This window comes from Mesorhizobium sp. P2_B5, assembly GCF_056404775.1.
On record NZ_JBFUDJ010000018.1, the window covers coordinates 1 to 56000 of the forward strand.

Genomic DNA, 56000 nt, shown 5'->3' on the forward strand with positions numbered 1-56000 from the left:
CGCCATCCGCTATCGCGGCGCCATCCGCTATCGCGGCCTGGCCAAGGCGGCAGGACAGGTCCTCATCGCGGCCATGGCCTTCAACATGCGCCGCTGGGTAACGCTGGCCACCTGAGCCTGGGTCGCACTGCGCCCGAAACCCACCGAATACGCCAACTCCTACCCTATCCGGCCGCAAACCCGCGCCGGAAAGCACCTCGATGCGCCCCTGCCGTCTCTCCAGGCATCCAAAGCCCGATAACGCAACAGGCCCACAAGGGGAGAAGGGGAAGATGCGTCGCGCCAACCCCACCGCGAGCCACCCTATGAGCACCACCGCGATCACCCCCGTCCCCTTCGGCCGTCGCCTAAAACGCTTCATGGCCGATCGCCCTCTCATCCCGCTGATCATCCTGCTCATCATCCTGGTGGTGATCCTGCAGATCTTGCGACCCGGCATCGTCAACGAGCGCTGGATCGCCAACACCATCAAATTCGCCATTCCGCTGGCGATCCTGGCGGGATGCCAGACCATGACCATGCTGACCGGAGGCATCGACCTGTCGGTCGGCACGGTGGCGACGATGAGCGCCTTCATCATGGCCACGCAAGTGGTCAACCAGGACCCGGCGGTGGCATTCCTTTTGGCGATGATGCCGGCGGTGCTGATCGGCCTCGTCAACGGCATCGGCGTCGGCGTCTTCCGCGTCCACCCGCTGATCATGACGCTGGGCACCAGCCTCATCGGCACCGGCTGCCTGCAGGTCTACCAGCGCACGGTGATCGCGTCGGGCGCGAAAATCCCCGACTTCCTCGCCTGGCTCGGCACGGGTGTGACCTACGGCTTCCCCAACGCGCTCTTGCTGTTCCTACCGCTGGCCGCGCTGATCGTCTTCACGCTGGCCCGCACCGGCTTCGGCCGCCTGCTCTACGCCGTTGGTGACAATGAGCGCGCGACCCGCCTGTCGGGCGTGCAATACTGGCAGGTGATCACCGCGCTCTACGTCACCTCCAGCGTGCTCGCCGGCATCACCGGCCTGCTCTATATCGGCCTGATCAAGGCCCCATCGCTGTCGCTCGCCGAACCGCTGGTGCTGCCCTCGGTCGCCGCCGCCGTGATCGGCGGCACCTCCATCTTCGGCGGCCGCGGCGGCTACACCGGCACCATCATCGGCGCGCTGATCCTGACCGTGCTGACGACGCTGCTGACGATCCTGCAGATGCCGGAGGGGGCAAGGCGGATCCTGTTCGGGCTGATCGTGCTGTTTGTCACGGCGGCGTATTTGCGGATTGTGGAGGAAAGGTAGGCGGCCGATGCCAGCGCTGCATGGGGCGAAGCCTTGCTCGCCCAAGACGCAGGGCAATCGGACAGGGCGCTCCCCCTCTCCGTCTCGACTTCGTCGAGCCACCTCTCCCCCATTTCATGGGGGCGAGGAAACGCCAATGGCGGAGGTCGCGGCTTTCATAAGCTTGGGTTCCTCGCCCCCACGGATGTGGGGGAGAGGTGGCCGCGTAGCGGACGGAGAGGGGGCTGGCGCTGCCCTACGCGATTGCCATCGCCCCGGGCGAGTTTGCTGACCCAGACCACCCCCTACTTCAACGAAATCGCCATCCCGCTCAGATCAGCGTTCACCTGCAACCCCACCTGCCGGCCCGTGAGCTCGAGCGTGGCGCCCTTGTCATTGGTCATGACGATCACCTGGGCGCCCTTGCCGAGCGCGCCGCCACCGCCCGCCGCGCCGTAAACCCCGGTCGCATCGCGGACCCTTCTGATGTGCCGCACGGTGCCCCGGAAATAGGTCTTGGAAACACCAAACGCGAAGCCGCCCGAAACGCCGCCGATCGAGATGGGATAGGTGCGGCCATGGAAGGTCAGCGTGCCCTCGCCGCCGGAGCCGCCGACGAAGAAGGCCGCCTTGTAGACGGCAAAGCGGATCGTGCCGCTATCGGCATGCGCGGCACTGGCAGCGCCGACGGCAACAGTGACGATGGCCGCAACCGCAAGCGAACGAAAGCTGGACGAGATGGTCATGGTGCAAGCTCCTCAAGTGCGCCGCTCACCCAACCGGCAGGCGGCGTCGAATCAAACTGGAACAGTTTAGGCCGGGATTTGGTTCCGAGGGAGGTGGCGGGGGTGCGAGAGGAGCGCTACGAAATGAGGCAGCTGGCAGGCGCGAGCGCTCCCGCTCGCCGACCATTGCTTTCGGTGGCCGCCACCATCATCGGAGGCCTCTCCATCCTTCGGTTGGGGCATCATCGCGTGCCTCGCGCTGCTCCTAAGCGGCTTATTCGCGGACTGTGGCGGAGATAGCTAGAGTTAAAACCCAATCAGAGTGGATCTGCCCTATCTGTTGTCAAATCTTAAACAGAATCTCTTCGCAACAGTCTGCTATGACGAGAAAGGGCTCTGGGGATGGACTTTGAGAAAAAAATCTCAGACCGTTGCTATTGTATGTGGTCTATGAGTCCTCTGGAGTTTAGCGAAGTTTGAGAAAGTCTCTTGCTTGCGCCCGCAAGCCACAATGGTCATGATTGCCAGCCAATCATCGAGCGAATCGAAATACCGTGAATGACTGATCCTACCTCTTTCCGACTTCTTCACTTGAGCGACCTCCATGCAGGAATGTCTGGACAGAGCCTGCTATGGCCCAACGTCAAGGAAGTTTTCTTTAAAGATCTCGCGGGACTGAAGAATCAAGTGGGCGAATGGGACGTAGTCGTGTTTAGCGGCGACTTCACTCAGAAGGGAGCGGATGAGGAATTCGACGAGGTCATCGCCAGGCTGCAAGACATATGGCTTCATTTCGAAAATCTTGGCTTTAAACCGACGTTAGTCTGCATACCTGGCAATCATGACATCCAACGGCCTAACACCAAGAGACCTGAGGTCAAGGTACTTAAGAGATGGTTCGAAGAGCGCGAAATTTGGGATGACTTCTTTCAAGACGACAATGACATATACCGACATCTCGTTACCGAGGCGCTGTCGGGATATAGGCGCTTCGCCGAGAAGCTAGCATCGACCTCGATTCCGCTTGCGCAAGGACAGATTGGTCTCCTACCAGGAGACCAACTAATAAGCTTCCACGATAAGGAGGTCACGCTTGGCGTGATGGGCCTGAATTCAACGTGGCTTCAACTCACAGGCGATGAATACAAAGGAATACTGAGTGTCGACCTAAGACAGGTTAACACACTGAAGCGAGGAGTTGGGAAATGGTGCGATGGCAATCACTTCAATATCGTCGTTACACACCATCCTCTCGACTGGCTGCATCCATCCAATCTCGACACATGGTACCGTGAAATCAATCCTCCTGGTCGCTTCGATCTTCATTTGTTCGGACATATGCACGAACCATTCTCAATGACGCTCGGGATAAGTGGGGCTGCAAATCGTCACTCTCTGCAGGCGCCATCGCTTTTTGGAATGGAAATGCTTGCAGACGGCAAGACAAATCGCATCCACGGCTATTCGTTACTGTCTTTCGAGACGTTGGACAAAGACAGGCGCATCCGAATATGGCCGCGGCGGCTGCTCGGTCACAAAAGCGGCCAACAGAGGTTCGTGGCTGACAGTGAATTTGTCTTAGAAGACGACAAATACTTCACTATCAATCTGCAAACGCGTCTGAATTCGGTATCTACGCCTGTCGATAAACCCCACAGCAAGACATTACAGGCTGCCGACGTCGAGCAGCAGGATCGCGACGTCCTGCGGCCCCTCAAATATCACCTCGGACTGCCCCCTGCCCACAGACGCGTCCGCCGGGCGGAGCAACAGCAGTGCCTTGATACCTTTGAAGGAGTCCGAGCGCTGTGGCTCACTTCTGAATGGGGCCTTGGCAGCGACGAATTCTTGGCGAGCGTGATCGCGCAAAGGTCAACACCATGTAATATTTTCCGACTGGATGCAGTAGAGTACACCAATAAAGATAATTTTAGTGCAGATATCGCAAGGAGATTAGGCTGCAGCTTTGCCCAGTTCTGTGATGCTGTAAGCTCCGGCCCGGCGCTTCTTATACTTGATGACATTCAGGCTAACGTGGACCTTCCGTCTGGTTTAGTTACGGTGGAGAGAGACATTGAGAGCTTTGTTGAGGTTCTGGTCGATGCCTGCCCTAAACTATGGGTCGCTCTGCGCTCGCTGAGAAAGCCGACAGGAAATACGCTCGTTTCTCTTCAACTTGCTCCGTTGGATGAGGCGGACGTAAAGCTATACGTAGGCGACCATGAGCGCGGCGGTTCTAAGCTCACCACCATCGATGCAATTGCGATTCTTTATCGTCACACGGACGGCTATCCTACGAGGCTGGATGCGCGCCTAAAGGAATTGACGGTCGTATCGATCGAAGAACTCTCCAGCAGCGGCGAGGACAGCTACGGCGGTGACGAGGCACAATCCGATGCGCCGGCGGTTCTAAAACGTGCCGTCCATGAGCTTTCGGAGGCGGACGATAAACCAACAAAGCGAATGTTCGATATGCTTAAGGCGCTTTTGGTGTTTCCTCAAGGCGCGGAGCTTGGCCGCATCAAGCGTTTCAACGGCGCCAATCCGTTTTATCCTGCCGACGCGCTAGGTTTGATGGACAGGGGCTTGATTACAGTTTCTGAAACACCTGAAGTTGGAAACTCTCAAACGAGTTCATCCCAGAAAATACTCGTCGTACCACGCCCGATCCGAGACTATCTGCGTACCCTTGTCAATGAGGAAGAGATCGACAGCCTCAACATGAGGGCCGCAACCTTACTCTTCGGCCCCGAATGGATGGCAGGATCAAAAGACTGGCCTCCTCATCTTGATTATTCAAGCTCATGGTGTGGCAGCGCAGACATAGCGAACGCCAGCGCTCTGCTCATACGACTGTTCAGGCTTCACAGAGAAAACCCCGGATCGAGAGAGGCTGTCGCCATAGTTTTGTTGGCAGCCTCATTCGCAGAGGCGCTTTGTGATGGGTCTCACTACACGAGCGCTGCGAATTTCAGTCGCGATTTTCACGCCCTTACGGGAACGGATGATTCTGCGGAAAAGCGGGCTAGCCTTATTCGCCAACAGGGTTACGCATTGCGGATGTTGGGTGATCGAGCCCGCGCGAAAGCATTGTTGAAAGAGGTACTCGATTTTCCGTTCCCCAAAGTTATTCGACAGAGCGTACTTATCGATCTCGCGCTCTGTCACAAAGCTCTCGGCGAGCCCGAAGCCCTAGCGTATGCCAAAGAGATATTGAAGATTAATCGCCACAATAGCCATGGCTACCAAGCTCAGCAAATCATCATCGAATTGGAACCTCCCAGCCTAGATCGAACTAAGAGATTGAGCGAGCTTGGAAAACGAGCCCGCAAGAACAAATTCTTCGTGACAGCCGAAAATATTGCGATTGCGCTGGCAAAAGAAGAAGTAAACATCGAATCTGCTTCATCTCTTCTAGACAGCGTGTTGAATGGAGCTAAAACTACAGATTTTTACAACAAAGGAAGGGCGGCTCTGGAATTATTCCAACGAAAGATTAAAGCCGGCCTTGCTATTACGAATCCTGAGGTAGCACAACTTATCATTTGCTACCAATTTGTCCTCAAAGAGAGGGTCCCGTGGATGTTTAATTCCAGTCATGCGGCTCTCTGGCACGTCTTCACCGAAAGGGGGGACTGGGAGAATCTCCTCACGCTTTTCCGCTATAGCTCAATGATTTGGAGGCTCCGTGGAGACGATTCCAAGGAACAAGTTTTTCTCTCAAAGCTAGAGGAGATTCTCAGGATCGTTCCCGGAGAGACAGTACGTCGTAACAAAGTCTCGCACTATTATTATGCGAGATCTGGACACTATAGGGTATCCAAAGCTATCGCTCCGCTCAAATGACCGTCTTGGCGATTGCGAATTTACACAGCGCCCCACCCACCCGTCACCATCGCCAATCCCCTTCAACAACTCGATTGCTGTCCCACCGGAAACAGTGGCTCTAGACTCCACCTCGACAAGCCACACCCCTGAATCCTCGCCTAAAGGATACCGCTCCACCCCCAGTGAGCACCGCATGTCGCCGGGTGCGATGCGACACCATTGTCGGAACGAAGACTCTTTTTGGCAGCAGCGGCCGCGTTACGTGCCACTTTGCTCCTTCAGGAAATCTCTGAAGCATTGCAAAGCCCTCAATACTCAACGCCTACCACCTCGCCAGAGGTCGAACCAGCTTGCTTAGCTGCTGGCCCGTCATGATTGGCCCCACCCGCTCTCGGCGATCACCCAATCAATGGGCGGCTACCCCTCCACCTCCGCAAACAGCCAATCCCGGAACGCCTTCACCTTCCGCTGCCTTATCGCCTCCGGCGGGTACACCACGTAAAAACTCGAAACCGCCTTCAGCGCATGGTCGAAGGGGCGCACCAGGCGGCCGGTGGCGAGGTCGGCTGAGACCAGCATGGTGCGGCCCAACACCACGCCTTCGCCCTGCACGGCCGACTCGACCGCGAAGGTGGCGGAATCAAAGGTGAGCCCGCTGTTGGGGTCGACGCCTTCGACGCCGGCGCTGGCCAGCCACGCCGCCCAGTCGATGCGGTAGCCGTCGCGGATCAGCGTGTGGTGTTTGAGATCCTGCGGTGTGCGCAGCGGATGCGGCCCTTCGAGCAGCCTTGGGCTGCAGACCGGAAACACCTCCTCGCCGGTGAGGAATTCCGACGTCAGCCCGGGATAATGGCCACCGCCGTAGCGGATGGCGATGTCGATGCCGTCGCCGAGGAAATTGGTCAGCTTGCCTGATGTCGACACCCGCACATCGATATCGCCATGCGCGCGATGAAAACGGTAGAGCCGGGGCACCAGCCATTTGCCGGCAAAACCATCCGAGGTGCTGACGTTCAGGCTCGTGTTGGAATGGCGCGATGTCGCCGCTAGCGTCGCCACCGTCAGCTGGTCGAGCATCCCGCGCACCGCGCGCGCATAGGGTTCGCCGACCTGGGTGAGGCGCACCGAACGCGTCGCGCGCTCGAACAGCTGCACGCCGAGCTGCTCCTCCAGATGCTTTACCGCCCGGCTGATGGCGCCATGGGTGAGGTTGAGCTCGTCCGCCGCCCTGGAGAAATTCAGGTGCCGGGCCGCGGCCTCGAAGGCCGGCAATGCATTGAGCGGTGGCAGTTTGCGGGGCATGTGCGGGCGCCGGGCATTTGTGAGCGTTGGTAACAAATACTTGCCAAATTTTGGTTTGTCCATTGCGCTTTTGCCAGCCACAAATCCTCACAAGATTTGTGATCAAACCTCACCGCAGGAGCATGACATGGCCACCGTCCATCCTTTCCTCTGGTACACCGGCAATGCCGAGCAAGCCCGCGACTTCTATCTCTCGGTGTTCAGGAACGGCCGCACGCTGGAGACGGTGACCTTCACCGACCATGTCAGAGGCACCGGCGTGCCGCACGCCATCTTCGACTTCGAGCTCGAAGGGCTGCGGCTGACCGCGCTCAATGCCGGCGGGATGCCGCCCTTCAACGAGCGGATGTCGCTCTACATCGAAACCAGGGACCAGGCCGAGACCGACTATTACTACCAGGCGCTGACGGAAGGCGGCGGCTCGGAAAAGCCCTGTGGCTGGCTGCAGGACAAGTTCGGCGTCTACTGGCAGGTCATCCCCGAGTCCGCGATCCCGCTGATGAACGATCCCGATCGCGACAAGGCGCATCGGGCACGCCAGGCGATGTATTCGATGAGGAAGATCATCCTCGCCGATCTCGAAGCCGCCCACGCCGGCCGTTCGTAAGTCAAACCTGACATTCCCGAAAAACTGGAGGTATCAATGGCACCGCTCAAGGGACAAAGAATTGTTGTCGTCGGCGGCAGTTCCGGCATCGGCCTCGGCGTGGCGAAAGCCGCACTCGAAGGCGGCGCGGAGGTAGTGATCGTCGGCCGCTCGCCGCAGAAGCTGCAGGCAGCGGAAAAGAGGCTGGGCGGCCGCGTGAAGGGCATTGCGGCCGACATGATCAAGGAGGCGGACATCGCCAAGCTGTTCGACGAGGTCGGCGCCTTCGATCATCTGGTATCGACCGCTGGCACGCCGCCGCCGAACTATCCAATCGGCGACACCGACATGGAGTTCGTGCGCGGCTTTGTCGACAACAAGCTGATCGGCGCGGTGATGCTGGCCAAGCACGCGGTGCGCGGTTTGAAGAAGGGCGGCTCGATGATTTTCACCTCGGGCATCAACAAGGACCGGCCGCCGGTGCCCGGCGGCTCGGTGGTCTCGGCGATCGCCGGCTCGTTCAGCTATTTCGCGCGCGCGCTGGCGCAGGAGCTGGCGCCCACCCGCGTCAACATCGTCTCGCCCGGCTGGGTCGACACGCCGATGTGGGACGAACTCGTCGGCGAGGCCAAATCCGGCTACTTCGCCGCCATCGCCGGGCGCGTGCCGGCAGGCAAGGTGGCGGCGCCGGCGGATGTCGCGCCGGCCTATCTCTATCTGATGGGCAACGACTTCATGACCGGCGAGACGATCCACATCGATGGCGGGCAGCGGCTGGTGTGACGGGCAAGGGGCGGGGCAAGTCGCATAGGGCGTTCCCCCACTCCGTCTCGGCTTCGCCGAGCCACCTCTACCCCCACTCCCGCAGGGCGAGGAACCCAAGCTTTTCGAGGCTGCGGCCTTCGCGGTTGGCATTTCCTCGCCCCCATGAAATGGGGGAGAGGTGGCCGCGCAGCGGCCGGAGAGGGGGCTGGCGCTGCCTTATGCGATTGCGCTGGCTACGATGAATAGCCCTACGGATATTTCGCCGGCTTTGGTGCGTAGATTTGCGGATCGAAATCCAGATCCTTCGGCAGCGGCAGGCTCGAACACTGCAGATGCACCTGGCGGGCAAGCAGCCTTCGCTGCTGCTGCTGGTGTTCCTTGGCCGCCGCGACGAGGCCCATGCTGTAGGGCCCAAGCAGCACGCCGAAGCCCCATCCCGGCTGCCCCTTCTCGCGTGCATCGTAGTTCATGGCATCCGTGCGGGCCTGCTGGCATTCCGGCGTCGCCCATTTCGGATCCTGCGGCGACAGCGAGGCTCCGTATTGGACCGGAGAACTCACGCATCCTGCCACTGTCGCGGTCAACGCGACGACCATTGCAATCCTCATCCGCAAGTCCCTCCTAATTTAGGGCGGCGACTACAGGATGATTCGAGCCGCAAAAAGGCAGCTTCGGCGTGCGGATTTCGCACAGCCGCTCAGCCCAAAAGGTTGCGCGCCGTGCGCATGAAGATTTTCGAGCCGATCGGGATCAGGTCGTCGGGAAAATCATAGTCCGGATTGTGCAGCGAAGGGGTGCGCTCGCCGGCGCCGAGGAAGAACATCGCCGACTTGGCCTTGTGGCCGAAAATGCCGAAATCTTCCGAAGCGCGCATCGGCAGGGCCTCCTCGCTGCGCGCGACACCTTCCTCGTCCAGCGCGCGGTTGAGATGCTCCACAGCGTCCGGCGCATTGACGCTGGCGACGAAGATCTCGTGATAGTCGCAGCGGACCGACAGGCGGTGCTCGACCGCGATCCTGGCGGCCAGCACTTCAGCGGCAGCGACCAGCTCCGCCATGCGCTCGTCGCGCCTTGTGCGCAGCGTCGCCCACACCTCGGCATGACCGGGCGCGATGCCGAACACGGCCTCGCCCATCGTCGCATGGGTGACGGTCACCATGCTGAAATCGTCGTCGGCAAAGGTGCCACGCCCGAGCGCCGGCAGCGCCGGCATCAGCTGGCTGATCGCCAGCATCGGCGACACCCCGGTTTCCGGCATGGACGAGTGCGCGGTCTTGCCCTCCAGCACGATGCGCATGCCGCGCGAGGCGCAGTTGACCACGCCGGGTTTCAGCCGCACCTCGCCGAACGGCACGCCCGGCAGATTGTGCAGCGAGAAGGCGAAATCCGGCGCGATCTCGGCAAAGCGCGGATCGGCGACGACGCCGGCAGCACCATTGCCGGTCTCCTCCGCCGGCTGGAACATCAAGACGACACGGCCGCACGCCGGCCGTTCGCGCCCGAGCTGGCGGCCGAGTGCGGCGAGGATCGCGGTATGCCCATCATGGCCGCACATATGCGATTTTCCTGATACCTGCGAGGCATGGTCGACGCCCGAAAGTTCCTCGATCGGCAGCGCGTCGAGCTCCGAGCGGAACAGCACTGTCGGCCCTACGTTGCCGCTGTCATAGACCGCCGCGACACCATGGCCGCCGAGGCCGGTCAGCACCTTGTCCGGACCGGTATCGGCGAGGAAGGCGACGACTTCCCTGGCCGTCTTCTCCTCTTCGTTCGAGATTTCCGGTTGCCGGTGCAGCTTGCGCCGCCACCCCGTCAGCTCGACAATGTCTCGATTGGTCAGGGTCATGGTCTGGGCTCCGCTTGGTGCTGCCTTAATAGTATGCATGAAGGCTATTCCGGCAATCCCGCCAGCCGCATCGCGTCGGTCACCTTGCCCGCAATCTCAGGCGCCAGCCCCACCGCCGCAGACCACCGGCCAATGGAAAAATGCGGGTCGAGCGCCAGGAGCCGCGCCGCCGACGCCTTGGCCTCGTCGAGCCGGCCGAGCCTGACCAGCGGCGCTGCCAGCCAGCCATGCAGCATGCTGAAGCCGGGGGTCATTTCCACTGCCCGCCGGCCTGCTTCTATGGCCTGTTCGTGGCGGCCGGTGAGAAAATTGCCGAAGCCGATAATGCCTTGCGGCACGCAGTTCGTGGCATCCAGCGGGGAGAGCCTGATTGCCTGCTCGCCCCAGTCGATGGCGCGTGCCGCATCGCCGCCATAAGCCACCGGCACGCAGCCAAAGGCATAGACGAAGGCGCAGGAGGCGCTGAGCGAAAGCGCCGTTGCGAATGCCGCGTCGGCGAGCTTGCGGTCGTGTTCGACCATGCCGATGGTGAAGCCGGCGAGCGCCATCGCCATGGCGTCGCCCGGACCGTGCTCGATCGCCGCATGCGCGTGGCGGGCCGCCTTGTCGCGGTGCTCCGCCTTCAACCCGCCCCGAATGAACAGCGTCTGGTACGCCCAGGCGGCAAAGCCGTGTGCAAGCGCGTAGTTCGGCTCGATGGCGAGCGCCTGGTCGAGCAGCGGCAGGCCCTTGGCAGCCCCCTGCGGCATGAAGGTGTAGACATCGGGCAGCGCGCGCAGCAACAGATCGTAGGCATCGAGACTGTCGGGACGCGTGCGCTTGACGCGCTCGATCTCGGCCCGGCGCAGATTGGGTTCTATCGCCGCAACCACGCTGACGGTGATCTCGTCCTGCAGCGCGAACACGTCGGTCAGCTCGCGGTCGTAGCGCTCGGCCCATAAATGGCGGCCATCCTCGGCGTCGATCAGCTGGCCGGTGATGCGCACGCGGTTGCCGGCCTTGCGGACGCTGCCTTCCAGCACATAGCGCACGCCGAGCTCCTGCCCGACCTGCTTCACGTCAACCGCGCGGCCCTTGTAGGTGAAGCTTGAATTCCGCGCGATGACGAACAGCCAACGGATGCGCGACAGGCCGGTGATGATATCCTCGACCATGCCGTCGGCAAAATAATCCTGCTCGGCATCGCCGCTCATATTGGCAAAGGGCAGCACGGCGATGGAGGGCCGGGCGGGAATGCCGAGGTCGGGCTTTGCTTGCTGCGCCGGGGCGGTCGTCTGGCCACCGCCTTCCTCGCGCACGGTGCCGACGAAACGAAAGCCCCGGCGCAGGATGGTGCGGACGAGACGCTGCTCCTCGCCGCTGTCCTGAAGCGCATTGCGCGCGGCGTTGACGCGGCTGGCAAGCGTGGCGTCGGAGACGATCCGCCCCTGGCAGACCGCATCGACCAGATCGTCCTTGCTCACCACCCGCTCGCGGTTGCGGATCAGAAATTGCAGCAGGTCGAACACTTGCGGCTCGACGGGGACCAGCTCGTTGCCGCGGCGCAATTCGCGCCGCTCGCCATCCAGAGCGAAGTCCTCAAAATGATACGACAAATTGCTGTCTCCAAATCGTCTGGAAATTGCAAGTCGGACACTTTAGCCGCGTCTTGAGCGCAAAATCAAAGTGATCTCAAGGGAAAATCAAGGGGTCCTGAAGGTCCCCTCAAAGCGCGCCCGTCGCTGGCGGCGCATAGTCCTCCTGCAACAAACGTTCAACCGACCTTAACCAACAACCCAACCAACGCTTTGAAAAGGAGAACTCAAATGTCGAACAACGCAGCAAATTCCGTCGTCCTCGTGCATGGCGGCTTCGTCGATGGTTCCGGCTGGGACGGCGTCTATCAGATCCTCAAGAAGAACGGCTATGACGTCACCATCGTCCAGAACCCGACGACCTCGCTCGCCGACGACGTCGCCTTCACCAAGCGCGCTATTGCCGAAGCCAAGAGCGACGTCATCCTGGTCGGCCATTCCTATGGCGGCATCGTGGTGTCGGAAGCCGGCACCGACCCCAAGGTAGCGGCCGTCGTCTATATCGCGGCCTTCGCCGGCGATGCCGGTGAATCGGTTTCGACCCTGATCGCCAACCCGCCTCCCGGCGCTCCGGTGCCGCCGATCCTGCCGCCCGTCGACGGCTTCCTGAAGCTCGACAAGGAAAAGTTCGCGGCTTCCTTCGCCGCTGACGTGCGCCCGTCGCTCGCCGCTTTCATGGCTGACTCGCAGGTTCCATGGGGCATCCCGGCGCTCGAAGGCAAGGTCACCGCTCCCGCCTGGAAGGTGAAGCCGAGCTGGTATCTGGTCGCCAGCGACGACAAGATGATCCCGCCGCCGGCACAGCGCCAGATGGCAACCCGCGCTGGAGCAACGACGGTTGAAGTGCCCGGCAGCCACGCCGTCTACGTCTCCGATCCGGCAGCTGTCGCCAAGCTCATCGAACAGGCGGCCAAGGCCGTCGCCAAGAAGCAAGCAGCGTGACACGAAATGGATTGCCCGGGCGCCTGACGGTGCCCGGGCTTTTTCTTGCGCCGCCGTACCAGCCCATGGCGAGGTAAGCGAGATATCCGTCCCCTTCCGAGATCGTCGATCTCATCTCCGACATCCGGCGGCCGCTCCTGAGGAGCACGGGGCGCACATCTGTGCCAAACCTTCGGCGATATCAGGCTCATCGGTCGAGGAGCGGTTTCCGGGAACACAATGGCCAGGCGGTTTGCGTTTCTTTTGGTTCGCGACTTCACGCTATCGCCGCTGTCGCTGTTCATCGACACGCTGCGGCTCGCCGGCGATGAGGGCGACCGCAGCCGCAGGATCGAGTTCGACTGGGAGATCGTCGGCGAACGCGGCCTGCCGATCCGGGCGAGTTGCGGCGTCGAACTGCTGCCGACCAAGGCGATGGGCAATCCGGAGGAGTTCGACAATGTCGTCGTGGTCGGCGGCCTGCTCGACACCAACCGCAGCCTGAGCTCCGAAAAGGAGGCCTTCCTGTTGCGCGCCGCCGAAAAGGGCGTGCCGCTGACGGCACTCTGCACCGGCAGCTTCGTGCTCGCGCGCTACGGCCTGCTCGACGGCTACAGCGCCGCGGTGAGTTGGTTCCACATCAAGGATTTCCGCAACCAGTTCCCTGACGTGAACGCCCATGCCGACAGCCTGTTTTCCGTCGACCGTGGCCGCTCGACCTGCGCCGGCGGCACCGGTGCGGCCGACCTTGCCGGCCATTTCGTCTCGCAGTTCATCGGCCGCAAGGCGGCGGAAAAAGCCGCCAAGATCCTGGTGCTCGACCGCATCCGCTCGAGCCGGGACGTGCAGCCCGTCGGCGACCTCTTTCCCGCGGCGTCGAGCCGCGCCGTGAAGCGGGCCTTGCTGCTGATGGAAAGCAACCTCCAGGAGACGCTGTCGGTCGCCGAGATCGCGAGCCGGCTGAATTTATCGCGGCGCCAGCTCGAGCGGCTGTTCGGCGCCGAGCTGGGTATCGGCCCGATGGCGGCCTATCTTGCGCTGCGCGTGCATCAAGCGAAGTCGCTGCTGGAAGGGAGCGACTTGGCAATCGGCGACATCGCCTACCGCTGCGGCTTTCCCAATGCCGGCCATTTCAGCCGCGTCTTCCGCCAGCAGACCGGCATCACGCCGACCCATCTCAGGCATCCCGGCCGAATGCCGGGCGGAGCGCCCTCGCCTACCGCTCCGTGAACGCCCGCGCGAACGAATCCAGCATCGGCCGCGCCAGATATTCGAAGAAGGTCCGGTCGCCGGTGCTGATAAACGCCTCGACCGGCGTTCCCGGGTAAAGCTGCCCGGCCTTCACCCCCTGCGGCAGCGTGTCGGTGATCTTCAGCCTGGCGCGGAAATAGGCCTCGTGCGTGGTTTCATCGATCAGCCGGTCGGCGGAGATTTGGGTCACCGTCGCCGGGACCTCGGGCGTGAGGCGCGCGTTGAGGGCCGACAATCTGAGTTTCGCCGGCTGGCCGACGCGAACCAGATCCACGTCCTTCGGCCGCAGCTTCGCGTCGACGATGAGGCCTGACGCGGTGGGCAGGATCTCCATGATCTTCTGCCCCGGCGCAATCACGCTGCCCTTGGAATTATAGGTCGACGACACCACGATACCGGCTGCCGGCGCCTTGATCGTCGTGCGCCCCAGCACCGCCTCAGCCGCTGTGATCTGTTCGCCGATGTCGGCCAGCTTGGTGCGGACCTCGTCGAGCTTGGTCAGCGCGTCTTCGACACGTTGCGTGGTCGCGCGCTCGACCTGCGCCTGGGCTTCGACGATCTGCGTCTTGGTCGCCGCAAGGTCCGCCTCCAGCGCGCCGGCCTGGCCGACCAGATCGGCCTCGCTGCGCAGAAGCTGCGAATATTCGCTGCGGTTGGTGAGGCCCTTGTCGAGCAGGCTGGCCTTGATGCCGAGTTCCTTTTTCACAATGTCGGCCTGTTGCTGGATGGCCAGTTTCTGCGCGTCCAGGCCCAGTGCCGACTCGTGATGCATGGCGACGCGCTGCGCCAGGATCGACTGCTCGGACCGGAACCGGGCAAGCCTGGCGTCGAACTCCTTCTGCTGTTCGCGCACCAGATTGTCGAAATCGCTCTGGAACGGCGCGGGGGCTGCATCGGTGATTGGCGCCAGCCTGTCCGATCCGTCGCGCTCCGCTTCCAGCCGCGCGGCACTTGCCCTGAGCGCGATCGACTGTCTGGTCAGCCGGTTGAGATCGGCCTCGGCCGCCGTGCGGTCGAGGAGGACCAGCGGCTCGCTTTGTTGCACGCGGTCGCCTTCATGCACCAACAACTCCTCGATGATGCCGCCCTCGGGGTGCTGGATGAGGATGTTGCCGCCGGTCGCCGAGATCGTGCCGGACGTGATCACCGCGCCGGAGAGCGGCGCGCTCGCCGCCCAATAGCCGAAGCAGCCGGCGAAAAGCGCTATGGCCGCGTAGCCAACAACGGCTGTGCGCCGGAAGTCGGTGCGCGGTCGGCTTTCGAAGGCAAGGCTCTGCTGCATCATTGTCTATGATCCGAAGCGGACGCTGTGCGGGCGCGCGGTCGGCACGAACGAGCCTGTCACCACCGCGTTCCCGGCAACGCCCTTGCCGGTCGCCGATTGCCGCAGCACCTCGCTCGCGGGGCCGAAGGCTTCGATCGCGCCGTTGCGCAGGACCATCACGCGGTCGCAGGCCGCCGCGATCGACGGGCGATGCGTGATCACCAGCACCGTGACGCCGGCGCCGCGCGCGGCCGACAGCATCACCTCGAGCGCCGTTTCGCCACTGCCGTCGAGATGGGCGTTGGGCTCGTCCAATATCAGCATGCGTGGATTGCCGTAGAAGGCGCGCGCCAGCCCGATCCGCTGGCGCTCGCCGCCCGACAGCACGGTATGCGACGGGCCGATCATGGTCTGATAGCCATCGCGCAGCGTAAGCACCAGCTCATGTGCCTCGGCATGCCTGGCCGCTTCGACGATCGCTGCGTCATCGGCAGCGGCGTCGAAGCGGGCGACGTTTTGCGCGATCGATCCGGGGAAAAGCTCCACCTCCTGCGGGAGATAGCCGATATGCCTTCCAAGCTGCGTTTCGTCCCAGCTCCTCAGGTCGGCGCCGTCGATCCTGACCGCGCCGCCGGTCGGCTGCAGTGCCCCGACAAGCAGTTTCGCCAGCGTCGATTTGCCGGCGCCGCTCGGGCCGACGATCGCCACCGCTTCGCCGGCGCCGATGGCAAAATTCAGCCGCTTGAGGATGGGCTCCGTGCCGAAAGCCGCATTCGGCGCGATGAAGAACAGATCCTGCACCGAAATCGCGCCGGACGGATCGGGCAGGACGAGCTTGCGCGCTTCCGAAGGTTGCGCCGAAAGCGCGGCGCCCAACCGCTTCCAGCACCGCCTGGCGTCGACGATCTGCCGCCAGGATCCGATCAGTTGGTCGAGCGGCTGCAGCGCGCGCGACGACACCAGCGAGGACGCGAAGATCATGCCGGCGGTCATCTGCCCTTGCAGCACCAGCCACGCGCCGGCGCCGAGGATCGCCAGCTGCAGCATCATGCGCAGCGACCGCGATGTCGCGCTGAAGATCGCGTTGGCGCCTCCGGAACGGTCGTGCAGGGTCAGCGCTTCGGCCACGTGCTGCCCCCAAACCGCCGCGGCATTTTGCACCATGCCCATGGCGCGCAACGTGTCCGTGTTGCGGGCAAAGGCCTGCTCCGCCTGGCTGGCCACGGCAGAGCGTTCCGCCGACATGGCATCGTTCCTGCCGATGGCAGACTGGTTGGCCACGACGAGAAGAAACAGAAGCACGGCGCCGGCGAGCGTCAGCCAGAACAGGACGGGATGGATGAAATAGAGCAAGGCGAGGAAGACGGGAGCAAACGGCAGGTCGAACAGCACCGCCACGCCGCGCGACCTGATGAAGGCGCAGGCCGTGGCAAGGTCGTTCAGCGGCGACAGCGCGCTGCCGGCATATCTGGCGCCAAGCGAGGCAGCGAATGTCCGCGCACCCAGTTTCTGGTCGACGGTAGCCGCAATACGCTGCGCGTAAATGGCGCGGACCGCATCCAGCAGGCCGAGGAAGGCGAGCGCGACGACCGCCATGGCCGAGAGATAAATCAGCGTCTCGACGCTGGAGGACGGCAGCACCCGGTCATAGACCTGCAGCAGATAGAGCGGGATCACCAGGAGCAGGATGTTGATCAGCAACGAGAAGACGCCGATATCGGCGATGGCGCGCAGGAAGACCGGGCGCAGGCCGGGCCGGATGGCCGCATCCCTGAGCGGCGCGCGGTCCCGCGACATCTAGACCGCGTGCTCGCCTGTTGCGCTCAGATGGCTTTGCTGCACATCGTCCAGCGTGTAGGCGCGGATATAGTCGATCTTCATCTGGGCGGGCGTCGCCAGATGGTCGGGCGGCGCGCCGGCTTGACCGCCGATCGCAAGGTCGACCAGCATATACATGGGCTTGTTCATATCGGACGGCGTCGCCGCTTCCGAGACCTGTACGCCATCATAGGTCCAGACCAGCTTGTCCGGCGTCCACAACAGGCCATAGGTGTGATAGCCGGCGGTGTTCGAGACATTCACCGTCGACCCGACCGTGGTATGGGTTCCCGTCTCATTTGTGTGCGCGGTCATCAGAAGCTGGTTCGGGTTCTGGCCATACATTTCCACGACGTCCAGCTCCGGCGGCCATGAGCCGTCTTCCGGCAACAGCCAGAAAGCCGGCCAGGCCCCGGTGTTTTCGGGCAGGTCGGCCCGCATTTCGAAATAGCCATAGGTCTGCGAGAAGGAGTCGTGTGTGGTCAGGAGCCCGGAGGTGTATTCGTAGTTGTTGATCAGCGGCTTGATGTCCGCCGGCGTCTGCGCCGCGGTGATGGTGAGAACGCCGCTTGCCACACTGAACGGATGAACCGAGCTCGTTGGCGCGTAATTGGCGTCGATATACCACTGCAGCTCGTTGTTCTGGGTCAACGTGCTGCCGTTCGGCGCGCCCCACCAGAAGTTGGAATCCCAGGTGCCGCTCTGGCCGTTCCACAGGCTCAGCGTGTTGAAATCGTCGTTGAAAGACAGTGTCATGCCTGTCTTGTCGATCGGCAGCTCGAACTGGGCGGGCTGAAACTTGTCGATCGTCGTGTTGTTGAATACCAACACCTCGCTGGAGCTGAGATTGAGCTGCACGTTCGATCCCACCTGGACCATATTCGCCTGGACGGCCTCGAACGTGGTGAAGGCATAGCCGTTGAGGCGCACCGTGTCGGTGGCGCCGAAATCGAAGATCAGGTCGCTGCCATTGTCCTTGGTGACGATGAAGGTGTCGGCGCCGGCGCCGCCGATCAGCACGTCATTGCCCTTGCCGCCGTCCAGCGTCTGGCTGCCGGCGCCGCCCGTTATGATGTTGTCCTGACCATTGCCGAAGGCATAGTGGCCACCGCCGGTGACGACGAGGTTCTCGAAATTGGCGGGCAGCTTGTAGCTCATCCAGGTGTCGATCGTGTCGACGCCCGCGCCGTAGGTCTCGACCGCTTTGTTGATCGTCGAATAGAGATGGTAATAGTCGTCGCCCGCGCCGCCATACATGGTGACCTTGACGCTGGTGTCGCCCCAGAAGGAATCGTTGCCCGAGGTGCCGTAGAGGTAAGGCGCGCCTCCGGCCGCGGAGAACCAGTGGGTGGAAGCGCCGGTGTAGGGAAGGGCAATCCCCTTGGCGTTCAGGACGGTGGTCATTCGGACACTCCTTGCACGTGGCACCTTGGTCGCTCGACAACCTTCGAGCGATCACTTCGGATCAACTTTTAGATTAATCCATGGCTCCTGGGAATCATCCTATAGTACACGAGGAAGATAGTCACTCAGTCAGACCGAATATAATAAGATGATCCTAATACAATTTTAAGGAGAGACTTTGTCAATTTTAATAAATATTGCGAAATTTTTGCAAAAAGATTAGGCAGATTGTCGATGATGCATGCAATTCGTCGCGCCGCGGCCGCACGCCCGAAGCGGCGCTTAAAGCGCAGGACGGAAGGCCGCAGGCAAGGGCCCAAAAAATTTGACAGGGTGTGTCGGACCGGGTGAAGTCCACCCGTCCTTGGGGCATCGACCAACGAAACCACATAGGATACCGAAGACATGCCAAGCACCGTACGTTTGCACCGCGTTCTGACGACAAGCCCGGAGAAGGTCTACCGCGCGTTCACTGAAGCCGATGCACTGGCGAAATGGCTTCCGCCGAACGGTTTTACCTGCACGGTTCATCACTTCGAAGCGAAAGTCGGCGGCACTTTCAAGATGTCGTTCCGCAACTTCACCACCGGCGGCAGCCACGCCTTCGGCGGTGAATATCTTGAGCTCGTTCCCGGCGAAAGCCTGCGCTACACCGACAGGTTCGACGATCCCAACCTGCCCGGCGAGATCGTGGTGACCGTGACCTTGAAGAAAGTGTCGGTCGGCACGGAACTCGATATCACGCAGGCGGGCATTCCGGACGCCATTCCGGCCGAGGCGTGCTATCTCGGCTGGCAGGAGTCGCTGCGCAACCTGGCAAAGCTCGTCGAACCCGAGATCAATCAGTAGAGTCACCCACCCCATCGCAATCGACGGCGGCGCGGCCCAGCCCGCGCCGCGACAATGCCGAGCCGAGCTCTCATCGCCTCACGGCCCGCTGCAGATCGGCAGCGGCTGCGGCCGCGGTGGCGGGTTGTCCTTCTTGTATTGCGCGATGATCGGCTCGAGGCGCTGGCGCGGCCAGAATTTCGGCTTGCCGATCGCCTTCAGGCAGGACGCGTTCCAGTAGGTGCCGGATTTGCCAACGGCGGCTATGTCGCGCGATTCGGGATAAATGTAGAGCGTCGTCGGATTGCCCTTCACCATCGAAATGATCTGCTCCGCATCGGCCGGCGACCAGCTGGTGCAGCCATTGCTGCGGCCGCCGGCGTAATCGACCAGCTTGCCGTAGGGCACAAAGCCGTCATGGTCGGCGTAGGAACTGTTCGACTTCTTGCGCAGGCACATGCCGCGCAAGAGCCGCGCCGCATGGCCGCCGATCACACGCTGCCTGGCATTCGCCGTCTCACCCTCGCCGTCGAACTGGATAAAGGTGCGTTGCAGAATCTGATCCTGCTTCGCGCCGACGCGATAGAAACCCTTGAATGACGTCTTTGCCTCGCTGGTCATATAGGCGCCGCCCATCGTCAAGGACGAGTCCAGGGCATTGCCGAAGTTTTTCGCACAGCGTTTCCCGTTGGAGAAATCGACGACGCCCTTCAGATTGCGGCCGCCGCCATGCCCTGACGAAATCGCGCGAAACGACTGTTTGGCTTCGCAGATGACGTAGTAGCGCCGCCCCAACGCACCGCCGCCGAGATCGCCCGGACGCGTCGCATCCATGGCGAAATAGCAGCCATTGTGGACCGCGCCCTGCGACACCTTCTTCTGATAAAGCGCGCGCGCCCGTTCCAGCACCACTTGAGAGATTTCGCCGTCGCCATCGCCGACATGGGCCTGCAACCAATCCGGTATACCGGAGGGCGCGGCAAACGACCGGGCCGACACCGTGATCGCGATGACAGCGACGGCAAGGATGCCGAGGACAAAGACAGCCAGAGATTTCAACCGCAACCCTCCCGCCCGAACCGTTCAGCGATTCTCAGAAACAATCATAATTCGTCGCGCGCCGATCGGCGAAACACATCTTGTTCAGAACCGCCTACATAGGCGATGAGGCCAGGCTGCCCAAAGCGCCCGCAATCACAGCGCCAAACTGCCCTGCTCCGCCTCCACCGCATTGGGATCGCCGGGCGCCGTTGCCCAGGCGAGTTCGACCAGCGTCACCGTGCGGCGGCCGGTGCCGTCGAGCTGGCAGACGATGAGACCCTGCTCCTCGATATAGGTGAGCAGGCGCCTGGCGCGGCGCAGCGAGTGCGAACCGTAGGCGCGCGCGATCGCCGCGTCGCTCGGGCACGGCCAGCCCTCTTTCGCTGCGCGCGCGATCATCATGAACACGCCCTGCATATCCTCGGGCAGCAGCGAGGCGCGCACCGAGACATCCTGCCAGGCGTCATCGCCTGCCATGTCGGCGCCGAGACCGGCGCGGGCGCGTGTCAGCATGCGGCGGAATTCGGAGAGGTCCGGCACCACCGAAGCGAGCCCCTCGATGCGGCAGCGGACCACAAATTCTTGGTAGAGCACGCCGATGACGCGAAAGCCCGCGTCGGGTTGCGCCAGGATGGCGCGCAGGACACGGTCCACCCGCTCGCGCCGCTCGGCCAGATCCTCGGCGCTTACCGCCGGCTCCGCCGGTTCGGGGCGGATCTCCAGCGCCGCCGATTTGGCCGCCATCAACTGGTCGAGCAGGTCCGGCGATGCCACCCGGCGCGGCGCGCGCATCGTCTCGGGTGGCGGCGCCGCCAGGATGATCGCACGGGCGTCCTCAAGCGCTGATTCCGGCATCGCCATCAGCCGCGGCGTCCCGTTGCGCGGGCTCGTCTCGGTCTGGCCGATGCGCACGCCGAGCGGACGGCGCGACAGCGCCGGCCCGAGCGCCATGAAGTGCCCCCGCTCCAGGTCACGGAACGCCTCGGCTTGCCGCCGCTCCATGCCGAGAAGATCGGCGGCGCGCGCCATGTCGATGTCGAGAAAGGTGCGGCCCATGAGGAAATTTGAGGCTTCCGCCGCGACATTCTTGGCAAGCTTGGCCAGCCGCTGGGTGGCGATGATGCCGGCAAGGCCGCGCTTGCGGCCCCGGCACATCAGATTGGTCATGGCGCCGAGCGAGAGCTTGCGCGCTTCGTCGGACACCTCGCCGGCCACCGCCGGGGCGAACAGCTGCGCCTCGTCGACCACCACCAGCATCGGGTACCAGTGCTCGCGGGCGACTTCGAACAGGCCGCCGAGAAAGGCGGCGGCGCGACGCATCTGGTTCTCGGCGTCGAGCCCTTCGAGATTGAGCACGGTGGAGACGCGGTGGATGCGCGCCCGCTCGCCGGCCGCCTGCAGGCCGCGCTCCGTATGCTCCTCGGCATCGATCACCAGATGGCCGTAACGGTCGCCCAGCGAGACGAAATCGCCTTCGGGATCAATGATGGTCTGCTGTACCCAGGGCGCGCTCTGCTCCAAGAGCCGGCGCAAAAGATGCGATTTGCCGGAGCCGGAATTGCCCTGCACCAGAAGGCGCGTCGCCAGCAGCTCCTCAAGGTCGAGCGCCGCCGGCGCACCCGCCGTCGTCTGTCCCATCTCGATGGCTACGGTCATGTCACGACTCTCCTTGAGGAGAGGGCTTATCAACCTGACCGCAAGCCGTCGAGCGCGCCGAGGCAACAGGCCCGGTGTTCCACACCTATGCTGCCAAAGCGCCACACTTGGCCGGCCTGGTCGGTTGAAAAGCTGGCTAGACCGGCTTCACCGGCGGCAAAAGCGGCGCATCCAGCCCGTCAAAGGGATCGCGCCAGGCGTCGATGGCCTCGAGCCGGCGATACCAACTGAGGACCGATGGATAATCATCCAACGGCAGGCCCGCGACATCGTTGAAAGGCAAGAACGTCGCCATGCGAAAATCGGCGTAGGAAAGTGATCTGCCGACCAGCCACTGCCGTTGGGACAGCTCGGCCTCGAGAATCCCTGCCGCCCTGCGGAACTCGTCCGTTCCCTCCTCGACCTTGCCCTGGTCGATCGGGCCAATCCCGTAGCGCTGCTTGGTGCCGCGCTCGAAATGCACGGTGTCGCAGGCCCGGACGAAATTCTCCTTGCCCCAGCTCAGCCAGCGGATCATGTCGGGTTGGTCGTCGCCATTGCGCCAGAAATCCGAACCCGCCTCGCGCGACAGCAGGCAGGCTATGGCGTCGGCTTCCCAGAGGCTGCCGCCCGGCCATGCCAATGTCGGCAGGGTAAGATTAGGATTGAGCGGTCGGAACCGCTCGGCTTGCCCCGGCGCCATGGGTGCCGCGAACTCAAACTCGACCCTGACCCTGAGATGACGCGCCGTTGCAACCGCGAGGCGCGGATTGGGATTGCGGCTGAAGTACAGTTTCATGTTCGGGCTGGTTCCTAGACGCTGTTGGCTCGACCTTATCAAACACGCAAACGTGCCCCCCTCCGCAATCTGGTCGGACCACGATTCCGCTGGCGGAAATCGCCGTTCGGCGTATCATTCCTGCGGGATAGGGTTCTTGGCAGGAGGAAGCCAATGAACGTTGTAGCAAGCGTACCTGTCATCGATCTGACAGCTCAAGATCTTGTTTCCTCTGCGCTTTCCAAATTCCGCGCCGGCGATACCGTCTCGACCAGGGCGGCGCTCGACGCAATCCGCCGCATGGATCCAGGCTGCGTCGACAGCGACGACGATCTGGTCGAACTGATCGTGATGGCGGCAATTGGTAAGACCATGGCGGTCGTATTCGACCACCGCAAGCAGTGACGCTGGAACGAAACGAGCATTGCGCCGTTTCTGACGTCTTCAAGTTCGAGCAATTCCAGGAAAAGTGTGAGCGGTTTTCCGTCCGGAATTGCGTCAAAGAGTTCCAGGAGTAGCGTCAATGCGCAATGAACAGTTCGACGTTCCCGTGACCATCGAAAGCGAAGGCAGCGGCCTGACCGTTACCGGAACGGTCCAGGCAGCCTCCCTGCTGGTCGACGGATGGCCGGACGAAGAGCGTGGGCCAAAATACCGCTCCGCGTTGAAAGCGATGATGGATGCGATGGAGCAGCGCCGACCAGTTGGCACGGCGCGCCGCGCCTTCACCGCCGCGGCCCGGGAAGCGAACGTATTCGTGCGAGAAGGCCGGCACTAGCCTACTGACGCTGCGGAGCGCGCCTCAGCTCCCCAGGGGATGCGGCATGTAGCCGACGAAGCCGGCAATCTTCCAGCGCCCCGCCACTTTCCTGCAGAAATACAGCGTCTGCCACTTCAGCCGGTCGACGCTGCCGTCGGCCTTGGCCACCGAGCCGTTGAACTTCTTGTGCAGCACGGCGCGGTCACCATCGACATCGATGTCGCGCATGTTGGTGACGCGAAACAGGGCTTCGCGCAGCGGCTCGGCGAACTTGGTCGCCGCCGTCTCCTTGGCCTGGCGCAACCACTCGTCGCGATAGACGGCAAGGCTCGGGAATTGCAGCCGCCAGGCGTCGGCATCGCTCAGGAAATGCGCATGCATGCCGAAAAAACTGTCGGCGATGAAATCATCCTCAACCATCGACCAGTCCTGACCGATGAAGGCGTCGATGTCGCGCCGCACCAGCATTTCCCACAGCGCGTAACGATCGGCATCGCCTTCCGGAAACGGGTTCTTGTCGAAGGTCATTTAAAAAATCTCCTGCCGGGAAAATGCGAGGCGCAAGATGCTGGCCGGCCCCCGATAAAGCAACACGCATCTGGAAAAATCTTGCTTTCCCAAAAGCCCCCTATGAGGATCGTGGGGAGAGGCGTAGAGCGGTCGGCTGAAATCGAACCGCAGGCGTGATCCGCCAGGTCAGAACAGGAGTTTTCCCTTGCCCAAAGAGTGTTTTGGAACATCGCATGTGCCGCTGTCGCCAGCGGTGCGCGCTGGCGATTTCGTCTATATCTCCGGCCAGGTGCCGGTCGACAGCGACCGCATCGTGGTCAAGGGCGGCATTACCGAGCAGACGGAGCAGGTGCTGCAGAATGTCAAGGCAGCCCTGGCACTGGCTGGCTGCACCATGGACGATGTCGTCAAGACCACAGTCTGGCTCGAGGACGCGCGCGATTTCGGCGCCTTCAACACCGTCTACGCCAAACATTTTCCCAGCAACCCGCCGGCCCGCACCACGGTCGAATCGCGGCTGATGATCGACATCAAGATCGAGGTCGAAGCCGTCGCCTACCGGCCGGTTTGATCAGTAGATAAATAACAGCGGAGGCGCCGATGCAGTTCGATCTCCTGATCAAGGGCGGCCGCCTGATCGATCCGGCCTCCGGCCTGGACGCCGTGCGCGATGTAGCAATCGCCAATGGCCGCGTCGCGGCCATCGAGGCCGCCATCGATGCCGAGCACGCCACGCAGGTCGTCGACGCCCGCGATTGCATCGTCACGCCCGGCCTCATCGATCTGCACAGCCATGTCTATTGGGGCGGTACCTCGCTTGGCGTCGATGCCGACCGCCTGGCGGCCAAGAGCGGCACCACGACCTTCATCGACGCCGGCAGCGCGGGTGCGGGCAATTTCCTCGGCTTTCGCCGCCATGTCATCGAGCGCTCGAAAGTGCGCATCCTGGCCTACGTCAACATCTCCTTTGCCGGCATATTCGGCTTTTCGCAGACGGTGTCGGTCGGCGAATGCAGCGATCTGAGGCTCTGCGAGCCGCGCGAGGCGGTGGCGGCGGTGCGCGAGCACGCCGATGTCGTCGTCGGCGTAAAAGTGCGCTCCGGCAAGCATGCCGGCGGCACCAGCGGCATTGCGCCGGTGGACCTCGCGCTCGAAGCCGCCGACCAGGCCGGCCTGCCGCTGATGGCGCATATAGACGAGCCGCCGCCCGGCCGCTCCGAAGTGCTGCCGCGCCTGCGCCGCGGCGACATCCTTACCCACTGCTTCCGCCCGTTCCCCAACGCACCGGTCTTCGCCTCCGGCGCGGTGCGGCCGGACATGTATCTGGCGCGCGAACGCGGCGTTATCTTCGACATCGGCCACGGCATGGGCTCGTTCGACTTCGAGGTGGCCAAAGCCATGCTGGCCGAAGGCCTGGCGCCCGACGTCATCTCGAGCGACGTCCATCTCTACTGCGTCGACGGTCCCGCCTTCGACATACTGGTCTGCATGTCGAAGCTGATGGCGCTCGGCATGCCGCTGGTCGAGGTTTTGCGCGCGGCGACGCAGCGCCCTGCCGAAGCGATCGCCAGGCCGGAGCTGGGTACGCTGAGGGTTGGTGGGATCGGCGATGTCGCGGTGCTCAGGCTGCGCCCCGGCCGCTTCACCTTTGTCGATGCCGTCGGCGCAGCACTGATCGCCGATCAGCGGCTCACCTCGGACGGCATCGCCATCGGCGGTGTCTGGTGGCCGAACGAAGCCGGCGATTTCAATGAGACCGAGAGGTTCGAGCCGCATGCGCCGCATACGCATGTCGAGGTTGCGGCACGGCATTTCGGCTCCTCATCTTCGTCATCCTAGGGCGGAGCGACGCGAAGCGGAGCGCAGACCCTAGGATCCATGCCGTGACTGTTGCCGAAGCTTGCAGCGGTGCAGAATGAAGCCTGCCGCCACCTTGCGAAAAGAAGCCCGCTTCTGAGCCGCCTATGCACGCCATCAATGTAACGGCATGGATCCTAGGGTCTCCGCGACGGAGCTTCGCTCCTGCTTCGCCCTAGGATGACGAACGCTGGGTTGGCGCATTACTCACCGCCCCATAAACTGGCGTTTCAATCCCCTCCATCCGCGCCTTGATCTGCAGCGCCACATATTTCGAATAGAACCGCGACAGCGCCAGGTTGCCGCCGTGGAACCACAGCGCCTCCTGCGCCGTCGGCTTCCACATGTTGCGCAATTCGCCTTGCCACGGTCCGGGATCGCCCTTGACGCCGGAGCCGAGGCCCCAGCATGGCCCGACCTTGTCGGCGACCTCGCGCGAGACGATCGCCGCCACCGTCTCGTTCATCGACTGATAGCCGGTGCACGAGATGATCGCATCGACCGCCAACTCGCTGCCGTCGTCGAAGGCAATGCCGGTCGGTGTAAGCGATTTGATGCCGACGCCGCTCTTCACCTTGATCTCGCCGTTGATGATCAGTTCGCAGGCGCCGACATCGATGTAGAAGCCGGAGCCGGTGCGGTAGGCCTTCATCAGCAGCCCGGTCTCGTCCTCGCCGAAATCGATGGCGAAGCCAGTGGCGCGCAGCCGGTCGTAGAAGGCCGCATCGCGTTCCTTGATCACCTCGTAGAGGTCCCGCTGGCCCTTGGGCACCAGCGCGAATGGTGTCGAGGCGACGATCAGGTCGGCCTTGTCGGTGGTGATGCCGCGCGCCAGGGCCTTCTCGGAAAAAATCTCGAAACCCACCTCCATCAGCGTATCGGATTTCACCACCGTCGTCGGCGAGCGTTGGATCATGGTGACGTCTGCGCCACTCTCCCAGAGGTCGACGCTGACATCGTGTCCGGAGCTCGCCGCGCCGATGACCGCGACCTTTTTGCCGCGGAATTTCTCGCCGCTCGCATATTGGCTGGAATGCAAGAGCTCGCCCTTGAAAATCTCGGCGCCGGGCAGCGCGATCTTCCGTGGCGGACCGTAGGCGCCGGTGGCAAAGACGACGTGCTTCGGCTTCAGCGTGATGTGTCGGCCGGCACGGTCAACCACCACCGTCCACACCTTCTCGGCCTCGTCATAACTGGCGCTGACGCATTTGGTGGCGACCCAGTAATTGAGCTCCATCACCCTGGTATACATCTCCAGCCAGTCGCCCATCTTGTCCTTGGGCGTGAACACCGGCCAGTTCTCGGGGAACGGAATATAGGGCAGATGGTCGTACCAGACCGGATCGTGCAGCACGAGCGAGCGGTAGCGGTTGCGCCAGGAATCGCCGGGGCGTGCATTCTTCTCGATGATGATGGTGGGCACGCCGAACTGCCTCAGCCGCGCGCCGAGCATGATGCCGCCCTGGCCGCCGCCGACGACCAGGCAATAGGGCTGCTCGGTGGCGCCGAGGTCGCGCGCCTCGCGTGCCCGCGCCTCCGCCCAGGTCTCCCGCGCCGGATCGGCCTTGTGACGAATACCGAGCGGCCGCGCCGGACCCTTTTGTTCCTCGAACCCCTTGAGCTCGCGCATCGCCGTGAACAATGTCCGGCAGCGGCCCTCCTTGAGGCGCAAAATCCCCTCGCCGCGCGCGACAGAGGTTTCGAACGTGAACCAGGCTTCGACGGTGCCTTCGTCCGACGTCGCTTCGCCAGACAAGGTCCAGTGTGACGGCTTCACTGTCGCCAGCGTCGCCTGCAGCATATCGCGGATGGCGTCGCGACCCTCCATGGTCGTGATGTTCCAGGTGAAGGTCAGAAGATCGCGCCAGTAGCAGTCGTCGACGAACAGGTTGGCGGCCGCCTCGATGTCGTCCGCTTCCAGCGCCCGCGCAAGGGCGGAAAGCCATGTGGACGCCTGTTTCGATGGAGCCACGTCGAGCATCTGTTCTTCCCTTGTTTTGCGCTCTCATTGTTTCGAAACATGGCGCCGCCGCAAGGGGGTCAGGCCCGCGACGTACCTTTTTGGGGACCGCCGCCGCGCCATTCAAGACACCTCTAAACATATGACTTTTTTATATTCTTTGTCTTTTCCCTATCTCGAATACAAATGCCTGGCCTTCTATTTTCCCGAAGCAGACGGTTGATCCGCTGCAGGCAGTCGCCGCTTCCCGGCGACGACCGTGAAATGAAGAAGGGAAATCCGATGTATCGCTGCCCCCTTTATTTGCAGACTCATCGCCCGCTGCCGGTGTCGTCGGTGAAAGCCGACATGCAGACAGTGGAGCACGGCCGGCGCAGGCCGCCGATCGCCCCTTTCAGGCTGACCAAGGTGCTTCTGATGATCGGCTTCCTGCTGACTGCCGCGGCCATCGCCGCGTCGGTTTCCTGATCCCAATAGAAGAGAACGACCATGCCCACCTCGGTACCTCCCCGACCGTCCACCACCACTCACCGCTTTGTCATCGGCCGCGATGGCGAAGGCCACTGGATCGCCCGCGACGAACAGGGCCAGACCGGCGGCGTCTTCGCCGACAAGGTCTCGGCCATCCGCTTCGCCACCATGGAAAGCGACCACCAGGCCGGCGCCATCCGCTTCGCGCCTCGCTCAATGCGCCTTTCGCTCTTCAACTGAAACTGTTTCACGCGCAGCCGTCCGTCTCGCCGGATGCGCAGCAGTAACCCGTCATGGAAACCCCTGATGCAACCGATCTGAGCAGCCTGCTCGATCGCTTGATCCATACGCGCCGACTTCTCGAACACCAGCTGTTGGAGGCAGCGCGCAGCCTGTCCATCGACAGGTCATCTAAGGCGGGCCGGCGCTTTGCCGGCCTGGTCGAGGCCGGCGCTATGCTCGACGCCACCTTGCTGCTGGTCGCCATGTCGGGGCGCACAGTCTCAAACCTCGTCACCACCGGCGAAGGCTGGACGTGCACCATCCGGTCTACCGTCGTGACGCGTGCAGCGACAAGAACCTTCACCTCAAGCCATACCGACTTGCCCGCCGCGGTCCTGGCAGCGCTGATTTTTTCATTTCTGAATGCGGATGAAAGCCCGGCGGCAAAGCGGCTTTCCCCAGCCAAAAGGACAGTGTGCGTACCATGAGCCCTGAACAAGCACGAAGCCGCCTCAATGGCGCCATGACCGCGCTGGTCACCCCCTTCTCGAACGGCGAAGTCGACCTGCCCGGCCTGACCACGCTGCTGGAATGGCAGATCGAACAAGGCATCAACGGCCTGGTGCCGTGTGGCACCACCGGCGAGGCGCCGACCCTGTCGTGGGAAGAACGCCTCGACGTCATCGCCACATGCGCGAAAATCGCGGGCGGCAGGGTACCGGTCATCGCCGGCACCGGCACCAACAGCACCGAGGCGACGATCGCCTTCACCTCGGCGGCGCAAGCCTTCGGCGCCGATGCCGCGCTGATCGTGACGCCATATTACAACCGGCCGACCCAGGAAGGCATTTTCCGCCATTTCGAAGCCGTCGCCCGCAAGGTCAGCATTCCGATCATCGTCTACAACGTGCCGGGGCGCACCGGCGTTGACCTGACTGTCGAGACGCTTGAACGCCTGGCACGAATACCGGCCATCGTCGGCGTCAAGGATGCTACCGGCGACCTGAGGCGGCAATCGACGCTGCCGGCAGTGCTGAGGCGCCGTTTCGTTTGCCTCTCCGGCCACGATTCGACTGCGTTCGGCTTCAACACGATGGGCGGCCGCGGCACGATTTCCGTGCTCTCGAACGTCGTCCCGCGCCTTTATGTCGAGATGCACGATGCCCTGCGGCGCGACGATGCCCACACGGCAAGAGCAATCCACCATCGGCTGCGGCCGCTGATTGCGGCGCTGGAACTGGAGAGCAACCCAATTCCGGTGAAATATGCCTTGCACCTGGCGCTCGGATTGAACGCCGATGTCCGCCTGCCGCTGACATCGGTGGAGCCCCAGACCGCCGCCGCCATCCGCGACGCCATGCTGACGCTGGCCGGCAATGACAGCAGCGTCTTCAATTCGAGACAGGCCGTTGCGAACGGCGGACTGTGGTGGGGCTAGACTGGCGCCTAGTGTCGGAATTGGGCGCCAGTTCGGCGCATTTCATGGCGCCTCCCTCACGCCCAGGCATGAAGCTGTCCTTGTTCTCTCAAGGAGAGTTTGCATGCGTGGTCGTTGCTTATGTCGCGCCACTGCTTTTGAAGTCGATGGCCCAGCACATGCCTGCGTGGTCTGTCATTGCGAAAGTTGCCGGCGGCAATGCTCTGCGCCGATGACCAGCTATATTGGCGTCTTGGACAGCCAATGGCGATGGCTGGGCAAGCCACCGAAGGTCTTCAACTCTTCTCCCGGCGTGGAAAGAACGTTCTGCGATCAATGCGGCTCGCCGCTGTCCTTCCGCTCAAAGAACATGTCCGGTGTCATGCATTTCTTTTCGGCAGCGATGGAGGAGCCGGAAAAATTTGCACCTACGCTGCATGTCGCTTTTGAGGAGAAGCTCCCTTGGTTGAAACTCGCCGACGGCCTGCCGACCCGTGTTGGGCCTGACTATACGAAAGGCTAGCGCGGGCTAGTTCAGCCGGCTTTGCGTTTCTCCTCCAGCGCATAGACAAGCCCAGGGCGAACGATCCATTCGCCGCTGCGCAACGCATCGACATCGAAGCGCCCATCAGGGACGCGCGGTGCAACGCCGACATAGCGATACCGGTGCCCGCTTGCATCGACGACCGTCTCGGCAATGGGTTTGCCGGCGAGATGGCCGATGGTCGCGCCCTCGGTCCGAAAGTCGCTCAGGATGAAATATTCGGTTGGCACACCGCGCCCGATCCTGCCGGTCATTTTGAATGGATTGAGGCTCTTGCGCATTGGATCACCGATCGCGTTCAGCGGCGATCAGATGCGTCATCTCCGGATCAGCCGACGCGCATGACATAGTCGGCGACCGCATAGGAATTCGAGAGGACTGCGCGGCCTGATTTATAAACGCCGTATAGGGAGCGGCGCGGCAGCGCGCGGGCTGCAGCGAAATCTTTATAGGAATTTTATATCTTTCCTCCGCGGCCCGTCTCGAACCTTTATGGCGATCGGGTCCATATTCCATTCCGAGCAAAACGCTCCGACCGCCGTGGCCGATCGAGGTACGGCGGATCGTTTTCATGGAATTTCTGGATCGCCAGCAGCTGGCGCCAAATACAAGCAACAGCAAGGAACACTACAATGGACATCGTCGTCATCGGGATCGAGGTTTTGTTTTTCGCCCTTTCCCTCGCCTACATCAAAGCCTGCGACGCGCTTTAAGCGGAAGGATCACACCATGCTTGTCGATTACATCCTCGGTGGCGGCGTGACCTTGTTCCTGCTCGTCTACCTGACATACGCCCTCGTTCGCCCAGAACGCTTCTGATCGCTCCTGGTGCAAGGCACGGAAAGCTATTCTCATGACACTCAACGGATGGATACAGATCCTCGTCTATTGCGGGATCGTCGTTTTGCTGGTGAAGCCGCTCGGCGGCTACATGTATCGCGTCTTCAACGGCGATCGCACCTTTCTCTCGCCCATACTTGGCCCGGTTGAACGCGGCCTCTATCGCATCTCCGGAACCAGTGAACGCGAGGAGCAGCACTGGACAACCTATTCGGCAGGCATCATCTTCTTCAGCCTTGCCAGCTTCCTGGTGCTCTACTTTCTGCAGCGCCTGCAAGGTGTCCTGCCTTACAATCCGGCGGGTATGACAGCGGTCGAGCCCAATCTCGCTTTCAACACCGCCGTCAGCTTCGTCACCAACACCAACTGGCAGAATTACGGCGGCGAAAGCACGATGTCCTATCTCGTGCAGATGGCCGGCCTGACTGTGCAGAACTTCATGTCGGCCGCTGTCGGCGTCGCCATTGCGGTGGCGCTGATCCGCGGCTTCGCCCGGCACTCGGTCAAGTCGATCGGCAATTTCTGGGTCGATATGACCCGCTGCACGCTCTACGTCCTGCTGCCGCTCTGTATCGTACTCACCCTGGTCTATGTCTGGCTCGGCATGCCGCAGACGCTCGGGCCGTATGTCGATGCCACCACGCTGGAAGGCGCCAAGCAGACGCTGGCGCTCGGCCCCGTCGCCTCGCAGGTCGCCATCAAGATGCTCGGCACCAATGGCGGCGGCTTCTTCAACGCCAATGCCGCGCATCCCTTCGAAAACCCGGATGCTATCTCCAACCTGATCCAGATGGTGACGATCTTCGCGCTGGGTGCGGCGCTGACCAACGTCTTTGGCCGCATGGTCGGCAACCAGCGCCAGGGCTGGGCGATCCTGGCCACGATGGGTGTGCTGTTCATCGCCGGCGTCGCCGTCTGCTACTGGGCGGAAGCCGCGGGCAATCCGCTGGTCCATGCGCTCGGCATCGACGGCGGCAACATGGAAGGCAAGGAGAGCCGCTTCGGCATTGCCGCTTCGGCACTGTTCGCGGTCATCACCACGGCAGCAAGCTGCGGCGCCGTAAACGCCATGCATGACTCGTTCACCGCGCTTGGCGGCCTGATCCCGATGGTCAACATGCAGCTCGGCGAGGTCATCGTCGGCGGCGTCGGCGCCGGCTTCTACGGCATCATGATGTTCATCATCGTCGCCGTCTTCGTCGCCGGCCTGATGGTCGGCCGCACGCCCGAATATCTCGGCAAGAAGATCGAGGCCAAGGAGGTCAAGATGGCGATGCTCGCCATCCTGTGCCTGCCGCTGGCGATGCTGACCTTCACCGCCATCGCGGTCGTGCTGCCAAGCGCCGTGGCCTCCATGGCCAATGGCGGGCCGCACGGCTTCTCCGAGGTTCTCTATGCCTACACCTCGGCGGCGGCCAACAACGGCTCGGCCTTTGGCGGCCTTTCCGGCAACACGCCCTGGTACAACATCACGCTTGGCATCACCATGTGGGTGGGTCGCTTCTTCGTCATCATCCCGGCGCTCGCCATTGCCGGCTCGCTGGTGGCGAAGAAGACGGTACCTGCTTCCGCCGGCACCTTCCCGACCGATGGTCCGCTGTTCGTCGGCCTGCTCGTCGGCGTCATCCTGATCGTCGTCGGCCTGACCTTCTTCCCGGCACTGGCGATCGGACCGATCGTCGAGCACCTGGCTGCCATCAACGGACAGACCTTCTGAGGCTTGTCATGTCCTGGTTCAACCCGAAACGCAGGAAGGGCCGGCCGCGAGCCGGCACCGAGGGGGAGGATCCTCCCCCTCCCTTCCCCAGCGTGTCCACCTTCCTCGGCCTCGCGGCAGTCATGATCGTGATCTGGCTGCTGGCCTACGGGCCGTCGCACCTTTTCTCGGCATCCGATCGATCGGTGCCGGCCAACATTTCAGATACTGGAGCCACCAAATGAGCCAGTCCAAATCCGCGGTCATCATGGATGCCCGCATCCTGTGGCCCGCCATCGGCGGCGCCTTCAGGAAACTCTACCCGCGCACCCTGATCAAAAACCCGGTGATGTTCGTCGTCGCCATCGTCTCAGCTCTGACCACGGTCCTGTTCGTCAGGGATCGCTTCACTGGTGGCGGCGATTTCGGCTTTACCCTGCAGATCATCATCTGGCTGTGGTTCACTGTGCTGTTCGCCAACTTCGCCGAAGCCGTCGCCGAAGGCCGCGGCAAGGCGCAGGCCGACTCGTTGCGCAAGGCGCGCACCGAGACGCAGGCCAAGCTGCTTGCCGGCGAGGACCGCTCCAAATTCAAGCTGGTGCCCGGCACCAGCCTGAAGGTCGGCGACATCGTGCTGGTCGAAGCCGGCGACATCATCCCGTCCGATGGCGAAGTGATCGAAGGCGTGGCTTCGGTCAACGAGGCGGCGATCACCGGCGAGTCCGCACCCGTCATTCGCGAATCCGGCGGCGACCGTTCGGCCGTCACCGGCGGCACCCAGGTGCTGTCCGACTGGATCCGCGTGCGCATATCGGCCGCTTCCGGCCACACCTTTCTCGACCGCATGATCTCGCTGGTCGAAGGTGCGGCGCGCCAAAAGACACCCAACGAGATCGCGCTCAACATCCTGCTTGTCGGCATGACGCTGATCTTCGTGCTAGCCACCGCAACGATCCCGAGCTTTGCCTCCTATTCCGGCGGCTACATCTCGGTGACCGTGCTCGTCGCCCTGTTCGTCACCTTGATCCCGACCACGATCGGCGCGCTGCTGTCGGCGATCGGCATCGCCGGCATGGACCGCCTGGTGCGCTTCAATGTGCTGGCCATGTCCGGACGTGCCGTGGAGGCCGCCGGCGACGTTGACACGCTGCTGCTCGACAAGACCGGCACCATCACGCTCGGCAATCGCCAGGCGACGGAATTCCGTCCGGTCAAGGGCGTCACCGAACAGGAACTGGCCGACGCGGCGCAACTCGCCTCGCTGGCCGACGAAACGCCGGAAGGCCGCTCGATCGTCGTGCTGGCCAAGGAGAAATACGGCATTCGCGCCCGTGACATGGCAACGCTGCACGCAACCTTCGTGCCCTTCACCGCGCAGACCCGCATGAGCGGCGTCGACGTCGACGGCTCGTCGGTGCGCAAGGGTGCGGTCGATTCCGTGCTTGCCCATGTCAACCAGTCGACGGTCGCCGCCCACGGCACGCGCCCAAGCAGCGAGTCCGTCCGGGATCTCCAGGCGGTTGCTGACGAGATCGCCAAGTCCGGCGGCACACCGCTGGCGGTCGAGCGTGACGGCCGCCTGCTCGGCGTCGTCCACCTCAAGGACATCGTCAAGGGCGGCATTCGCGAGCGTTTTGCCGAACTGCGCAAGATGGGCATCCGCACCGTGATGATCACCGGCGACAATCCGATGACGGCGGCGGCGATCGCGGCGGAAGCCGGCGTCGACGACTTCCTTGCCCAGGCAACGCCGGAGGACAAGCTGAAGCTGATCCGCGACGAACAGGCCAAGGGCAAACTTGTCGCCATGTGCGGCGACGGCACCAACGACGCACCCGCCCTTGCCCAGGCCGATGTCGGCGTCGCCATGAACACCGGCACGGTCGCCGCCCGCGAGGCCGGCAACATGGTCGATCTCGATAGCGATCCGACCAAGCTGATCGAGATCGTCGAGATCGGCAAGGCGCTGCTGATGACGCGCGGCTCGCTGACGACCTTCTCGATCGCCAACGACGTGGCCAAGTATTTTGCCATCATCCCGGCCATGTTCGCCGTCTTCTACGTCGCGCCGGGACAAACCACCGGCCCGCTGCAGGCGCTCAACATCATGCATCTGGCGACGCCGCAGAGCGCCATCCTGTCGGCCATCATCTTCAACGCGCTGATCATCATCGCGCTGATCCCGCTGTCGCTGAAAGGCGTCAAGTATCGCGCGATCGGCGCCGGCGCGCTGCTCAGCCGCAACCTGCTGGTCTACGGCCTCGGCGGCGTCATCGTCCCCTTCGTCGGCATCAAGGCGATCGACATGATCGTCACCGGCCTCGGCCTCGCTTAAGGAAACACATCCATGCTCACCCAGATACGACCCGCGATCATCATGATCGTCTTCTTCACTGTCCTGACCGGCCTGATCTATCCCCTGGGGATGACCGGAATCGCCCAGGCGCTGTTTCCGCACCAGGCCAATGGCAGCCTGATCGAGAAGGACGGCAAGGTTATCGGTTCCGAGCTGATCGGCCAGGGCTTTGCCGGCGACAAATATTTCCATGGCCGCCCTTCGGCTGCAGGCGACGGCTACAACGCCGCCGCCTCCAGCGGCTCCAACCTCGGCCCGACCAACCCCAAGCTGATCGACCGCATCAAGGGCGATGCCGACAAGCTGAAGGCGGAGAATCCGAACCAGCCGGTGCCAATGGATCTGGTGACGACCTCCGGCAGCGGCCTCGACCCCGACATCAGCCCCGAGGCCGCCTACTTCCAGGTCGCCAGGGTGGCCAAGGCCAGGGGCTTCGACGAAGCCAAGGTCAAGGCGCTTGTCGACAGCCATGTCGAAGGCCGCGAACTCGGCTTCCTCGGCGAACCGGTCGTCAATGTGCTGGCGCTCAACCTGGCGCTGGACGATACCAAGTGAGAGACAGTCTTTGAAGCCTAGCGCCGGGGATCGACAGCATCCCCGGCGCCGTTCATGATCGAGCCTGATGCCGGACGACAGAAGCAACGACACCAGACCCTCTCCGGACGCGCTGCTTGAGCATGCGGAACGGGAAGAGCGCGGCCGTTTGCGGATATTTCTCGGTGCCGCCCCCGGTGTCGGCAAGACCTACGAAATGCTGATGGCCGGCCGCGCCAGGCTTGCCGACGGCGTCGACGTGGTGATCGGCATCGTCGAAACCCACGGCCGCAAGGAAACCCAGGCGCTGGTCGAAGGCTACGAGGTCATCCCGCGCCAGAAGGTCAGCTACAAGGACCGCGTGCTGGACGAGATGGACATCGACGCCATCCTCGCCCGCCGTCCGGCGCTGGTGCTTGTCGACGAGCTCGCCCACACCAATGCGCCCGGCAGCCGCCACCCCAAGCGCTATCTCGACGTCCAGGAACTCCTGACCCGCGGCATCGACGTCTACACCACGCTCAACATCCAGCATGTCGAGAGCCTGAACGACGTCGTAGCGCAGATCACTCGCGTACGAGTGCGCGAGACGGTTCCCGACTCCATCATCGACCAGGCTGACGACATCGAGATCATCGATCTCACCCCCGACGACCTGATCAAGCGGTTGAAGGAAGGCAAGGTCTATTTCCCCAACACCGCCCAACGCGCGGTCGAAAACTATTTCTCACCCGGCAATCTGACGGCGCTTCGCGAACTGGCGCTGCGCCGCACCGCCCAGCGCGTCGATGAGCAGTTGCTCAACCACATGCAGTCGCATGCCATCCAGGGTCCGTGGGCGGCCGGCGAAAGGGTGCTTGTCTGCGTAGACTCGCGTCCGGGCGGAGCCTCCCGCATCCGCTATGCGCGCCGGCTGGCCGACCGGCTGCGCGCGCCCTGGACGGCACTCCACGTCGACACGCCGCGTTCGGCCACCATGTCCGAGGAGGACAAGGACCGGCTGGCGACGCTACTGCGCCTGGCTGAGCAACTCGGCGCCGAGGTGACGACCATTCCGGGCCAGAACGTTGCCCAGGACATCGTCCGCCACGCGACGGCCAACAATTTTACCCACATCGTCATCGGCAGGCCAACCCGGTCGCGCTGGCGCGAGCTGATCGAAGGCTCGCTCACCTACGATCTCATCCGCAATGCCGGCGACATCAGCGTCCATGTCATTTCGGGAACCGAGCGCGGCAACGAGGCGGCCTCGCGGAACGTCAAGGCAGCGGACGAGCAATGGCAGTTCGATGTCTGGCCCTATCTCAAGGCGACGGCCTTCGTTGCCGGCTCGCTCGGTTTCGCCGCCCTGCTCGACCAGTTTCTCGACGTCCGCAATCTTGCGATCATCTTTCTCATCGGCGTGCTGACATCGGCGGTGGCCGGTGGTCTGTGGCCGGCTCTATATGCCTGTGTGGCCAGCGCCCTTGCCTTCAACTTTTTTTTCCTCGAGCCGCGCTACACGCTCACCATCCGGGATCCGGAGAGCATTGTCGCGCTCGCCGTCTTCCTTGTCGTTGCCGTCATCGCCAGCAATCTGACTGCGCGCATGCAGCGCCAGGCGGTCGCTGCCCGCTCACGCGCTCGGGCGACGGAGGATATCTACCTCTTCTCCAAGAAGCTTGCCGGCGCCGGCACGCTTGACGACGTGCTCTGGGCCACGGCCTTCCAGATCGCCTCGATGCTGAAGCTGCGCGTCGTGCTGCTTTTGCCTGAAGATGGCACGATCACCGTCAAGGCCGGCTATCCACCCGACGACACACTGGCCGAGGCCGACATCGCCGCCGCCCGCTGGGCCTGGGAGCACAACCGTGCCGCCGGCCGTGGCGCCGACACGCTGCCCGGCGCCAAGCGCCTCTATCTGCCCTTGCGGACAGGCCGCACCGCCATCGGCGTCGTAGGCCTCGACAACGACAAGCAAGGGCCGCTGCTGACGCCTGAGCAGCAGCGCCTGCTCGACGCGCTGGCCGACCAGGCGGCGGTCGCCATCGAGCGCATTCAGTTGGTCGCCGATGTCGACCGCGCCAATCTGGCGGCCGAGGCCGACCGGCTGCGCTCGGCGCTGCTGACCTCAATCTCCCATGATCTGAAGACGCCGCTTGCGGCCATCATGGGCGCGGCCGGCACGCTGCGGGAATACGCACCCTCATTGCCCGAGAGCGATCGAGCCGAGCTGCTGACCACCGTGCTCGACGAATCGGAGCGGCTGAACCGCTTCATCGCCAACCTGCTCGACATGACCAAGATCGAGTCCGGCGCCATGGAGCCGAATTTCGCTCTCCACTATGTTGGCGACATCGTCGGCTCGGCCTTGCAGCGGGCGCGCAAGATCATTGCCGGACACAAGACCGAAGTCGATATTCCGGCCGATCTGCCGATGCTGAAGCTCGACCCCGTCCTGTTCGAGCAGGCGCTGTTCAACCTTCTCGACAATGCCGCAAAATACGCGCCGCCGGGGTCGACCATCCGCGTGCAGGGCTGGGTCGACAATGGCTCCGTCGTGCTGCAGGTCATGGATGAAGGACCGGGCATTCCACCCGCCGACCTGGAGCGGATCTTCGACAGCTTCTACCGGGTACGCAAACGCGACCAGATCCAGGCCGGCACCGGGCTCGGCCTGTCGATCTGCCGCGGCTTCATCGAGGCGATGGGGGGCACGATCACGGCGGCGAACCGCAGCGACTGCACGGGCGCGGTCTTCACCATCCGCATGCCGAGGCCGGCACAATCGCCCGGCATCGGCGCGGACGGGCAAGCATCTGGTGATCTCGCATGACAAATTCCAACGTCAGCATACTGGTGGTCGATGACGAGCCGCCGATTCGCAAACTGCTGCGCGTCGGCCTCGGCAGCCAGGGCTATGCGGTCAGCGAGGCGCCCAACGCCAGGGCCGCGATCGAGATCGTCGATACGCAAAAGCCGGATCTGATCCTGCTCGATCTCGGCCTGCCCGGCATGGGCGGCCTCGATCTCTTGCGCAAATGGCGCGACGACGGGCTCGACGTCCCCGTGGTCATCCTGTCCAGCCGCACCGACGAGGCCGGCATCGTCGCCGCACTGGAACTGGGCGCCGACGATTACATCACCAAACCATTCGGCATGAACGAGCTGGTCGCCCGCATCCGCGTGGCGCTGCGTCACAAATTCCAGCAGCAGGGCGAGAAGCCGGTCTTCCACACCGGCGATCTCAGCGTCGACCTGGTCAAGCGCATCGTCAAGGTCGAGGGCAAGGAGGTAAAACTCTCGCCGAAGGAATACGACATATTGCGTATTCTCGTGCAGCACGCCGGCAAGGTTCTCACCCACCATTTCCTGTTGAAGCAGGTTTGGGGCGATTCGACCGACGTGCAGTATCTCAGGGTCTATGTCCGCCAGCTCCGGCAGAAGATCGAAAAATCGCCCGACCAACCGCGCTACATCACCACCGAGACCGGCGTGGGGTATCGGCTGCGCGAGCTTGAATGACCGGGCGCTCAGTCAGCCGACAATTCCGCCGTCCGGGTCAGTGCGCCGCCGAAGCCGTTGAGCGGGATGGTAAAGCTCACCGCTTGCCCGGTGTCGGCCGCGAAGGTGTCGATCTTCAGCGTCGTCCCTGCCTTGAGCAGTGGTATGACGCTGGCATCGAACGCCACCGGCACCAGGCAACCGACGGCCTGGCAGGTGTTGAACGGCAGGCTGCCATCCAGCTTCTGGTCGTCGATGGTCAGGCTGACGCCCTTGGCCAGCGCCAGGCCGAATGGCAGCGCCAGCGTTCCGGCCGCATCCTCGCCGCTCTTGCTCGACAGCTCTATTGCCAGCAGGCGCTGGTTGGTTTGCTTGTTGAATTGCTGATGCGACAGGCTGCAGGCCTTATTGGTCCCCGTTATCTGGCAATTGACCGTCCAGTCGCCATGGGTTTCGGACAGCGCCGACGCGCCGCCAGGCAGTGTCGGGCCAGCGGCAGCGGCGGCAGGTGCTGCCTTGTCGGTCTTGGTCTGCGCGGCGACCGCCGCCGGGCCAAGAATACAGACGCTGCCCAGTAGCGCTGCGAAATATACTTGCCTGCTTTTCATCAATATCTCCCGATTGTGCCCCGAGCCAGCCGCCATTGAGCTCAAGGACCGCGCCCGATAGAGCGTTCATTCGATCTTTTCTGTCAAGTGCGGGCAGGTCGCATCCGCCACGGGCTCCGCCGATTTCGCAACCCATGGCAGATCGGGACGAACGCCCTATATAGGAGGGAGGCTATGTCTGTGCGGGAATGAACGGATGTCGACGCTTCGTCTATCGACAATTCTGATGTCGGCGATGCTGGCGGCGGTGACGCTGCCGGGCATGGTGCAATCTGCCTCGGCGCAGGCCGTCAATCCCGGCACAAACCGGCTGATCCAGCAGAACGAGCTGCAGCAGTTGCGCAACAGCCTGCAGCGGCAGCAGTTCCAGCAACAGCAGCAGCAATATCGCGACCAGGACCGCCGGATCGTGCCGCAGCCGCGCCCTGAAGTGCCGGTCGTCAGGCAAGCTTGCCCAATTCAGATCGTCGGCAACCAGATTGTGCGTGTTTGCCGTTGATATCGGTCGCTTGCGATTTACTTAGTCGACTTATCTAATAAAAATGCTTCATTGCCTCGCGGGCATTTTTGGGGTTTGCAGGCGGCGTGCGGCGGTGCGCCCGGGTTATCAGCAAATGGCGACGACGAAGAAAAAGGCGGTGCGCAAGGCAAGGCGAGGTGAGCGGATTCGCCAGGTCGCCGCCATACCCTTTCGCCTGGACGCTGACGGTAATTTCGAAGTGATGCTGGTGACGTCGCGCACAACGAAGCGCTTCATCGTGCCCAAGGGCTGGCCGATGAAAGGCAAGAGCGGGCGCAAGGCCGCCACCATCGAAGCACGGGAAGAGGCGGGCGTGCTCGGCAAGACCCGCAAGGCGCCGGCCGGCAGCTATTCCTACTGGAAACGATTGGAAAACAGTTTCGTCCGCGTCGACGTCGTCGTCTACCTGCTCGAAGTGTCCGAGGAACTGGCCAACTGGCAGGAGGCCAAGAGCCGCCAGCGCGCCTGGCTCAAGCCGCAAGACGCGGCGTTACTCATCGATGAGCCCGATCTTTCGACATTGATGGCAAACCTGGCGACCACGCAGCCAGCGGCGCCAGACCCGGCCTGAGCCTCACTTGCCCTCGTCGCCTTCAGCGGGAAACGGCCGCACGGGCGTGCCTGTATAGGCCCACAGCCATTCGCGCGGCAGCGGCCCCTTGTTGCGGTCGCTCTGCTGCGACTGCTCCCAGGCATGCGCCAGGATGCCGACCGAGCGCGACAACACGAACAGGCCGCGCGTCAGCGGCGGCGGAAAGCCGAGTTCGCCATAGATGACGGCGGTGGCACCGTCGATGTTGAGCGGTATCTTCTTGCGCTTGCGCCGCGCCACCTCCGCCTCGACCGCCTCGGCGATGTCGGCGAAGCGTCCGCTGACGACGCCGCGCGCGGCAAAATCGCGGGTCACCTCGATCAGCCGCGGCGCGCGCGGATCGATCGGATGGAAGCGGTGGCCAAACCCCGGCACATAGCCCTTCTCCTCGGCGAAGAAGCGATCGAGCCGCGCCGATACGGCTTCGCTGAGCGTCGCGCCCTGGTCTAGCGCCACGGCAATGTCGCCGTAGAAGGACAGCGCCTGTTCGCCCGCGCCGCCATGCACGTCGCCCAGCACGTTGACGGCCGAGGCCATGGCGCTGTTGATGCCGACGCCACAGGTGATGGCCATGCGGGCAATGGCGATCGACGGCGCCTGCGGCCCGTGGTCGACGGCTGCACCCAGCGCAATGCCAAGCAGCGCCGCCTGGTCCTCGCTTGGCAGTTCGCCGCGCAGCATCAGCCAGATGACAGCCGGAAAGCTGACGCGGCCGATCAAATCCTGGATTTCATAGCCGCGTAGCCGGATGATGCCGGGGCTCATCTCGATGATGCCGGTCTGCCACCATTCCTCACCGCGCTCGCGGCCGGTCTTTTTGTCCCCCTCGCTCACGCGCTTCTCCTGGTGCGCGGCGGCAGGGCGGAAAAAACCTCGTCCATGTGTTCGCCGAGCACAGGCGGCGGCAGGACCGGCAAAGGTGCCTGGCCATCGACCATGAAGCCGCCGCGCACGACGGTCAGCGGCTGCTCCATGCCGGGCAGTCCCTGGAAGCGGGTGGTCATGTCGCGCTCGGTCACCTGGCGCTCGCCCAGCACCTGCGGGATGGTCAGCACCCGGCCCGCCGGCACGCCGGCGCGGTTGAACTTTTCTTCCCAGGCGGCGGCCGAGGCGCTGGCCAGAGCCGTCTCGATCAGCGCCTTCAGCGCCGCGCGGTTCTGCTTGCGGGTCTCGCGTTCGGCAAAGCGCGGGTCCGATGCCAGCTCCGGCTGGCCGATCAGCTGGCAGAGCGTGACGAACTGTTCCTGCTTGTTGGCGGCGATGTTGAGCAGGCCGTCGCCGGTGCGGAATGCACCGGAGGGCGCTGCCGTCATGTTCTCATTGCCCATCGGCTTTGGCTCGACGCCGGCCGTCAGGTAGTTGGACACCGGCCAGCCGAGCGCCGACAGCGTGCATTCGAGCATCGAGACATCGAGAAACGCGCCCTCGCCTGAGGTCTTCTGCTTCACAAGTGCTGCGGCAATGGCAAACGCCCCGACCAGTCCACCCAGCGTGTCGGCGACGGGATAACCGACCCGCAAGGGTGCGGTCTCCGGCGTGCCGGTGACGCTCATAATGCCGGAAAGCCCTTGGATGATCTGGTCGTAGGCCGGATTGTCGCGCATCGGCCCGGTCTGGCCGAACCCCGATATGGCGCAATAGACGAGACCGGGGCGAACCTCTTTCAGCTTCTCACAGCCGAGCCCAAGGCGCTCCATCACGCCGGGACGAAAATTCTCGACCAGCGCGTCGGCCGAGGCGACCAGATCGAGGAAACGCTCGCGATCGGCTTCGCTCTTGAGATCGAGCACCACCGATCGTTTGCCGGCGTTCTGCGCCAGGAACGATGCGCCCATGCCGGCTTTGTTGAGCGCCGGCGAGGCGCCGAGTTGGCGCGCCAGATCGCCGCCTTGCGGCGCCTCGACCTTGATGACGTCGGCGCCGAGCAACGCCAGCTGGTAGGCGCAGTAAGGCCCGGCCAGCACATTGGTCAGGTCGAGAACGCGGATGCCGGCAAGCAGATCGGTCATGATGCTCCAGATCGCTCAGGCATCGCCCGGCACATGCTCCGGTCCACGCCGGCGCCTATGCTCAATGAAGGCCCAGATATGCGGACCGGCGAGCCCGATGAAGGCGAGGATCAGCAGTACCAGCGACAGCTTGTGGGTGTAGAACACCGACCAGTCGCCGTTCGAGATCGTCATCGCCCGGCGGAACTGGGTTTCGGCGAGCGGCCCGAGGATCATGCCGATGATCACCGGCGCGGTCGGGAAATCGAAGCGCCGCATCAGGAAGCCGGCGGCCCCCAGGAGGTAGAGGATGATGAGATCGATCGGCGATTGCGAGATGCCGTATGTGCCGACGGTGGCGAACACCAGGATGCCGGCGTAGAGTTGCGGCGCCGGAATTTTCAACAGCCGCACCCACAGCCCGATCAGCGGCAGGTTGAGGATGACCAGGATGACGTTGGCGATGAACAGGCTGGCGATCAGGCCCCAGACCAGATCGGCCTGCGTCGTCAGCAGCAGCGGCCCCGGATTGATGCCATAGCTCTGGAAGGCCGACAGCATGATCGCGGCTGTCGCCGAGGTCGGCAGGCCAAGGGTGAGCATCGGCACTAGCACGCCGGCGGCCGAGGCATTGTTGGCGGCTTCGGGTCCGGCGACGCCCTCGATGGCGCCGACCGTGCCGAACTCCTCCTTGTGCTTCGACAGCTTCTTTTCGATGGCGTAGGACAGGAAAGTGGGGATTTCGGCGCCGCCGGCCGGCATGGCGCCGATCGGGAAGCCGATGAAAGCGCCGCGCAGCCAAGGCTTCCACGAGCGCCCCCATTCGGCTGCCGTCATGTAGAGTGAGCCTTTGAGCGGCACGATCTCGTCCTTGCCGGCATAGCGGCGCGAGGCCATGTAGAGAGTCTCGCCGACGGCAAACAGACCGACCGCGGCAATGATGACATCGACGCCGTCGAGCAGTTCGTTCGTGCCGAAGGTGAAGCGCGGCTGTCCGGTCTGCAGGTCGACGCCGATCATGCCGATGACAAAGCCGAGGAACAGGCTGGTGAGGCCGCGCACCGACGACGAGCCAAGCACCGCTGACACCGTGATGAAGGCGAGCACCATCAGCGAGAAATATTCGGCCGGCCCGAAAGCCAGCGCGAACTTCACCACCACCGGCGCCAGGAAGGCAACGCCCAGCGTGCCGATGGTACCGGCGACGAAGGAGCCGATCGCCGAGGTCGCCAGTGCCGCGCCGCCACGGCCGGAACGGGCCATCCTGTTGCCTTCCAACGCTGTGACGATGGTGGCGCTTTCGCCGGGCGTGTTGAGCAGGATCGACGTCGTCGAGCCGCCATACATGGCGCCGTAATAGATGCCGGCGAACAGGATGAAGGAGGCTTCCGGCGCCACCTGGTAGGTGATCGGCAAGAGCAGCGCGATGGTCAGCGCCGGCCCAAGGCCGGGCAGCACGCCGATGGCGGTGCCAAGCGTGGTGCCGACCAGGCACCACAGCAGGTTCATCGGTGAGAAAGCGACGGAAAATCCGTGTCCGAGATGGCCGAGCGTTTCCATGGCTTCAGCCCCTCAACGTGGTGACGATCGCGTCGATCACCGTGTTCAGCTGGTTTTCGATGAAGCCGGCGCCGATGTTGACGCCGAGCGCCCTGGCAAAGCCGAAATAGGCGGCCAGCGCCAGGATCAGACCAGTCAGCGCATCGCGCAGCGTGTGCTTGCTGCCGAAGCCGTAACAGACAAGCACGAACATGATGACCGAGGCGGCGGTGAAGCCGAGCGGCTGGATCAGCACCAGATTTGCGACCAGACCGGCAACGACGATGCCCATCGCCTTCCAGTCGGTCGGCGTTTCCTTTTCCTCCTGCGGCTGCCAGCCGCCGCGCACCGCGGCAAGGATGAGCAGCAGCGAAAGCACGATCATGCCGGTCATGGTGATGTAGGGAAAGACAGTCGGCCCAACCTTGGAATAGAGCGGCGACACCGGGATCGCCAGGGTCTGCCACGCCACGGCCGCGGCACAGGCGAGAAGCCCGATGCCGATCAACAGTTCGGGCATGGCAAGGCGCGAGGGCGCCGGCTGCTGGTCGCTGCTGCTCATCAATGTCCTCCCAATATGGCCGGCATCCTCCTGCCGGCCGCATCCGCAGTTTCACTCCCACCGCATGATATGTCCATGCTGCAGGCGAAAGTCGGAAAGGGGCGGCCCAAGCCTCGAAAAGTGTGAAGCGGTTTTCCGTCCGGAATTGCGTTAAAACAAAAGTTAGAGCGGTTCACCGTTTCCGTGAAACGGTGAACCGCTCTATAAGTGTTAGGCGAGGCCGAGATCCTTGAGGATCGCGGTGATGCGGGCGGTGTCGTCGGCGAGGAATTTGGCGTAGTCGTCGCCGGTCAGAAGGATGGGCGTCCAGTTGCGGTTCTTGCACTCGGTCGCCCAGGCGTCGCTCTTGGCCATGGTTTCAATCATCGTGACCATCGCCGCCTTGTCGGCATCGGACACGCCGGGCGGTGCAAAGACGCCGCGCCAGTTGAACAATTCGACATCGATGCCGGCTTCCTTCATCGTCGGTGCGTCGATGCCTTCCTGGCGCTTGTCGGCGGAGATCGCCAACAACCGAAGCGCACCTGCCTTGATCTGCTCGGAGAACTCGCCGAAGCCGGAAATGCCGGCAGCAACCTGGTTGCCGAGCAATGCCGACAGCGCCTCGCCGCCGCCGGCGAACGGCACGTAGGAGAGGTTGGTTGCCGGAACACCGACCGTCTTGGCGATCAGGCCGAACAATATGTGGTCGGAGCCGCCGGCCGAGCCGCCAGCCACCGGAACCTTGGTCGGATCGGCTTTAAGCGCGGCAACGAAATCGCCGGCCGTCTTGAACGGCGAATCCGCCGGAACCACCAGCGCCTCGAACTCGCCGGTGAGGCGGGCGATCGGCGTCACTTCGGACAGGTTGTTGGCCGATTTGTTGGCGATGATGGCGCCGACCATGACCATGCCGGCCACCATCAGCGAATTGCCCTTGCCCTTCCACTGGCTGATGAATTGCGGCAGGCCGACCGTACCGCCGGCGCCACCGACATTGGTGATCTGCGAGCCGGAGATCAGTTTTTCACTGCGCAGCACCTGGTCGATGGTGCGCCCTGTCTGGTCCCAGCCGCCACCGGGAGCGGCCGGCACGAAAATCTGGATCTGCGGTGCATCCTGAGCGAAGGCGGGCGTCAAATGCGTTGCGACGAAACCGGCAGCGCCTGCTGCCGCGGTGCTCATCAAAAATCTGCGTCTGTTCAGCATGGGATTCCTCCAAATCACGACACCTCCTCCGGTGCCTGCCAGAAACGTAGCCTGAAAACAGACCCGCTCGGCAAAAATTCATGCCGATTTCGATACGTTCTGTCAACAGGAACGGCGTTCTACTAGGCAGAACAAAAGATGTGAGGTACAGTCGCTTCGGTCGGCCTAGAGCAATTCCAGGAAAAGTGTGATCGGTTTTCCCACAGGAATTGGGCAAAAACAAAGAGATAGAGTGGCTCGCCGTTTCCGTGAAACGGCGAAACGCTCTAGTCCGAGCGAGTAAACTGGCATGAAACTGTCCGTGAGATGACCGAGGCGCGACCCCAGCCGTTACAGGCAGATGGCGTTGCCGCGCTCGATCGCGCGATCGCCATTCTCGACGCTTTCGCCACCGCCGACCGCTCGCTCAGCCTGGCCGAAATCGCGGCGCGGACCGGGCTCTACAAGAGCACCATATTGCGGCTGGCGAACTCGTTGCTGCGCGGGCAGTTGCTGGAGCGGCTCGACGATGGCCGCTACCGCATCGGGCCAGCCACCTTCCGGCTCGGCGCGCTCTACCAGCGCTCGGTGGTGGCGGTCGACATACTGTTGCCGATCATGCGCGATCTCGCCGAGCGCAGCTGGGAAAGCGTGGCGTTCTATGTCCGCTCGGGCGACGCCCGCACCTGCCTCTACCGCGTCGAATCCAAGCATCCGATCCGCTATACGATCCGAGAAGGCGACCTGCTTCCATTGCTTTCCGGCTCGGGCGGCCGCGTGCTGGCGGCGTTTTCAGGCCAGCAGGGCGAGCCATACGACACCATCCGCCAAACCTGCTACTACCTGTCGATCGGCGACCGCGACCCGGAGACGGCGGGCGTGTCGGCGCCGGTGTTCGGACCTGGGCACGTTCTGCTCGGCGCCTTGACACTCGCCGGTCCATCGACGCGTGTCGATACGGCCTTTCTGCGCCGCATGACGCCGGCTTTGCTGGAAGCAGCCGCCCGCGCCACCCGCGCTTTCGGCGAGGATGCATCAGCCCTCGAACATGCAGGCGTGAAGGCAGGCAACCTCACCTAGTGCGGCCAAGCTCCGCAACGCGATCAAGCATGTGCGGTTTGCGTGGTGTTTCCACCCGCTCTTGCAAGCTCCCGATACCGAATGTATTCTTGTAATTTACTCGAATACAACCCAATTTTTGCGAAAGATTGTGCACCTGACTCCGCGCAAGCAAATTCTACAGAAATCGAACCAATCCGAAAGCAAGTATCCGAAGAATTTATTTGCTGTTAATGCCGGTAGGCTAGTCAGTCAATCGTCGCCGGATATAGGCGACATTGGGAGGGGGCGTCGCTTGGCCAGCATCTGGTCGGCAGGCAATTCGCAAGGAGCCGTGGCTATACCCATGGAAGCTTGATGAGGCTGTCACCAACAGACACCAGCCCCCGTCTTCTCGGGCTGGTCTGGCCATTCATCCTCGTGGTTCTTGTCCAGGCCCTGGTTGCCAGCGGCAGCCTTTACACGCTCTCGGCGGTACGCGCCTATGTCGGCGGCGAGAGCCACTGGTCCAAGGGACAGAAGCAGGCCATCTATTTTCTCAGTCTCTATGCCGAAACCGGCAAGGAAGAATTCTTCAACGAGTATCGCGGAGCCATCGCTGTTCCGCTCGCCGATCGTTCGGCTCGACTTGCCCTCGAGCAGCCCGAACCCGACATCAGCTCCGCCCGCGCGGGCTTCCTGCAAGGCGGCAACCACCCCGACGATCTGACGGGATTGATCTGGCTGTTCCAGAACTTCCGCGAGGTGAGCTATCTCGACATTGCCATCCAGCATTGGACGGCCGCTGACAGCATGATTCTAGAAATCGATCGGCTCGGTACCACGATCCACCAAGGATTTTTGGAAGGGGCGGTTTCGGCTGCGCAAATCAGTACCTGGAAAACCCAAATCCATCAACTTAACCATCTGATCGGTCCCCTTTCCAAGGCCTTCTCCGACAGCCTCGGCGAGGGATCCCGTTTCATCAAGATGGTGCTGACGCTCGCCAACCTGGCTACCGCCGCCTTGCTCATCTTGCTCGCCGTGTGGCGCACCCGCAAACTGCTGGCGCAGCGCCGAGCTTTCCAATCCGCCCTCAACGCAGAACGCGAGCGCGCCCAGATCACCCTCGCCTCGATCGGCCAGGCTGTCATCAGCACGCAAGCGGACGGACTGGTGGACTACATGAACCCCGTCGCCGAGCGGCTGCTGGCACACTCGCTCCACATGGCCAGGGGCAAGCCGATCGCCTCGCTGTTCCGCTTGCTGGACAAGGACAGCGGTGTAGAGGAACTCGGGTTGGCGGAACGCCTGCTGGCTGGCGAGCCACGTCGCCCCAACGTCCGCCCGCAACTGCTGCAGCGCGCGGACGGCTCGGTCATTCCCGTGGCGCTGACCGGCGCGCCACTGCTCATTTCCGGCCATGTGGTTGGCGCAGTGCTGGCCTTCCACGACATGACGCGCGAACAGGACTACATCGAGCGGCTCTCCTGGCAGGCCTCGCATGACGCGCTGACCGGACTTGCCAACCGCCACGACTTCGAAAGCCGGCTGGAGTCGGAAATCGCCGAATTGCGTCACAAGCCCCGTCAGCACGCGCTGATGTACCTGGATCTCGATCAGTTCAAGCTTGTCAACGATACGTGTGGTCATGCGGCCGGCGATCAGTTGCTGCGGCAGATTTCCATTCTCCTCGGCAATGCGCTGCGACCGGGCGACATGCTGGCGCGGCTGGGTGGCGACGAGTTCGGCGTTCTGCTGTTCGATTGCAGCCTGGATCTCGCTGTCGACATCGCCGAACGCCTGCGTGCAACGGTGCAGGACCTGCATTTCACCTGGGAGGCCAGGCCTTTCAACAGCAGCGTCAGTATCGGCATGGTTCAGATCACCAATGCCGAAATCACGCTTGAAGAGACCCTGCGGGCTGCGGATGTCGCCTGTTACATGGCCAAGGAAAAAGGCCGCAACCGGGTTCAACTGCACAGCGACAGCGATGTCGCCCTGCGCGAACGCTTCGGCGAGATGGCCTGGGTTCAGCGCCTGCATGCCGCGCTGGAAGAAAACCGCTTTGCGCTTCATGCCCAGGAGATCTGGCCGCTGAACGAGGCGGCCGCGGAAGCCGGCGCGCATATCGAGATCCTGCTGCGGCTGACCGACGAGGACGGTCTCGTCGTCTCGCCCGCCAGCTTCATTCCGGCGGCCGAGCGCTATGGGTTGATGCCGTCGATCGACCGTTGGGTCGTGCGCAACACCTTCGGCGTCCTGGCGGCGCGCCTCGCCGATCCAACGGCCTCCCCCATCACCACTTGTGCCATCAATCTTTCCGGCGCCAGCTTCGGCGACGAGACCTTCCTCGGCTTCCTGCGCGAGCAGTTTCTTGCCTATGGCATTCCGCCGAAAATGATTTGTCTGGAGATCACGGAGACCAGCGCCATCGCCGATCTCGCCAATGCCATGCGCTTCATTGCCGATCTGCGCGGCTTGGGTTGCCGCTTCGCCCTCGACGATTTCGGCTCCGGCATGTCGTCGTTCGCCTACCTGAAACACCTGCCCGTCGACTATCTGAAAATCGACGGCAGCTTCGTCAAGGACATGCTGGAGGATCGGATCGACCGTGCCATGGTCGAGATGATCCATCATATCGGCAAGGTGATGGGCAAGCGCACCATTGCCGAATTCGTCGAAAGCGACGGCATCATCGCGGCACTGAAGACCATCGGCGTCGACTATGCGCAAGGCTATGCGATAGCCAGGCCGCAACCTTTCAAGGCCTCCATGACGCTGCTGAATCCAGCGGAGCCGGCAAAGGGGAGGGACAAAGATCGATGGAACGCCCTTGCGCGAAAATTGCGCAAGGCCGGATGACAAGAAAAGCCGTCGCCGGACTTCGTCAGTTCGCCTTGACCAGCACCACGCGCCGGTTCTTGGCGCGGCCGGTTTCGTCGTCATTGCTGGCGACGGGCGCCATCATGCCGGCGCCGGCGGCAGTCAGCCGCCCGCCGTCAATGCCGTATTTAGAGACAAGCGCCGCCTTCACCGACTGCGCCCGCCGCGACGACAGGTCGATATTGTAGTCGAAAGCGCCCTGATTGTCGGTGTGGCCGACGACGATCACCGCCATGCCGGGTTCGTTGGTCAAAAGCGTCGAGATCTCCTTCAGCGTCGGCTCCGATTCCGGCTTGATGACAGACTTGTCGGTGTCGAAGAAGATGCCGTAGAGCGAGATCGAGCCGGTGGTGGAGAGCGAATCCGCCATCTTGGCGGCCTCGACGACCACCATCTTCTTGTCGCGCGCCTTCGGCTCCAGCACCTGGACGACGGCGATGGTGCGGCCGTTGAGTTCCTTGCAGTAGAGGTCATCGATCAGCGAGTAGGCCTGCACAGTGACATAGGCGTCGCCGCCATCCTGCGGCACCTTGGCTGAGAAGAAGCGCTGGTCGTTGATGCCCGTGGTTACTGCACAGGCGCCATTGGAAAACGCCGCGTCCTTGATGTCGCTTTCATGGAAGAAATACATCATCAGGCTCGTGTCGCCGCCACCGCCGCTCGACGACCGGTCGGCAGCGCCGCCGCACTCTTCCTTCTTGCATTCGAACAGGACTTCGCCGCCGGCGGCCTCGATCACATCCTGATAGTTGCGCAGCACTTCGAGCGGCGAGCGCTCGGCTGGCAGCACATAGGCGATGCGGGTCAGCGCACCCTCGACCTCGGCCTTCTTGTCCGGTGCATAGATACGATTGTTCATCGTATCGCGCGCGTCCGCATCGGCACTCGGCTTCAGCCGCGACAGCGGCACGGTGAAATCGGTATAGGCGAATTTTTCGTAGGAGACGATGAACGACCCCTCATAACGCTTGGCCAGATGATTGTCGGCCGCGCCTTCGATGTCGGCGGTCGGCACCGTCGCATCGGCGCCCGCCAGCCGCACGGCCGCCAGCAGCAGCAACCCCGCCCAGAAAAGCTTCAGAAGTATCGCATTGATCGCACGCATTGGCCTGCCTCCCCCAAGAGCAATTCCGGGAAAAGTGTGAGCGGTTTTCCCACAGGAATTGCGTCGCTAGATCAGGATGGCAATTTTTCCAGAACGAGGCAATTGCGTCGATGAAGTGCTTCACACCAGCCGCTCAAGCAGGATGGTCGGCCCATCGTGATAGGTGGTTTCCAGCACTTTGGTGTAGCCGCATTTTGCCGCGACGTTCAGCGAGCCGGTGTTTTCCGGATCGATGATGCAGACGGTTCTGGCGCCGGCAAAGGTTTCGTCGCCCCAGGCCAGCGCCCGCCTGACGACTTCGCTGGCAAAACCCTTGCCATGCGCCTGCGGCGCCAGCGCCCAGCCAGCTTCGGGGATGCCTTCGAGCGACGGCTCGATATCGCGCTTCAGATCGTGAAACCCGGCCTCGCCGATGAAGCGGCCGCTGGCCTTGTCCTCGACCGCCCAGAAACCGTAACCGAGCAGCGACCACAGGCCGGCGTGCCGCAGAAACCGCATCCAGCTTTCCTCGCGCGTCCGCGGCTTGCCGCTGATGAAGCGGGTGGTGACGGGATTGGCCCACATGACGGCATAGTCGTCGAAATCATCGATCCGGTGCGCCCGCAGGATGGTCCGCTCCGTCTCGAGAACCGGGACGCCGGCTACTTTTGGATTGCCCATGAAACTCTGCCTCCGTTGACGGTCGTCGCTTAACAGACCAACGCTCGCCAACAAGGGCCAAGGCGCATCATCGTACGGCCAGCGAAACCATCTCGATCAATCAAGCTAGGGTCAGGATGTGGCGTCAATGACACTGATGACTGGACAGGAAGCAGCCTGCCTCTGGGAATTCTGCCGAACGATGCTACCTTCCGCGACCGGTCCGGTGAGGGCCGGACTCGACACCGCCAACGGGAGGAGCGCGCCATGGACACCACCGATCTTGTGCTTGCCATTTTCCATCATCTGCTGGTGTTCTCGCTGGCCGGCATCATCGGCGCCGAATTCGTCCTGATCCGCAGCGATCTCTCCGCCGTCACGCTCAAGCGGCTTGCCGGCATCGACCGCCACTATGGCATCATCGCCAGTCTGATCATCATCATCGGCATCGGCCGCGTCATCTATGGCCTGAAGGGCTGGGAGTTCTACGTCTACAACTGGGTGTTCTGGGCCAAGATCGCGGCGTTCGCCATTGTCGGCATGCTGTCGATCATCCCGACCATCCGCTTCATCTCCTGGAACCGGCAGGCCAGCGGCAGTCCCGGCTTTCAGGTGCCGGCGGCGGAGCTCGCCTCGGTGAAGACCTATGTGCGCGCCGAAGCCTTCATCTTCCTGCTGATCCCGATCTTCGCGGCGGCCATGGCGCGCGGCTACGGTTATTGAAGCAACGCCAACACGAAACCGCATCGCCGCCGGGCATACTCCCCACCGATCGCCATGCTTGCGGACGACTGTATTTTGCAGTTTGCGTCAGGCGACAATCTGTTAGCCTGCCAATGTTGCACATCGCTGGCGGGTTCCGGGCAACGGTTGGAAATTGATATCCTGGGAGGAGAATTACGATGAGGAAATTTGTTGCCTGCCTGGCCGCCGCCGCGGCCGTCACGCTTTATTCGTTCACCGCCGGCGCACAGACCTATCCCGAGCGCACCATCAGCGTCGTGGTGCCGTTTGCGGCCGGCGGTCCGACCGACACGGTAACGCGCCTTGTCGCCGAAGCCATGTCGAAGGACCTCGGCCAGCAGATCATCGTCGAGAATGTCGGCGGCGCCGGCGGCACGCTGGGCGCCGGCCGCGTCGCCAACGCCGACCCGGACGGCTACACGCTGCTCCTCCATCACATCGGCATGGCGACAAGCGCCACACTCTACAGGAAGCTCGCCTACGACACGCTGAACGCCTTCGAATATGTCGGCCTCGTCACCGAGGTGCCGATGGCCATCGTCGCCCGCAAGGATTTGGAGCCGACCGATCTCAAAGGGCTGGTCGAATACGCCAAGGCCAACAAGGACACCATCACCGTCGCCAATGCCGGCATCGGGGCGGCCTCGCATCTGTGCGGAATGCTGTTCATGAGCGCCATCGGCACGCCGCTGGTCACCGTGCCCTACAAGGGCACCGGCCCGGCCATGACCGACCTTCTCGGGGGCCAGGTCGACATCATGTGCGACCAGACCACCAACACCACCAAGCAGATCCAGGGCGGTTCGATCAAGGCCTATGCCGTCACCACGCCGGAACGCCTCGATGTCATGAAGGACGTCCCGACGACGATCGAAGGTGGCCTTCCCGCTGTGCAGGTCGGCATCTGGCACGGCCTCTATGCGCCGAAAGGCACGCCGGCCGCGGTCACCGACCGGCTGTCGAAGTCGCTCCAGGTGGCGCTGAAGGACCCCAACGTCATCGCCCGCTTCGCCGAACTCGGCACCAAGCCGTCATCCGAAGCCGATGCGACGCCGGCGGCGCTGAAGGCCAAGCTGGAAGGCGAGATCACGCGCTGGAAGCCGATCATCGAAGCCGCCGGCCAGTACGCCGACTGAGGACTTGAACGGGGCGCTTCCGGCGCGCCCCGCTTTCATTCGTTTTCACATTTGCAACGGCAGGCCCGGGGCCTGGGAGGACCGTCATGAAACCTTTCGCAATCGACAGGACAAACGGCCTGTGCGCCGCGCTGTTCATCTTTTTCGGCGCCTTTTTCGCGATACAATCGCTCGGACTTGAGATCGGCACCGCCTTCCGCATGGGACCGGGCTATTTCCCGCTGGTGCTGGCGATCGTGCTGATCGTGCTCGGCGCCATCATCCTCGTCCAGGCGGTGCGCGTCAAAGGTGAACCGATCGGCCCCATTGCCTGGCGCGGCATGCTGTTCATCCTGCCGGCGCCGATCTTCTTTGGCCTGACGGTGCGCGGCCTCGGCTTCATCCCGTCGATCTTCCTGACGGCGCTGATCGCCTCCTTTGCCAGCGGCCGCATGAAGCCGCTGACCGCGCTTGTGCTGTCAGCCGGCCTGACACTGTTCTCGGTCCTGGTCTTCAGCTACGCGCTCGGGCTGCCGTTCCAGCGCTTCGGCCCATGGCTGCCCCAATGGCTAGCATTGTGAGGTGATGAGATGGACCTGCTCAACAACCTCGCACTCGGCTTTTCGACAGCGACTACGCCGGCCAATCTTGGCTTCTGCCTGATCGGCGTTCTGCTCGGCACGCTGATCGGCGTCCTGCCCGGCATCGGCGCCACCGCAACCATCGCCATGCTGTTGCCGATCACCTTCCAGATCGGCGACCCGGTTTCCTCGCTGATCATGCTCGCCGGCATTTACTACGGTGCCCAGTATGGCGGCTCGACCACAGCCATCCTCATCAACATGCCCGGCGAATCCTCCTCGGCCGTCACCGCCATCGACGGCTACCAGATGGCCCGCAACGGCCGCGCCGGGGCAGCGCTCGCCATCGCTGCGATCGGTTCGTTCTTCGCCGGTACGGTGTCGACCTTCCTGGTTGCTGTCTTTGCCCCGCCGCTGACGGCGATAGCGCTGCAATTCGGCGCGGCGGAGTATTTTTCGCTGATGATCGTCGGCCTCGTCTCGTCCATCGCGCTCGCCCATGGCTCGATCGTCAAGGCAATGGCGATGGTCGTGCTCGGCCTGCTGCTCGGCATTGTCGGCACCGACATCTACACCGGTACGCCGCGCTTCACGCTGGGCATCCGCGAATATGCCGACGGGCTGAACTTCGTCGCGGTGGCGGTGGGCGTGTTCGGCGTTGCCGAGATCCTGCGCAACCTCGAAAACGAGCACGAGCGCACGGTGTTGATCAAAAAGGTCTCCGGCCTGATGCCGACCCGCGACGACTTCAAGGCCATGGCAGCACCCATCGTGCGCGGAACCATCATCGGTTCGGCGCTCGGCATCCTGCCCGGCGGCGGCGCGGTGCTTGCGGCTTTTGCCTCCTACACGGTCGAAAAGCGCGTGTCGAAACACCCGGAGGAATTCGGCAAGGGCGCGATCGCCGGCGTCGCCGGGCCGGAATCAGCCAACAATGCCGGCGCCCAGACCTCCTTCATTCCGATGCTGACGCTGGGCATTCCGGCCAACCCGGTCATGGCACTGATGATCGGCGCCATGATCATCCAGGGCATCGTGCCTGGCCCCAATGTCGCGACCGAGCAGCGGGCACTGTTCTGGGGCATCATCGCCTCGATGTGGATCGGCAATCTGATGCTGATCGTGCTGAACCTGCCGCTGATCGGGCTTTGGGTGAAGCTGCTGACGATCCCTTACTACGTGCTGTTCCCGATCATCATGGCGTTCTGCTCGATCGGCGTTTACAGCGTCAACACCAACGCCTTCGATCTGAATGCCGTCGCCTTCTTCGGCCTGCTCGGCTACGTCCTGACCAAGCTGCGTTGCGAGCCCGCACCGCTGCTGCTCGGCTTCGTGCTCGGCCCGTTGCTGGAGGAAAACCTGCGCCGCGCCATGATCCTGTCGCGCGGCGACCCCTCGACCTTCGTGACCCGGCCGATCAGCGCCGGCCTGCTGC

At 63.0% G+C, this 56000-nt stretch carries 53 protein-coding genes (1 of these 53 running past the window's edge); 30 read left to right on the plus strand and 23 right to left on the minus strand.

Features of this window, described 5'->3' with window-relative positions; translation table 11 throughout:
• Nucleotides 1–305 precede the first annotated feature (305 nt).
• Complete coding sequence (locus AC1D1N_RS30975; protein WP_477353076.1) at nt 306–1286, plus strand: ABC transporter permease; 981 nt, start codon at nt 306–308, stop codon at nt 1284–1286.
• Between the two features lie 284 nt (nt 1287–1570).
• Here AC1D1N_RS30975 and AC1D1N_RS30980 read toward each other — a convergent pair whose 3' ends face one another.
• Entirely contained in the window at nt 1571–2011 is a 441-nt protein-coding gene (locus AC1D1N_RS30980) for a hypothetical protein (protein ID WP_477353078.1), read from the minus strand.
• Nucleotides 2012–2548: 537 nt separating this feature from the next.
• Here AC1D1N_RS30980 and AC1D1N_RS30985 point away from each other — a divergent pair.
• Entirely contained in the window at nt 2549–5836 is a 3288-nt protein-coding gene (locus AC1D1N_RS30985) for a metallophosphoesterase family protein (protein WP_477353080.1), read from the plus strand.
• A 399-nt stretch (nt 5837–6235) separates the two neighbouring features.
• Here AC1D1N_RS30985 and AC1D1N_RS30990 read toward each other — a convergent pair whose 3' ends face one another.
• Nucleotides 6236–7120 (minus strand): transcriptional regulator GcvA, encoded by an 885-nt coding sequence (locus AC1D1N_RS30990; RefSeq protein ID WP_477353081.1) that lies wholly within the window; start codon nt 7118–7120, stop codon nt 6236–6238.
• A 127-nt stretch (nt 7121–7247) separates the two neighbouring features.
• Here AC1D1N_RS30990 and AC1D1N_RS30995 point away from each other — a divergent pair, with 127 nt between their 5' ends.
• Together AC1D1N_RS30995 and AC1D1N_RS31000 are read left to right on the plus strand one after the other, a co-directional pair.
• Nucleotides 7248–7727, plus strand: a complete 480-nt coding sequence (locus AC1D1N_RS30995; RefSeq protein WP_477353083.1) for a VOC family protein — start codon at nt 7248–7250, stop codon at nt 7725–7727.
• A 36-nt stretch (nt 7728–7763) separates the two neighbouring features.
• Complete coding sequence (locus AC1D1N_RS31000; RefSeq protein WP_477353085.1) at nt 7764–8489, plus strand: SDR family oxidoreductase; 726 nt, start codon at nt 7764–7766, stop codon at nt 8487–8489.
• A gap of 230 nt (nt 8490–8719) precedes the next feature.
• Here AC1D1N_RS31000 and AC1D1N_RS31005 read toward each other — a convergent pair whose 3' ends face one another.
• From AC1D1N_RS31005 to AC1D1N_RS31015, 3 genes are all read right to left on the minus strand, one after another.
• Nucleotides 8720–9031: a hypothetical protein gene (locus tag AC1D1N_RS31005; protein ID WP_477353087.1), complete on the minus strand. Its 312-nt coding sequence runs from the start codon at nt 9029–9031 to the stop codon at nt 8720–8722.
• A 137-nt stretch (nt 9032–9168) separates the two neighbouring features.
• A complete protein-coding gene (locus tag AC1D1N_RS31010; protein WP_477353089.1) occupies nt 9169–10317 on the minus strand; it encodes an amidohydrolase in 1149 nt (382 codons plus the stop codon).
• A 44-nt stretch (nt 10318–10361) separates the two neighbouring features.
• The gene (locus AC1D1N_RS31015) at nt 10362–11912 is read right to left on the minus strand and encodes a winged helix-turn-helix domain-containing protein (RefSeq protein ID WP_477353091.1); all 1551 of its coding nucleotides are present in this window, start codon (nt 11910–11912) and stop codon (nt 10362–10364) included.
• Nucleotides 11913–12122: 210 nt separating this feature from the next.
• Here AC1D1N_RS31015 and AC1D1N_RS31020 point away from each other — a divergent pair, with 210 nt between their 5' ends.
• Nucleotides 12123–12833: an alpha/beta fold hydrolase gene (locus AC1D1N_RS31020; RefSeq protein ID WP_477353093.1), complete on the plus strand. Its 711-nt coding sequence runs from the start codon at nt 12123–12125 to the stop codon at nt 12831–12833.
• A gap of 219 nt (nt 12834–13052) precedes the next feature.
• Nucleotides 13053–14042, plus strand: a complete 990-nt coding sequence (locus AC1D1N_RS31025) for a GlxA family transcriptional regulator (protein WP_112562579.1) — start codon at nt 13053–13055, stop codon at nt 14040–14042.
• On the opposite strand, the gene AC1D1N_RS31030 is transcribed toward AC1D1N_RS31025, so the two are convergent.
• Genes AC1D1N_RS31030 through eglC form a run of 3 tightly spaced genes read right to left on the minus strand, consistent with a single transcriptional unit; the run spans nt 14029 to nt 18549 of the window.
• Nucleotides 14029–15348, minus strand: a complete 1320-nt coding sequence (locus tag AC1D1N_RS31030) for an HlyD family type I secretion periplasmic adaptor subunit (RefSeq protein WP_477353095.1) — start codon at nt 15346–15348, stop codon at nt 14029–14031. The genes AC1D1N_RS31025 and AC1D1N_RS31030 overlap by 14 nt on opposite strands.
• Nucleotides 15349–15351: 3 nt before the next feature.
• Nucleotides 15352–17124 (minus strand): type I secretion system permease/ATPase, encoded by a 1773-nt coding sequence (locus AC1D1N_RS31035; RefSeq protein ID WP_477353097.1) that lies wholly within the window; start codon nt 17122–17124, stop codon nt 15352–15354.
• Complete coding sequence (eglC, locus tag AC1D1N_RS31040) at nt 17125–18549, minus strand: endo-1,3-1,4-beta-glycanase EglC (RefSeq protein WP_477353099.1); 1425 nt, start codon at nt 18547–18549, stop codon at nt 17125–17127.
• Nucleotides 18550–18954: 405 nt separating this feature from the next.
• Between eglC and AC1D1N_RS31045 the strand changes: the two genes are divergently transcribed.
• Complete coding sequence (locus AC1D1N_RS31045; protein WP_112562587.1) at nt 18955–19398, plus strand: SRPBCC family protein; 444 nt, start codon at nt 18955–18957, stop codon at nt 19396–19398.
• A 78-nt stretch (nt 19399–19476) separates the two neighbouring features.
• On the opposite strand, the gene AC1D1N_RS31050 is transcribed toward AC1D1N_RS31045, so the two are convergent.
• The 3 genes from AC1D1N_RS31050 to AC1D1N_RS31060 form a co-directional block, all read right to left on the minus strand.
• Nucleotides 19477–20442: a hypothetical protein gene (locus AC1D1N_RS31050; protein ID WP_477353101.1), complete on the minus strand. Its 966-nt coding sequence runs from the start codon at nt 20440–20442 to the stop codon at nt 19477–19479.
• A gap of 129 nt (nt 20443–20571) precedes the next feature.
• Entirely contained in the window at nt 20572–22074 is a 1503-nt protein-coding gene (locus tag AC1D1N_RS31055) for a helicase HerA domain-containing protein (protein WP_477353103.1), read from the minus strand.
• Between the two features lie 136 nt (nt 22075–22210).
• Nucleotides 22211–22852 (minus strand): glutathione S-transferase family protein, encoded by a 642-nt coding sequence (locus AC1D1N_RS31060; protein ID WP_477353105.1) that lies wholly within the window; start codon nt 22850–22852, stop codon nt 22211–22213.
• A 153-nt stretch (nt 22853–23005) separates the two neighbouring features.
• Between AC1D1N_RS31060 and AC1D1N_RS31065 the strand changes: the two genes are divergently transcribed.
• Both AC1D1N_RS31065 and AC1D1N_RS31070 read left to right on the plus strand, forming a co-directional pair.
• Nucleotides 23006–23236, plus strand: coding sequence for a hypothetical protein (locus AC1D1N_RS31065; protein WP_112562595.1), 231 nt, complete (start codon nt 23006–23008; stop codon nt 23234–23236).
• A gap of 118 nt (nt 23237–23354) precedes the next feature.
• A complete protein-coding gene (locus AC1D1N_RS31070; RefSeq protein ID WP_477353108.1) occupies nt 23355–23609 on the plus strand; it encodes a DUF982 domain-containing protein in 255 nt (84 codons plus the stop codon).
• A gap of 24 nt (nt 23610–23633) precedes the next feature.
• On the opposite strand, the gene AC1D1N_RS31075 is transcribed toward AC1D1N_RS31070, so the two are convergent.
• Entirely contained in the window at nt 23634–24119 is a 486-nt protein-coding gene (locus AC1D1N_RS31075; protein WP_477353110.1) for a hypothetical protein, read from the minus strand.
• Nucleotides 24120–24306: 187 nt separating this feature from the next.
• Between AC1D1N_RS31075 and AC1D1N_RS31080 the strand changes: the two genes are divergently transcribed.
• A complete protein-coding gene (locus AC1D1N_RS31080; protein WP_477353112.1) occupies nt 24307–24672 on the plus strand; it encodes a RidA family protein in 366 nt (121 codons plus the stop codon).
• A gap of 29 nt (nt 24673–24701) precedes the next feature.
• Nucleotides 24702–25940: an amidohydrolase/deacetylase family metallohydrolase gene (locus tag AC1D1N_RS31085; RefSeq protein WP_477353114.1), complete on the plus strand. Its 1239-nt coding sequence runs from the start codon at nt 24702–24704 to the stop codon at nt 25938–25940.
• A 193-nt stretch (nt 25941–26133) separates the two neighbouring features.
• Here AC1D1N_RS31085 and AC1D1N_RS31090 read toward each other — a convergent pair whose 3' ends face one another.
• Together AC1D1N_RS31090 and AC1D1N_RS31095 are read right to left on the minus strand one after the other, a co-directional pair.
• On the minus strand, nt 26134–27939 hold the full coding sequence (locus AC1D1N_RS31090; RefSeq protein WP_477353116.1) for an NAD(P)-binding domain-containing protein: 1806 nt from the start codon (nt 27937–27939) through the stop codon (nt 26134–26136).
• A 290-nt stretch (nt 27940–28229) separates the two neighbouring features.
• Nucleotides 28230–28415 carry a hypothetical protein gene (locus tag AC1D1N_RS31095; protein ID WP_477353118.1) on the minus strand — a complete coding sequence of 62 codons (186 nt, stop codon included), beginning with the start codon at nt 28413–28415 and terminating at the stop codon, nt 28230–28232.
• On the opposite strand from AC1D1N_RS31095, the gene AC1D1N_RS31100 reads away from it, so the two are divergent.
• The 4 genes from AC1D1N_RS31100 (at nt 28408) to AC1D1N_RS31115 (ending at nt 30551) form a co-directional block, all read left to right on the plus strand.
• Nucleotides 28408–28629, plus strand: coding sequence for a hypothetical protein (locus AC1D1N_RS31100; protein ID WP_477353120.1), 222 nt, complete (start codon nt 28408–28410; stop codon nt 28627–28629). The two genes, AC1D1N_RS31095 and AC1D1N_RS31100, sit on opposite strands and share 8 nt — an antisense overlap.
• A 53-nt stretch (nt 28630–28682) precedes the next feature.
• Nucleotides 28683–29099 (plus strand): hypothetical protein, encoded by a 417-nt coding sequence (locus tag AC1D1N_RS31105; protein ID WP_477353122.1) that lies wholly within the window; start codon nt 28683–28685, stop codon nt 29097–29099.
• Complete coding sequence (gene dapA, locus AC1D1N_RS31110) at nt 29096–30049, plus strand: 4-hydroxy-tetrahydrodipicolinate synthase (RefSeq protein ID WP_477353124.1); 954 nt, start codon at nt 29096–29098, stop codon at nt 30047–30049. The genes AC1D1N_RS31105 and dapA overlap by 4 nt, the downstream gene beginning before the upstream one ends.
• 103 nt (nt 30050–30152) lie before the next feature.
• Entirely contained in the window at nt 30153–30551 is a 399-nt protein-coding gene (locus AC1D1N_RS31115) for a GFA family protein (RefSeq protein WP_112562615.1), read from the plus strand.
• 11 nt (nt 30552–30562) lie between these two features.
• On the opposite strand, the gene AC1D1N_RS31120 is transcribed toward AC1D1N_RS31115, so the two are convergent.
• Entirely contained in the window at nt 30563–30853 is a 291-nt protein-coding gene (locus tag AC1D1N_RS31120) for a hypothetical protein (RefSeq protein WP_112562918.1), read from the minus strand.
• Nucleotides 30854–31301: 448 nt separating this feature from the next.
• On the opposite strand from AC1D1N_RS31120, the gene AC1D1N_RS31125 reads away from it, so the two are divergent.
• From AC1D1N_RS31125 to AC1D1N_RS31155, 7 genes are all read left to right on the plus strand, one after another.
• Entirely contained in the window at nt 31302–31391 is a 90-nt protein-coding gene (locus AC1D1N_RS31125; RefSeq protein WP_023669708.1) for a K(+)-transporting ATPase subunit F, read from the plus strand.
• 34 nt (nt 31392–31425) lie between these two features.
• Nucleotides 31426–33129: a potassium-transporting ATPase subunit KdpA gene (kdpA, locus tag AC1D1N_RS31130; RefSeq protein WP_112562617.1), complete on the plus strand. Its 1704-nt coding sequence runs from the start codon at nt 31426–31428 to the stop codon at nt 33127–33129.
• An 8-nt stretch (nt 33130–33137) separates the two neighbouring features.
• Entirely contained in the window at nt 33138–33353 is a 216-nt protein-coding gene (locus tag AC1D1N_RS31135; protein WP_112562619.1) for a hypothetical protein, read from the plus strand.
• On the plus strand, nt 33350–35443 hold the full coding sequence (kdpB, locus tag AC1D1N_RS31140; protein WP_477353127.1) for a potassium-transporting ATPase subunit KdpB: 2094 nt from the start codon (nt 33350–33352) through the stop codon (nt 35441–35443). Before AC1D1N_RS31135 ends, kdpB begins: the two co-directional genes overlap by 4 nt.
• Before the next feature lie 12 nt (nt 35444–35455).
• A complete protein-coding gene (gene kdpC / locus AC1D1N_RS31145; protein WP_112562623.1) occupies nt 35456–36019 on the plus strand; it encodes a potassium-transporting ATPase subunit KdpC in 564 nt (187 codons plus the stop codon).
• Nucleotides 36020–36086: 67 nt separating this feature from the next.
• Nucleotides 36087–38813: a DUF4118 domain-containing protein gene (locus tag AC1D1N_RS31150; protein ID WP_436261360.1), complete on the plus strand. Its 2727-nt coding sequence runs from the start codon at nt 36087–36089 to the stop codon at nt 38811–38813.
• Entirely contained in the window at nt 38810–39502 is a 693-nt protein-coding gene (locus AC1D1N_RS31155) for a response regulator transcription factor (RefSeq protein WP_436261361.1), read from the plus strand. The genes AC1D1N_RS31150 and AC1D1N_RS31155 overlap by 4 nt, the downstream gene beginning before the upstream one ends.
• An 8-nt stretch (nt 39503–39510) precedes the next feature.
• Here the strand turns inward: AC1D1N_RS31155 and AC1D1N_RS31160 are convergent, their stop codons facing one another.
• A complete protein-coding gene (locus AC1D1N_RS31160; RefSeq protein ID WP_436261362.1) occupies nt 39511–40089 on the minus strand; it encodes an invasion associated locus B family protein in 579 nt (192 codons plus the stop codon).
• Nucleotides 40090–40315: 226 nt separating this feature from the next.
• On the opposite strand from AC1D1N_RS31160, the gene AC1D1N_RS31165 reads away from it, so the two are divergent.
• Both AC1D1N_RS31165 and AC1D1N_RS31170 read left to right on the plus strand, forming a co-directional pair.
• Complete coding sequence (locus tag AC1D1N_RS31165; protein WP_192259130.1) at nt 40316–40588, plus strand: hypothetical protein; 273 nt, start codon at nt 40316–40318, stop codon at nt 40586–40588.
• Between the two features lie 115 nt (nt 40589–40703).
• Nucleotides 40704–41180 carry an NUDIX hydrolase gene (locus AC1D1N_RS31170; protein WP_112562633.1) on the plus strand — a complete coding sequence of 159 codons (477 nt, stop codon included), beginning with the start codon at nt 40704–40706 and terminating at the stop codon, nt 41178–41180.
• A gap of 3 nt (nt 41181–41183) precedes the next feature.
• Here AC1D1N_RS31170 and AC1D1N_RS31175 read toward each other — a convergent pair whose 3' ends face one another.
• The 5 genes from AC1D1N_RS31175 to AC1D1N_RS31195 all read right to left on the minus strand — a co-directional run bounded on the left by AC1D1N_RS31175 (nt 41184) and on the right by AC1D1N_RS31195 (nt 46478).
• Nucleotides 41184–42035 (minus strand): citryl-CoA lyase, encoded by an 852-nt coding sequence (locus AC1D1N_RS31175; protein ID WP_477353131.1) that lies wholly within the window; start codon nt 42033–42035, stop codon nt 41184–41186.
• The gene (locus AC1D1N_RS31180; RefSeq protein WP_477353133.1) at nt 42032–43210 is read right to left on the minus strand and encodes a CaiB/BaiF CoA transferase family protein; all 1179 of its coding nucleotides are present in this window, start codon (nt 43208–43210) and stop codon (nt 42032–42034) included. Before AC1D1N_RS31180 ends, AC1D1N_RS31175 begins: the two co-directional genes overlap by 4 nt.
• A gap of 15 nt (nt 43211–43225) precedes the next feature.
• On the minus strand, nt 43226–44749 hold the full coding sequence (locus AC1D1N_RS31185; RefSeq protein ID WP_112562639.1) for a tripartite tricarboxylate transporter permease: 1524 nt from the start codon (nt 44747–44749) through the stop codon (nt 43226–43228).
• A gap of 4 nt (nt 44750–44753) precedes the next feature.
• A complete protein-coding gene (locus tag AC1D1N_RS31190; RefSeq protein WP_477353135.1) occupies nt 44754–45290 on the minus strand; it encodes a tripartite tricarboxylate transporter TctB family protein in 537 nt (178 codons plus the stop codon).
• Between the two features lie 210 nt (nt 45291–45500).
• Entirely contained in the window at nt 45501–46478 is a 978-nt protein-coding gene (locus AC1D1N_RS31195) for a Bug family tripartite tricarboxylate transporter substrate binding protein (protein ID WP_477353137.1), read from the minus strand.
• A 306-nt stretch (nt 46479–46784) separates the two neighbouring features.
• Between AC1D1N_RS31195 and AC1D1N_RS31200 the strand changes: the two genes are divergently transcribed.
• A complete protein-coding gene (locus AC1D1N_RS31200; RefSeq protein ID WP_477353139.1) occupies nt 46785–47537 on the plus strand; it encodes an IclR family transcriptional regulator in 753 nt (250 codons plus the stop codon).
• 336 nt (nt 47538–47873) lie between these two features.
• Entirely contained in the window at nt 47874–50360 is a 2487-nt protein-coding gene (locus tag AC1D1N_RS31205) for an EAL domain-containing protein (protein WP_477353141.1), read from the plus strand.
• A 25-nt stretch (nt 50361–50385) separates the two neighbouring features.
• On the opposite strand, the gene AC1D1N_RS31210 is transcribed toward AC1D1N_RS31205, so the two are convergent.
• Complete coding sequence (locus AC1D1N_RS31210; RefSeq protein WP_477353143.1) at nt 50386–51486, minus strand: OmpA family protein; 1101 nt, start codon at nt 51484–51486, stop codon at nt 50386–50388.
• Between the two features lie 120 nt (nt 51487–51606).
• The gene (locus AC1D1N_RS31215) at nt 51607–52146 is read right to left on the minus strand and encodes a GNAT family N-acetyltransferase (RefSeq protein WP_112562651.1); all 540 of its coding nucleotides are present in this window, start codon (nt 52144–52146) and stop codon (nt 51607–51609) included.
• A 246-nt stretch (nt 52147–52392) separates the two neighbouring features.
• Between AC1D1N_RS31215 and AC1D1N_RS31220 the strand changes: the two genes are divergently transcribed.
• The 4 genes from AC1D1N_RS31220 to AC1D1N_RS31235 all read left to right on the plus strand — a co-directional run.
• Nucleotides 52393–52848 (plus strand): DUF2214 family protein, encoded by a 456-nt coding sequence (locus AC1D1N_RS31220; RefSeq protein WP_436261372.1) that lies wholly within the window; start codon nt 52393–52395, stop codon nt 52846–52848.
• A gap of 179 nt (nt 52849–53027) precedes the next feature.
• Nucleotides 53028–54005 carry a tripartite tricarboxylate transporter substrate-binding protein gene (locus tag AC1D1N_RS31225; RefSeq protein ID WP_477353146.1) on the plus strand — a complete coding sequence of 326 codons (978 nt, stop codon included), beginning with the start codon at nt 53028–53030 and terminating at the stop codon, nt 54003–54005.
• 86 nt (nt 54006–54091) lie between these two features.
• Nucleotides 54092–54565 (plus strand): tripartite tricarboxylate transporter TctB family protein, encoded by a 474-nt coding sequence (locus tag AC1D1N_RS31230; RefSeq protein ID WP_436261374.1) that lies wholly within the window; start codon nt 54092–54094, stop codon nt 54563–54565.
• A gap of 9 nt (nt 54566–54574) precedes the next feature.
• Nucleotides 54575–56000, plus strand: partial view of a tripartite tricarboxylate transporter permease gene (locus tag AC1D1N_RS31235; RefSeq protein WP_477353148.1) — the 5' portion only. It continues 83 nt past the right edge of the window; the window shows 1426 of its 1509 coding nt (coding positions 1–1426); the start codon lies at nt 54575–54577; its stop codon lies off the right edge, out of view.

Coding starts and splice junctions, on each gene's coding strand:
- AC1D1N_RS31225 (WP_477353146.1), top strand. CDS start 53,028: ATGAGGAAATTTGTTGCCTGCCTGGCCGCCGCCGCGGCCGTCACGCTT.
- AC1D1N_RS31120 (WP_112562918.1), bottom strand. CDS start 30,853: ATGCGCAAGAGCCTCAATCCATTCAAAATGACCGGCAGGATCGGGCGC.
- AC1D1N_RS31155 (WP_436261361.1), top strand. CDS start 38,810: ATGACAAATTCCAACGTCAGCATACTGGTGGTCGATGACGAGCCGCCG.
- eglC (WP_477353099.1), bottom strand. CDS start 18,549: ATGACCACCGTCCTGAACGCCAAGGGGATTGCCCTTCCCTACACCGGC.
- AC1D1N_RS30995 (WP_477353083.1), top strand. CDS start 7,248: ATGGCCACCGTCCATCCTTTCCTCTGGTACACCGGCAATGCCGAGCAA.
- AC1D1N_RS31000 (WP_477353085.1), top strand. CDS start 7,764: ATGGCACCGCTCAAGGGACAAAGAATTGTTGTCGTCGGCGGCAGTTCC.
- AC1D1N_RS31165 (WP_192259130.1), top strand. CDS start 40,316: ATGTCGGCGATGCTGGCGGCGGTGACGCTGCCGGGCATGGTGCAATCT.
- dapA (WP_477353124.1), top strand. CDS start 29,096: ATGAGCCCTGAACAAGCACGAAGCCGCCTCAATGGCGCCATGACCGCG.
- AC1D1N_RS31105 (WP_477353122.1), top strand. CDS start 28,683: ATGGAAACCCCTGATGCAACCGATCTGAGCAGCCTGCTCGATCGCTTG.
- AC1D1N_RS31180 (WP_477353133.1), bottom strand. CDS start 43,210: ATGACCGATCTGCTTGCCGGCATCCGCGTTCTCGACCTGACCAATGTG.
- AC1D1N_RS31170 (WP_112562633.1), top strand. CDS start 40,704: ATGGCGACGACGAAGAAAAAGGCGGTGCGCAAGGCAAGGCGAGGTGAG.
- AC1D1N_RS31045 (WP_112562587.1), top strand. CDS start 18,955: ATGCCAAGCACCGTACGTTTGCACCGCGTTCTGACGACAAGCCCGGAG.
- AC1D1N_RS31075 (WP_477353110.1), bottom strand. CDS start 24,119: ATGACCTTCGACAAGAACCCGTTTCCGGAAGGCGATGCCGATCGTTAC.
- AC1D1N_RS31205 (WP_477353141.1), top strand. CDS start 47,874: ATGAGGCTGTCACCAACAGACACCAGCCCCCGTCTTCTCGGGCTGGTC.
- AC1D1N_RS31055 (WP_477353103.1), bottom strand. CDS start 22,074: ATGACCGTAGCCATCGAGATGGGACAGACGACGGCGGGTGCGCCGGCG.
- AC1D1N_RS31060 (WP_477353105.1), bottom strand. CDS start 22,852: ATGAAACTGTACTTCAGCCGCAATCCCAATCCGCGCCTCGCGGTTGCA.
- AC1D1N_RS30980 (WP_477353078.1), bottom strand. CDS start 2,011: ATGACCATCTCGTCCAGCTTTCGTTCGCTTGCGGTTGCGGCCATCGTC.
- AC1D1N_RS31035 (WP_477353097.1), bottom strand. CDS start 17,124: ATGTCGCGGGACCGCGCGCCGCTCAGGGATGCGGCCATCCGGCCCGGC.
- AC1D1N_RS30990 (WP_477353081.1), bottom strand. CDS start 7,120: ATGCCCCGCAAACTGCCACCGCTCAATGCATTGCCGGCCTTCGAGGCC.
- AC1D1N_RS31185 (WP_112562639.1), bottom strand. CDS start 44,749: ATGGAAACGCTCGGCCATCTCGGACACGGATTTTCCGTCGCTTTCTCA.
- AC1D1N_RS31010 (WP_477353089.1), bottom strand. CDS start 10,317: ATGACCCTGACCAATCGAGACATTGTCGAGCTGACGGGGTGGCGGCGC.
- AC1D1N_RS31215 (WP_112562651.1), bottom strand. CDS start 52,146: ATGGGCAATCCAAAAGTAGCCGGCGTCCCGGTTCTCGAGACGGAGCGG.
- AC1D1N_RS31200 (WP_477353139.1), top strand. CDS start 46,785: ATGACCGAGGCGCGACCCCAGCCGTTACAGGCAGATGGCGTTGCCGCG.
- AC1D1N_RS31090 (WP_477353116.1), bottom strand. CDS start 27,939: ATGCTCGACGTGGCTCCATCGAAACAGGCGTCCACATGGCTTTCCGCC.
- AC1D1N_RS31030 (WP_477353095.1), bottom strand. CDS start 15,348: ATGATGCAGCAGAGCCTTGCCTTCGAAAGCCGACCGCGCACCGACTTC.
- AC1D1N_RS31025 (WP_112562579.1), top strand. CDS start 13,053: ATGGCCAGGCGGTTTGCGTTTCTTTTGGTTCGCGACTTCACGCTATCG.
- AC1D1N_RS30985 (WP_477353080.1), top strand. CDS start 2,549: ATGACTGATCCTACCTCTTTCCGACTTCTTCACTTGAGCGACCTCCAT.
- AC1D1N_RS30975 (WP_477353076.1), top strand. CDS start 306: ATGAGCACCACCGCGATCACCCCCGTCCCCTTCGGCCGTCGCCTAAAA.
- kdpB (WP_477353127.1), top strand. CDS start 33,350: ATGAGCCAGTCCAAATCCGCGGTCATCATGGATGCCCGCATCCTGTGG.
- AC1D1N_RS31125 (WP_023669708.1), top strand. CDS start 31,302: ATGCTTGTCGATTACATCCTCGGTGGCGGCGTGACCTTGTTCCTGCTC.
- AC1D1N_RS31085 (WP_477353114.1), top strand. CDS start 24,702: ATGCAGTTCGATCTCCTGATCAAGGGCGGCCGCCTGATCGATCCGGCC.
- kdpA (WP_112562617.1), top strand. CDS start 31,426: ATGACACTCAACGGATGGATACAGATCCTCGTCTATTGCGGGATCGTC.
- AC1D1N_RS31160 (WP_436261362.1), bottom strand. CDS start 40,089: ATGAAAAGCAGGCAAGTATATTTCGCAGCGCTACTGGGCAGCGTCTGT.
- AC1D1N_RS31220 (WP_436261372.1), top strand. CDS start 52,393: ATGGACACCACCGATCTTGTGCTTGCCATTTTCCATCATCTGCTGGTG.
- AC1D1N_RS31115 (WP_112562615.1), top strand. CDS start 30,153: ATGCGTGGTCGTTGCTTATGTCGCGCCACTGCTTTTGAAGTCGATGGC.
- kdpC (WP_112562623.1), top strand. CDS start 35,456: ATGCTCACCCAGATACGACCCGCGATCATCATGATCGTCTTCTTCACT.
- AC1D1N_RS31195 (WP_477353137.1), bottom strand. CDS start 46,478: ATGCTGAACAGACGCAGATTTTTGATGAGCACCGCGGCAGCAGGCGCT.
- AC1D1N_RS31100 (WP_477353120.1), top strand. CDS start 28,408: ATGCCCACCTCGGTACCTCCCCGACCGTCCACCACCACTCACCGCTTT.
- AC1D1N_RS31135 (WP_112562619.1), top strand. CDS start 33,138: ATGTCCTGGTTCAACCCGAAACGCAGGAAGGGCCGGCCGCGAGCCGGC.
- AC1D1N_RS31020 (WP_477353093.1), top strand. CDS start 12,123: ATGTCGAACAACGCAGCAAATTCCGTCGTCCTCGTGCATGGCGGCTTC.
- AC1D1N_RS31150 (WP_436261360.1), top strand. CDS start 36,087: ATGCCGGACGACAGAAGCAACGACACCAGACCCTCTCCGGACGCGCTG.
- AC1D1N_RS31065 (WP_112562595.1), top strand. CDS start 23,006: ATGAACGTTGTAGCAAGCGTACCTGTCATCGATCTGACAGCTCAAGAT.
- AC1D1N_RS31190 (WP_477353135.1), bottom strand. CDS start 45,290: ATGAGCAGCAGCGACCAGCAGCCGGCGCCCTCGCGCCTTGCCATGCCC.
- AC1D1N_RS31210 (WP_477353143.1), bottom strand. CDS start 51,486: ATGCGTGCGATCAATGCGATACTTCTGAAGCTTTTCTGGGCGGGGTTG.
- AC1D1N_RS31230 (WP_436261374.1), top strand. CDS start 54,092: ATGAAACCTTTCGCAATCGACAGGACAAACGGCCTGTGCGCCGCGCTG.
- AC1D1N_RS31070 (WP_477353108.1), top strand. CDS start 23,355: ATGCGCAATGAACAGTTCGACGTTCCCGTGACCATCGAAAGCGAAGGC.